58 protein-coding genes (1 of these 58 cut by a window edge) are annotated in these 52,211 nt (G+C 72.9%); 24 read left to right on the top strand and 34 right to left on the bottom strand.

Annotation, left to right across the window (positions count from 1 at the left end; genetic code table 11):
- Positions 1 to 375: 375 nt before the first annotated feature.
- Together tyrS and ACZ7MY_RS29270 are read right to left on the bottom strand one after the other, a co-directional pair.
- Positions 376 to 1,641: a tyrosine--tRNA ligase gene (tyrS, locus tag ACZ7MY_RS29275; protein ID WP_499606266.1), complete on the bottom strand. Its 1,266-nt coding sequence runs from the start codon at positions 1,639 to 1,641 to the stop codon at positions 376 to 378.
- A 63-nt stretch (positions 1,642 to 1,704) separates the two neighbouring features.
- Positions 1,705 to 2,382 (bottom strand): DNA-3-methyladenine glycosylase, encoded by a 678-nt coding sequence (locus ACZ7MY_RS29270; RefSeq protein ID WP_499606265.1) that lies wholly within the window; start codon positions 2,380 to 2,382, stop codon positions 1,705 to 1,707.
- Positions 2,383 to 2,466: 84 nt separating this feature from the next.
- On the opposite strand from ACZ7MY_RS29270, the gene ACZ7MY_RS29265 reads away from it, so the two are divergent.
- From ACZ7MY_RS29265 to ACZ7MY_RS29255, 3 genes are all read left to right on the top strand, one after another.
- On the top strand, positions 2,467 to 3,249 hold the full coding sequence (locus ACZ7MY_RS29265; RefSeq protein WP_499606264.1) for a sporulation protein: 783 nt from the start codon (positions 2,467 to 2,469) through the stop codon (positions 3,247 to 3,249).
- A gap of 46 nt (positions 3,250 to 3,295) precedes the next feature.
- Positions 3,296 to 3,829, top strand: coding sequence for a YbhB/YbcL family Raf kinase inhibitor-like protein (locus ACZ7MY_RS29260; RefSeq protein ID WP_499606263.1), 534 nt, complete (start codon positions 3,296 to 3,298; stop codon positions 3,827 to 3,829).
- 411 nt (positions 3,830 to 4,240) lie between these two features.
- Positions 4,241 to 4,744, top strand: coding sequence for an HNH endonuclease (locus ACZ7MY_RS29255; RefSeq protein WP_499606262.1), 504 nt, complete (start codon positions 4,241 to 4,243; stop codon positions 4,742 to 4,744).
- Positions 4,745 to 4,774: 30 nt separating this feature from the next.
- Here the strand turns inward: ACZ7MY_RS29255 and ACZ7MY_RS29250 are convergent, their stop codons facing one another.
- From ACZ7MY_RS29250 to ACZ7MY_RS29235, 4 genes are all read right to left on the bottom strand, one after another.
- Positions 4,775 to 5,542: a sulfite exporter TauE/SafE family protein gene (locus ACZ7MY_RS29250; protein WP_499606261.1), complete on the bottom strand. Its 768-nt coding sequence runs from the start codon at positions 5,540 to 5,542 to the stop codon at positions 4,775 to 4,777.
- A gap of 103 nt (positions 5,543 to 5,645) precedes the next feature.
- Complete coding sequence (locus ACZ7MY_RS29245) at positions 5,646 to 6,587, bottom strand: SPFH domain-containing protein (RefSeq protein ID WP_499606260.1); 942 nt, start codon at positions 6,585 to 6,587, stop codon at positions 5,646 to 5,648.
- Positions 6,588 to 6,713: 126 nt separating this feature from the next.
- A complete protein-coding gene (locus ACZ7MY_RS29240; RefSeq protein ID WP_499606282.1) occupies positions 6,714 to 7,124 on the bottom strand; it encodes an NfeD family protein in 411 nt (136 codons plus the stop codon).
- Positions 7,125 to 7,286: 162 nt separating this feature from the next.
- Positions 7,287 to 8,078 (bottom strand): ABC transporter ATP-binding protein, encoded by a 792-nt coding sequence (locus tag ACZ7MY_RS29235; RefSeq protein WP_499606259.1) that lies wholly within the window; start codon positions 8,076 to 8,078, stop codon positions 7,287 to 7,289.
- A gap of 115 nt (positions 8,079 to 8,193) precedes the next feature.
- Between ACZ7MY_RS29235 and ACZ7MY_RS29230 the strand changes: the two genes are divergently transcribed.
- Positions 8,194 to 8,991: an Rv1486c family protein gene (locus tag ACZ7MY_RS29230; protein WP_499606258.1), complete on the top strand. Its 798-nt coding sequence runs from the start codon at positions 8,194 to 8,196 to the stop codon at positions 8,989 to 8,991.
- A 62-nt stretch (positions 8,992 to 9,053) separates the two neighbouring features.
- Here the strand turns inward: ACZ7MY_RS29230 and ACZ7MY_RS29225 are convergent, their stop codons facing one another.
- The 4 genes from ACZ7MY_RS29225 to ACZ7MY_RS29210 form a co-directional block, all read right to left on the bottom strand.
- Positions 9,054 to 9,293: a chaplin gene (locus ACZ7MY_RS29225; RefSeq protein ID WP_499606256.1), complete on the bottom strand. Its 240-nt coding sequence runs from the start codon at positions 9,291 to 9,293 to the stop codon at positions 9,054 to 9,056.
- A 247-nt stretch (positions 9,294 to 9,540) separates the two neighbouring features.
- Positions 9,541 to 9,789: a chaplin gene (locus ACZ7MY_RS29220; RefSeq protein WP_361795778.1), complete on the bottom strand. Its 249-nt coding sequence runs from the start codon at positions 9,787 to 9,789 to the stop codon at positions 9,541 to 9,543.
- Between the two features lie 239 nt (positions 9,790 to 10,028).
- On the bottom strand, positions 10,029 to 10,673 hold the full coding sequence (locus ACZ7MY_RS29215) for a response regulator (RefSeq protein ID WP_499606255.1): 645 nt from the start codon (positions 10,671 to 10,673) through the stop codon (positions 10,029 to 10,031).
- Entirely contained in the window at positions 10,666 to 11,820 is a 1,155-nt protein-coding gene (locus tag ACZ7MY_RS29210; protein ID WP_499606254.1) for a GAF domain-containing sensor histidine kinase, read from the bottom strand. Before ACZ7MY_RS29210 ends, ACZ7MY_RS29215 begins: the two co-directional genes overlap by 8 nt.
- A gap of 188 nt (positions 11,821 to 12,008) precedes the next feature.
- Between ACZ7MY_RS29210 and ACZ7MY_RS29205 the strand changes: the two genes are divergently transcribed.
- The 3 genes from ACZ7MY_RS29205 (at position 12,009) to ACZ7MY_RS29195 (ending at position 14,811) form a co-directional block, all read left to right on the top strand.
- On the top strand, positions 12,009 to 12,707 hold the full coding sequence (locus tag ACZ7MY_RS29205; protein WP_499606253.1) for an SDR family NAD(P)-dependent oxidoreductase: 699 nt from the start codon (positions 12,009 to 12,011) through the stop codon (positions 12,705 to 12,707).
- Positions 12,704 to 13,762, top strand: a complete 1,059-nt coding sequence (locus tag ACZ7MY_RS29200; protein WP_499606252.1) for an S-adenosylmethionine:tRNA ribosyltransferase-isomerase — start codon at positions 12,704 to 12,706, stop codon at positions 13,760 to 13,762. The genes ACZ7MY_RS29205 and ACZ7MY_RS29200 overlap by 4 nt, the downstream gene beginning before the upstream one ends.
- Positions 13,763 to 14,076: 314 nt before the next feature.
- Positions 14,077 to 14,811 (top strand): aggregation-promoting factor C-terminal-like domain-containing protein, encoded by a 735-nt coding sequence (locus tag ACZ7MY_RS29195; RefSeq protein WP_499606251.1) that lies wholly within the window; start codon positions 14,077 to 14,079, stop codon positions 14,809 to 14,811.
- Positions 14,812 to 14,900: 89 nt separating this feature from the next.
- Here ACZ7MY_RS29195 and ACZ7MY_RS29190 read toward each other — a convergent pair whose 3' ends face one another.
- Positions 14,901 to 17,453 (bottom strand): FHA domain-containing protein, encoded by a 2,553-nt coding sequence (locus ACZ7MY_RS29190; protein ID WP_499606249.1) that lies wholly within the window; start codon positions 17,451 to 17,453, stop codon positions 14,901 to 14,903.
- A 261-nt stretch (positions 17,454 to 17,714) separates the two neighbouring features.
- Here ACZ7MY_RS29190 and ACZ7MY_RS29185 point away from each other — a divergent pair, with 261 nt between their 5' ends.
- Positions 17,715 to 19,436, top strand: a complete 1,722-nt coding sequence (locus ACZ7MY_RS29185; protein WP_499606281.1) for a streptophobe family protein — start codon at positions 17,715 to 17,717, stop codon at positions 19,434 to 19,436.
- Between the two features lie 70 nt (positions 19,437 to 19,506).
- Positions 19,507 to 20,748 (top strand): phosphoserine phosphatase SerB, encoded by a 1,242-nt coding sequence (gene serB / locus ACZ7MY_RS29180; RefSeq protein WP_499606248.1) that lies wholly within the window; start codon positions 19,507 to 19,509, stop codon positions 20,746 to 20,748.
- Between the two features lie 105 nt (positions 20,749 to 20,853).
- Here the strand turns inward: serB and ACZ7MY_RS29175 are convergent, their stop codons facing one another.
- The 4 genes from ACZ7MY_RS29175 to ACZ7MY_RS29160 all read right to left on the bottom strand — a co-directional run bounded on the left by ACZ7MY_RS29175 (position 20,854) and on the right by ACZ7MY_RS29160 (position 23,338).
- Positions 20,854 to 21,375 (bottom strand): SixA phosphatase family protein, encoded by a 522-nt coding sequence (locus ACZ7MY_RS29175; RefSeq protein WP_499606247.1) that lies wholly within the window; start codon positions 21,373 to 21,375, stop codon positions 20,854 to 20,856.
- A 72-nt stretch (positions 21,376 to 21,447) separates the two neighbouring features.
- Complete coding sequence (locus tag ACZ7MY_RS29170) at positions 21,448 to 21,690, bottom strand: hypothetical protein (RefSeq protein WP_499606246.1); 243 nt, start codon at positions 21,688 to 21,690, stop codon at positions 21,448 to 21,450.
- A gap of 204 nt (positions 21,691 to 21,894) precedes the next feature.
- Complete coding sequence (locus tag ACZ7MY_RS29165) at positions 21,895 to 22,017, bottom strand: SGM_5486 family transporter-associated protein (RefSeq protein ID WP_499606245.1); 123 nt, start codon at positions 22,015 to 22,017, stop codon at positions 21,895 to 21,897.
- Positions 22,018 to 22,063: 46 nt separating this feature from the next.
- Positions 22,064 to 23,338, bottom strand: a complete 1,275-nt coding sequence (locus ACZ7MY_RS29160) for a CynX/NimT family MFS transporter (protein ID WP_499606243.1) — start codon at positions 23,336 to 23,338, stop codon at positions 22,064 to 22,066.
- A gap of 43 nt (positions 23,339 to 23,381) precedes the next feature.
- Here ACZ7MY_RS29160 and ACZ7MY_RS29155 point away from each other — a divergent pair, with 43 nt between their 5' ends.
- A complete protein-coding gene (locus ACZ7MY_RS29155) occupies positions 23,382 to 24,062 on the top strand; it encodes a FadR/GntR family transcriptional regulator (protein WP_499606242.1) in 681 nt (226 codons plus the stop codon).
- Here ACZ7MY_RS29155 and ACZ7MY_RS29150 read toward each other — a convergent pair.
- From ACZ7MY_RS29150 to fabG, 3 genes are all read right to left on the bottom strand, one after another.
- On the bottom strand, positions 24,043 to 24,354 hold the full coding sequence (locus ACZ7MY_RS29150; protein WP_499606280.1) for a hypothetical protein: 312 nt from the start codon (positions 24,352 to 24,354) through the stop codon (positions 24,043 to 24,045). The two genes, ACZ7MY_RS29155 and ACZ7MY_RS29150, sit on opposite strands and share 20 nt — an antisense overlap.
- Before the next feature lie 197 nt (positions 24,355 to 24,551).
- Entirely contained in the window at positions 24,552 to 25,319 is a 768-nt protein-coding gene (gene fabI / locus ACZ7MY_RS29145; protein WP_499606241.1) for an enoyl-ACP reductase FabI, read from the bottom strand.
- A gap of 4 nt (positions 25,320 to 25,323) precedes the next feature.
- Positions 25,324 to 26,028 carry a 3-oxoacyl-[acyl-carrier-protein] reductase gene (fabG, locus tag ACZ7MY_RS29140; RefSeq protein ID WP_499606240.1) on the bottom strand — a complete coding sequence of 235 codons (705 nt, stop codon included), beginning with the start codon at positions 26,026 to 26,028 and terminating at the stop codon, positions 25,324 to 25,326.
- A gap of 194 nt (positions 26,029 to 26,222) precedes the next feature.
- Between fabG and ACZ7MY_RS29135 the strand changes: the two genes are divergently transcribed.
- The 3 genes from ACZ7MY_RS29135 to ACZ7MY_RS29125 are packed head-to-tail and all read left to right on the top strand — an operon-like array spanning position 26,223 to position 29,706.
- Positions 26,223 to 27,746, top strand: a complete 1,524-nt coding sequence (locus ACZ7MY_RS29135) for a TldD/PmbA family protein (RefSeq protein WP_499606238.1) — start codon at positions 26,223 to 26,225, stop codon at positions 27,744 to 27,746.
- Positions 27,743 to 29,134, top strand: a complete 1,392-nt coding sequence (locus tag ACZ7MY_RS29130) for a metallopeptidase TldD-related protein (protein WP_499606237.1) — start codon at positions 27,743 to 27,745, stop codon at positions 29,132 to 29,134. Before ACZ7MY_RS29135 ends, ACZ7MY_RS29130 begins: the two co-directional genes overlap by 4 nt.
- 20 nt (positions 29,135 to 29,154) lie before the next feature.
- Entirely contained in the window at positions 29,155 to 29,706 is a 552-nt protein-coding gene (locus tag ACZ7MY_RS29125; protein ID WP_499606236.1) for an RNA 2'-phosphotransferase, read from the top strand.
- A 33-nt stretch (positions 29,707 to 29,739) separates the two neighbouring features.
- Here the strand turns inward: ACZ7MY_RS29125 and ACZ7MY_RS29120 are convergent, their stop codons facing one another.
- Positions 29,740 to 30,021, bottom strand: coding sequence for a GlsB/YeaQ/YmgE family stress response membrane protein (locus ACZ7MY_RS29120; RefSeq protein ID WP_499606235.1), 282 nt, complete (start codon positions 30,019 to 30,021; stop codon positions 29,740 to 29,742).
- A 178-nt stretch (positions 30,022 to 30,199) separates the two neighbouring features.
- On the opposite strand from ACZ7MY_RS29120, the gene ACZ7MY_RS29115 reads away from it, so the two are divergent.
- On the top strand, positions 30,200 to 30,571 hold the full coding sequence (locus ACZ7MY_RS29115; protein WP_499606234.1) for a DUF3099 domain-containing protein: 372 nt from the start codon (positions 30,200 to 30,202) through the stop codon (positions 30,569 to 30,571).
- A gap of 182 nt (positions 30,572 to 30,753) precedes the next feature.
- Complete coding sequence (locus ACZ7MY_RS29110) at positions 30,754 to 30,987, top strand: hypothetical protein (protein WP_499606232.1); 234 nt, start codon at positions 30,754 to 30,756, stop codon at positions 30,985 to 30,987.
- Here ACZ7MY_RS29110 and moaA read toward each other — a convergent pair.
- From moaA to ACZ7MY_RS29095, 3 genes are all read right to left on the bottom strand, one after another.
- Positions 30,970 to 31,959, bottom strand: coding sequence for a GTP 3',8-cyclase MoaA (gene moaA / locus ACZ7MY_RS29105; protein ID WP_499606231.1), 990 nt, complete (start codon positions 31,957 to 31,959; stop codon positions 30,970 to 30,972). The two genes, ACZ7MY_RS29110 and moaA, sit on opposite strands and share 18 nt — an antisense overlap.
- Before the next feature lie 92 nt (positions 31,960 to 32,051).
- The gene (locus ACZ7MY_RS29100; RefSeq protein ID WP_499606230.1) at positions 32,052 to 33,689 is read right to left on the bottom strand and encodes a monocarboxylic acid transporter; all 1,638 of its coding nucleotides are present in this window, start codon (positions 33,687 to 33,689) and stop codon (positions 32,052 to 32,054) included.
- Positions 33,686 to 34,084: a DUF485 domain-containing protein gene (locus ACZ7MY_RS29095; RefSeq protein WP_499606229.1), complete on the bottom strand. Its 399-nt coding sequence runs from the start codon at positions 34,082 to 34,084 to the stop codon at positions 33,686 to 33,688. Before ACZ7MY_RS29095 ends, ACZ7MY_RS29100 begins: the two co-directional genes overlap by 4 nt.
- A gap of 302 nt (positions 34,085 to 34,386) precedes the next feature.
- Between ACZ7MY_RS29095 and ACZ7MY_RS29090 the strand changes: the two genes are divergently transcribed.
- Complete coding sequence (locus ACZ7MY_RS29090) at positions 34,387 to 35,919, top strand: S8 family peptidase (protein ID WP_499606228.1); 1,533 nt, start codon at positions 34,387 to 34,389, stop codon at positions 35,917 to 35,919.
- Positions 35,920 to 36,002: 83 nt separating this feature from the next.
- Here ACZ7MY_RS29090 and ACZ7MY_RS29085 read toward each other — a convergent pair whose 3' ends face one another.
- Genes ACZ7MY_RS29085 through ACZ7MY_RS29075 form a run of 3 tightly spaced genes read right to left on the bottom strand, consistent with a single transcriptional unit; the run spans position 36,003 to position 38,559 of the window.
- Positions 36,003 to 37,046, bottom strand: a complete 1,044-nt coding sequence (locus ACZ7MY_RS29085) for a zinc-dependent alcohol dehydrogenase family protein (protein WP_499606227.1) — start codon at positions 37,044 to 37,046, stop codon at positions 36,003 to 36,005.
- Positions 37,031 to 37,714: a lysoplasmalogenase gene (locus ACZ7MY_RS29080; RefSeq protein ID WP_499606226.1), complete on the bottom strand. Its 684-nt coding sequence runs from the start codon at positions 37,712 to 37,714 to the stop codon at positions 37,031 to 37,033. Before ACZ7MY_RS29080 ends, ACZ7MY_RS29085 begins: the two co-directional genes overlap by 16 nt.
- Complete coding sequence (locus ACZ7MY_RS29075) at positions 37,711 to 38,559, bottom strand: sterol desaturase family protein (RefSeq protein ID WP_499606225.1); 849 nt, start codon at positions 38,557 to 38,559, stop codon at positions 37,711 to 37,713. The genes ACZ7MY_RS29080 and ACZ7MY_RS29075 overlap by 4 nt, the downstream gene beginning before the upstream one ends.
- 270 nt (positions 38,560 to 38,829) lie before the next feature.
- Between ACZ7MY_RS29075 and ACZ7MY_RS29070 the strand changes: the two genes are divergently transcribed.
- The 5 genes from ACZ7MY_RS29070 (at position 38,830) to ACZ7MY_RS29050 (ending at position 43,667) form a co-directional block, all read left to right on the top strand.
- Positions 38,830 to 39,816: a DEDDh family exonuclease gene (locus tag ACZ7MY_RS29070; protein ID WP_499606224.1), complete on the top strand. Its 987-nt coding sequence runs from the start codon at positions 38,830 to 38,832 to the stop codon at positions 39,814 to 39,816.
- Between the two features lie 80 nt (positions 39,817 to 39,896).
- The gene (locus ACZ7MY_RS29065; protein ID WP_499606223.1) at positions 39,897 to 40,154 is read left to right on the top strand and encodes a metallothionein; all 258 of its coding nucleotides are present in this window, start codon (positions 39,897 to 39,899) and stop codon (positions 40,152 to 40,154) included.
- Positions 40,155 to 40,218: 64 nt separating this feature from the next.
- Positions 40,219 to 41,049, top strand: coding sequence for an SURF1 family cytochrome oxidase biogenesis protein (locus ACZ7MY_RS29060; protein ID WP_499606222.1), 831 nt, complete (start codon positions 40,219 to 40,221; stop codon positions 41,047 to 41,049).
- A 59-nt stretch (positions 41,050 to 41,108) separates the two neighbouring features.
- Positions 41,109 to 42,902 carry a glycoside hydrolase family 15 protein gene (locus ACZ7MY_RS29055; protein WP_499606221.1) on the top strand — a complete coding sequence of 598 codons (1,794 nt, stop codon included), beginning with the start codon at positions 41,109 to 41,111 and terminating at the stop codon, positions 42,900 to 42,902.
- A 3-nt stretch (positions 42,903 to 42,905) separates the two neighbouring features.
- Complete coding sequence (locus ACZ7MY_RS29050) at positions 42,906 to 43,667, top strand: SDR family oxidoreductase (RefSeq protein ID WP_499606220.1); 762 nt, start codon at positions 42,906 to 42,908, stop codon at positions 43,665 to 43,667.
- Positions 43,668 to 43,703: 36 nt separating this feature from the next.
- Here the strand turns inward: ACZ7MY_RS29050 and ACZ7MY_RS29045 are convergent, their stop codons facing one another.
- The 5 genes from ACZ7MY_RS29045 to ACZ7MY_RS29025 are packed head-to-tail and all read right to left on the bottom strand — an operon-like array spanning position 43,704 to position 45,990.
- Complete coding sequence (locus tag ACZ7MY_RS29045) at positions 43,704 to 44,273, bottom strand: alkaline shock response membrane anchor protein AmaP (RefSeq protein ID WP_499606219.1); 570 nt, start codon at positions 44,271 to 44,273, stop codon at positions 43,704 to 43,706.
- A 6-nt stretch (positions 44,274 to 44,279) separates the two neighbouring features.
- A complete protein-coding gene (locus ACZ7MY_RS29040; protein WP_499606218.1) occupies positions 44,280 to 44,891 on the bottom strand; it encodes a DUF6286 domain-containing protein in 612 nt (203 codons plus the stop codon).
- Positions 44,888 to 45,277, bottom strand: a complete 390-nt coding sequence (locus tag ACZ7MY_RS29035) for an Asp23/Gls24 family envelope stress response protein (RefSeq protein ID WP_499606217.1) — start codon at positions 45,275 to 45,277, stop codon at positions 44,888 to 44,890. Before ACZ7MY_RS29035 ends, ACZ7MY_RS29040 begins: the two co-directional genes overlap by 4 nt.
- Before the next feature lie 9 nt (positions 45,278 to 45,286).
- Positions 45,287 to 45,469, bottom strand: a complete 183-nt coding sequence (locus tag ACZ7MY_RS29030) for a hypothetical protein (protein ID WP_499606216.1) — start codon at positions 45,467 to 45,469, stop codon at positions 45,287 to 45,289.
- Between the two features lie 32 nt (positions 45,470 to 45,501).
- Positions 45,502 to 45,990 (bottom strand): Asp23/Gls24 family envelope stress response protein, encoded by a 489-nt coding sequence (locus ACZ7MY_RS29025; RefSeq protein WP_499606215.1) that lies wholly within the window; start codon positions 45,988 to 45,990, stop codon positions 45,502 to 45,504.
- A 157-nt stretch (positions 45,991 to 46,147) separates the two neighbouring features.
- Between ACZ7MY_RS29025 and ACZ7MY_RS29020 the strand changes: the two genes are divergently transcribed.
- A complete protein-coding gene (locus tag ACZ7MY_RS29020) occupies positions 46,148 to 46,855 on the top strand; it encodes a hypothetical protein (RefSeq protein ID WP_499606214.1) in 708 nt (235 codons plus the stop codon).
- Positions 46,856 to 47,232: 377 nt separating this feature from the next.
- Here the strand turns inward: ACZ7MY_RS29020 and ACZ7MY_RS29015 are convergent, their stop codons facing one another.
- From ACZ7MY_RS29015 to ACZ7MY_RS29005, 3 genes are all read right to left on the bottom strand, one after another.
- On the bottom strand, positions 47,233 to 48,024 hold the full coding sequence (locus tag ACZ7MY_RS29015; protein WP_499606213.1) for an enoyl-CoA hydratase/isomerase family protein: 792 nt from the start codon (positions 48,022 to 48,024) through the stop codon (positions 47,233 to 47,235).
- Between the two features lie 119 nt (positions 48,025 to 48,143).
- Complete coding sequence (locus tag ACZ7MY_RS29010; protein WP_499606212.1) at positions 48,144 to 48,365, bottom strand: helix-turn-helix domain-containing protein; 222 nt, start codon at positions 48,363 to 48,365, stop codon at positions 48,144 to 48,146.
- Between the two features lie 377 nt (positions 48,366 to 48,742).
- On the bottom strand, positions 48,743 to 50,341 hold the full coding sequence (locus ACZ7MY_RS29005) for an ABC-F family ATP-binding cassette domain-containing protein (protein WP_499606211.1): 1,599 nt from the start codon (positions 50,339 to 50,341) through the stop codon (positions 48,743 to 48,745).
- A 229-nt stretch (positions 50,342 to 50,570) separates the two neighbouring features.
- Here ACZ7MY_RS29005 and ypfJ point away from each other — a divergent pair, with 229 nt between their 5' ends.
- Both ypfJ and ACZ7MY_RS28995 read left to right on the top strand, forming a co-directional pair.
- On the top strand, positions 50,571 to 51,473 hold the full coding sequence (gene ypfJ / locus ACZ7MY_RS29000) for a KPN_02809 family neutral zinc metallopeptidase (protein WP_499606210.1): 903 nt from the start codon (positions 50,571 to 50,573) through the stop codon (positions 51,471 to 51,473).
- A gap of 114 nt (positions 51,474 to 51,587) precedes the next feature.
- Positions 51,588 to 51,998 (top strand): VOC family protein, encoded by a 411-nt coding sequence (locus ACZ7MY_RS28995; RefSeq protein ID WP_499606209.1) that lies wholly within the window; start codon positions 51,588 to 51,590, stop codon positions 51,996 to 51,998.
- Between the two features lie 6 nt (positions 51,999 to 52,004).
- On the opposite strand, the gene ACZ7MY_RS28990 is transcribed toward ACZ7MY_RS28995, so the two are convergent.
- Positions 52,005 to 52,211, bottom strand: the 3' end of a protein-coding gene (locus ACZ7MY_RS28990) for a hypothetical protein (RefSeq protein ID WP_499606208.1). 1,176 nt of this gene lie beyond the right edge of the window; the window shows 207 of its 1,383 coding nt (coding positions 1,177–1,383); its start codon lies beyond the right edge, outside the window; its stop codon occupies positions 52,005 to 52,007.

The raw sequence follows: 52,211 nt of genomic DNA, 5'->3' as shown, positions 1-52,211 counted from the left end.
TTCGAGACCGTTTCACCGGCCCCTCCGGGCTTTCCCTTCGTTGTCTCCAGCTTAGCAGATCCGATTTCCTTCTCTGCCACCCTCTGGAGGGGGTTTCACTTTCGGCGTTTCCGCCTCGGCGACATTCACTACGTTAGCGGATTCCTTCGCGTCTTGCGAATTCGTCCCCCACTCGCCGTCCGATTCCACGCCAATGGAATTCGAGGGCACGGATGTGCGCCCGAATCTCGGGGTGGTGTCGTAGTGGTGAGTGACCGCCGATCGGAGGATCCGGACGAACCGGGTGCACCGTCTCAAGCGGCTCGGGCTACGTTACGCAAGCGCGGCGGCGGAGTCAAGCTCCGCCGCCGCTCAAACGTGGGAATCCGGCCGACGTCAGCTGCCGGCGACCTCGACGGCCGCCAGGCTCTTCTTGCCGCGCCGCAGCACGAGCCAGCGGCCGTGCAGCAGGTCGGAGGCCTCGGGGCTCGCGTCCTCGTCGCCGATCTTGACGTTGTTCACGTACGCGCCGCCCTCCTTGATGGTGCGGCGGGCCGCGGACTTGCTGGCCACGAGCCCGACTTCGGCGAAGAGGTCCGCGACGGAGGCCAGCTCGGCGACCTTGGCGTGCGGCAGTTCGCCGAGGGCCGCGGCGAGGGTCCGCTCGTCGAGCCCGGCGAGTTCGCCCTGGCCGAAAAGTGCCTTGGACGCGGCGATGACGGCGTCGCACTGCTCGGCGCCGTGGACGAGGGTGGTGAGCTCCTCGGCGAGCGCGCGCTGGGCCGCGCGGGCCTGCGGACGTTCCTCGGTGAGCCGCTCCAGTTCCTCGATCTCCTCCTGCGACTTGAAGCTGAAGATGCGCAGGAACTTGGACACGTCGCGGTCGTCGGCGTTCAGCCAGAACTGGTAGAAGGCGTAAGGCGTGGTCATCTCGGGGTCGAGCCAGACCGTGCCGGACTCCGTCTTGCCGAACTTCGTGCCGTCGGCCTTGGTGATCAGCGGGGTCGCGAGCGCGTGCACCGAGGTGCCCTCGACGCGTCCGATCAGGTCGATGCCGGCCGTCAGGTTGCCCCACTGGTCGCTGCCGCCGGTCTGCATGGTGCAGCCGTAGCGGCGGTGGAGCTCCAGGAAGTCCATGCCCTGGAGGATCTGGTAGCTGAACTCCGTGTAGCTGATGCCGGCCTCGGAGTTGAGCCGGCGGGCGACGGCCTCCTTGGCGATCATCTTGTTGACCCGGAAGTACTTGCCCACGTCGCGCAGGAACTCGATGGCCGACAGGCCGGAGGTCCAGTCGAGGTTGTTGACCATCACGGCGGCGTTCGGGCCCTCGAAGGAGAGGAAGGGCTCGATCTGGGCGCGGATCCGCTCCACCCACCCGGCGACGACGTCGGCGTCGTTCAGCGTCCGCTCGGCGGTCGGCTTGGGGTCGCCGATCAGACCGGTGGCGCCGCCGACGAGGGCGAGCGGCCGGTTGCCGGCCAGCTGGAGCCGGCGGATGGTGAGGATCTGCACCAGGTTGCCGAGGTGGAGGCTGGGGGCGGTGGGGTCGAAGCCGCAATAGACCGTGACCGGGCCGTCCGCGAACGCCTTGCGCAGTGCGTCCTCGTCGGTGGAAACGGCGATCAGCCCTCGCCACCGCAGCTCGTCGACGATGTCCGTCACGGTTCTCGTGCCTCCTGGTGTCGTTCGATGCCTCGTACCCGGTCGTACGGAGTCTTTCCGAGACTACGCGTTCCGCTCGACTCCTTTTGCGCCCCCCGGGGCGCGACGGCGCGGTGCGTGGGCACGGTACGGGCTGACGCTGGGGTCGCCGTCGATCCAGAAGCGCCACGGGTGGGCCGCGCCGTCGCCGCCGACGCCGGTGCGCGGCCCGGTGCGGACGGCGGAGGGGTCGGGCGGGGTTCCGGTGAGGACACGGAAGGGGGAGTCGGCGGAGTCGTCGGGGCAGACGTCGGCACCGTTGAGGGCGCGGTCGATGTCGAGGGCCGTGGCGAGGCGGGCCGGGCCCTGGGCGAGGTCGTGGGGGCGCCGTGAGGTGACCCGGCGCGCGCGGGCGAGGTCGGCGCCCTCGATGACGTCACCGCCGCGCAGCAGGATCCCGCTGGGATTGCCCTCCGGGCCGCAGACGATGTTCATGCAGTGCCACATTCCGTACGTGAAGTAAACGTAAGCGTGGCCGGGCGGACCGAACATGACGGCGTTGCGGTCGGTGCGGCCGCGGTAGGCGTGGGAGCCGGGGTCGAGGGGGCCTGCGTAGGCCTCGACCTCGGTCAGTCTGAGCGCGACGGGGCCGTCGTCCGTCGTGCGTACGAGGGTTCGCCCCAGGAGGTCGGGGGCCACCTCCAGCACCGGGCGGTCGAAGAAGGACCTGGGGAGAGGGGTGCTTTCCGGAGGGGGGATCATGCGGTACGAGAGTAATGGAACCGTTCGGGGTGGGGCCGCGTTCGTAATGACCGAGGCAACCGCCAGTAAAGGGAGAGGGACATCGTGGGCTTCAAGAAGCTGCTTGCGAGCTTGGGCGCCGGTGGCGCGTCGGTGGAGACGGTGCTCAACGAGCCGAACGTCGTCCCGGGCGGGGTCGTCCAGGGCGAGGTGAGGATCCAGGGCGGCTCGGTGCCGCAGCAGATCGAGGGGCTGTCGGTGGGCCTGCAGGCCCGCGTCGAGGTCGAGGGGCAGGACACCGAGTACAAGCAGGACATCGAGTTCCACCGGCAGCAGCTGGGCGGGGCGTTCGAGGTGCAGCCGGGTGCGGTGCACGTGGTGCCGTTCGGGCTGGAGATCCCGTGGGAGACCCCGATCACGACGTTCCTGGGGCGTCACCTGACCGGGATGAACGTCGGGGTGACGACGGAGCTGGCGATCGCCCGTGCGGTGGACTCCGGTGACCTCGACCCGATCAACGTGCACCCGGTGCCGGCGCAGCAGGCGATCCTCGACGCGTTCGGCCAGCTGGGCTTCGGCTTCAAGAACGCGGACCTGGAGCGGGGCCACATCCGCAACACGCGGCAGCGGCTGCCGTTCTACCAGGAGATCGAGTTCTTCGCGCCGCAGCAGTACCGCGGGCTGAACCAGGTGGAGCTGAGCTTCGTCTCCGACGGGCACGAGATGGACGTCGTCCTGGAGATGGACAAGAAGCCGGGGCTGTTCAGCGAGGGCAGCGACGCCTTCCGTTCGTTCACGGTGGACCTGAACAACTTCCACACGACCGACTGGGCGGGGTACCTCAACCAGTGGCTGGCCGAGGTCGGCGGCAAGCGCAACTGGTTCTAGTATCGGCGGGCGGAAGCGCGTTTCGCGATCAGCAGGAGGTACCGAGGTGACCGAGCAGAAGCGGCGGCCGCTCCCCCACGACTTCCACCCGCCGGTGGCGTCGTTCACGGTGGTGAGCGACGACATCGAGCCGGGTGGCACGCTGAAGGACGCCCAGGTCTACGCCGAGGGCAACGTCTCGCCGCACCTGCGGTGGGAGGGCTTTCCCGAGGGAACAGGGAGCTTCGCCGTCACGTGTTACGACCCCGACGCGCCCACGGGCAGCGGTTTCTGGCACTGGGTGCTCTTCGACATCCCGGCGTCGGTGACGGAGCTGCCCGCGGGCGCCGGCAGCGAGGGGTTCAAGGGGCTGCCCGAGGGTGCGGTGCACGTACGCAACGACTACGGCAGCAAGGACTTCGGCGGTGCGGCGCCGCCGCCCGGGGACGGGCCGCACCGGTACGTCTTCACCGTGTACGCCGTGGACCAGGAGAAGCTGGGTCCGGACGGGGACGTGTCGCCCGCCGTGGTCGGCTTCAACCTGCGGTTCCACGCGATCGCACGGGCCAACCTGATCGGCGAGTACGAGAACCCGCAGTAGCGGTGGCGCCCCCGGCCGCGGCCGGGGGCCCGAAATTCCGTTGCGCCCCGGCGCTCCCGCATCGCACTGTGGTGTCTGCCTGGTGACCTGACCGTCACCGGGGGTCGGCACCGCAGTGGCGGGGGCGGCGGGGCGTTCGCGTTGTGCGGTTCTCGCCGCGCGATCCGCCTGCCGTCCGCCGGAGCCCGGTCATGCGCCCGGGTGTCCACGCCGATCGCCGCGCTCCGGGCGCCCGGGCCCCACGGGGGAGGGCGCCCGGGGTGGCCGGCCCCGGGCGGGGGCCACCGTTTCGTTCCCTGTTTCCTCCTGTTCGCTTTGACGTGCGGAAATTGCGTTGTCCGCGCGGGTATGGCCCGGTCACAGTGGAGCCACCTCGCCACGGGGCGGGGACGGACCCGAGGGGTGGGCGACGTGCGTGAGACGCTGGTGCTGAATGCGACCTTCGAGCCGCTGTCGACTGTGTCGCTGCGGCGTGCGGTGGTGCTGGTGATGCAGGACAAGGCCGTGGTCGAGCAGGCTCATCCCGGGCTGCGGATCCGCGCGGCGGCGGTGGAGGTGCCGGTGCCGCAGGTGATCAGGCTCTGCAGGTACGTGAGGGTGCCCTTCCGACAACGGGCCGCGTGGTCGCGGCGGGGTGTGCTGGTCAGGGACCGGCACCGGTGCGCGTACTGCGGCCGGAGGGCGACGACCGTGGACCACGTGCTGCCGCGGTCGCGCGGTGGCGGGGACACATGGCTGAACACGGTGGCGTCGTGCGCGGAGGACAACCACCGCAAGGCGGACCGTACGCCGGAGCAGGCGGGGATGCGGCTGCTGACCCAGCCGTTCGAGCCGACCCCGGCGGACGCGTTGCTGCTGGCGCTGGGTCTGAAGGACCGTGAGGGCGTGCCGGGCTGGATCGCGCTGCCGGCCTGAGCACCGTCCGGGGCCCGGGCGGTCGTCCGGCTACTTCAGCAGGAGCTGGGCGATCGCCACGAGGCCGACGACGACGATGACTGCGCGCAGGGCGACGGGCGGCAGGCCCCGGCCGATGCGGGCGCCGAGGACGCCGCCGAGGGCGGCGCCGGCGGCGATGAGCGCGACGGCGGTCCAGTCGAAGTCGGCGACGAAGAGGAAGAACAGCGCGGCGACGCCGTTGACCGTGAGCGCGAGGACGTTCTTCGCGGCGTTGATCCGCTGCCAGGACTCCTCGAGGAGGACGCCCATCAGGGAGAGGTAGACGACTCCCTGGGCGGCGCCGAAGTAGCCGCCGTACATGCTGGCGACGAGGAGTCCGCCGATCAGGGCGGGGCCGCCGTGCTCGGGGACGTGGGTGCCGTTGCCGGAGCGGCGGGCCTGGAGGGCCCGGGAGAGCCGGGGCTGGACGACGACGAGGACGAGGGCGACTCCGATGAGGACCGGCACGATCGTGTCGAAGGCCTCGGAGGGCAGGGTCAGCAGCAGGAAGGCCCCGATGAGTCCGCCGATGAGGGCGGCGGCGCCCAGCCGCAGCAGGCGGGGGCGTTGCCCGGCGAGTTCGCGCCGGTAGCCGATGGCACCGCTGACGGAGCCGGGGACGAGTCCCAGGGTGTTGGACACGTTGGCGGTGACGGGGGGCAGCCCCACGGCGAGCAGGACGGGGAAGGTGATGAGCGTGCCCGATCCGACGACGGTGTTGATGGTGCCGGCGCCGATTCCGGCGGCGAACACGGCCAGGGCTTCCCAGTAGGTCATAGGCGTCTCCATGGTCGGTGCGGCTCCTCTCCCCCCGACGGGACCGGGGGGAGCCGGAGCGCACGGATCATGTCATACGCGTTCGCGGTGGTGGCCGCGGTGCTCAGTCCTTGTCGAGCCGGGGGGTCTCGCGGCGGGTGCCGGTCTCGGCGTTGCCGGGGCCGCTGCCGGGGGCGCCGGGGAGGTTGACGATGCCGCCGAGGCCCTTGAGGGCGTCGTTGAGTTCGCTGGGGATGATCCAGAGCTTGTTGGCGTCGCCCTCGGCGATCTTGGGGAGCATCTGCAGGTACTGGTAGGCGAGCAGCTTCTGGTCGGGGTCGCCCGCGTGGATGGACTCGAAGACGGTGCGGATGGCCTGGGCCTCGCCCTCGGCCTTGAGGGCGGCGGCCTTGGCCTCGCCCTCGGCGCGCAGGATCGCGGACTGCTTCTCGCCCTCGGCGGTGAGGATCTGGGACTGCCGGATGCCCTCCGCGGTGAGGATGGCGGCGCGCTTGTCGCGGTCGGCGCGCATCTGCTTCTCCATCGAGTCCTGGATGGAGGTGGGCGGCTCGATGGCCTTGAGCTCGACGCGGTTGACGCGGATGCCCCACTTGCCGGTGGCCTCGTCGAGGACGCCGCGCAGGGCCGCGTTGATCTCCTCGCGGGAGGTCAGGGTCCGTTCCAGGTCCATGCCGCCGATGATGTTGCGGAGGGTGGTGACGGTGAGCTGCTCGATCGCCTGGATGTAGCTGGCGACCTCGTAGGTGGCGGCCCGCGCGTCGGTGACCTGGTAGTAGATGACGGTGTCGATGTTGACGACCAGGTTGTCCTGGGTGATCACCGGCTGCGGCGGGAACGGCACGACCTGTTCGCGCAGGTCGATGCGGTTGCGGATGGTGTCGATGAACGGGACCACGATGTTGAGGCCCGCGCTCAGGGTCCTGGTGTAGCGGCCGAAGCGCTCGACGATCGCGGCGCTGGCCTGCGGGATGACCTGGACCGTCTTGATGAGCGCGATGAAGACGAGCACCACCAGGATGATCAGGACGATGATGATCGGCTGCACGTCCACTCCCACGCCGTTTGCCTGTGCCTACCTGTACGAAGACATGATCAAGTCTGGCAGACCCCGCGGGGAGGCGGGCCGGGTTCGGCGAATTCCCGTGCCGTCTCGGGTGCGGGGCGCGCAGGGTCACATCACGACGGCCGTCGCGCCCTGGATCTCGACGACGTCCACGCTCTCGCCGGGTTCGAAGGCCCGTCCCGTGTCGAGGGCGCGGGCCGACCAGACCTCGCCGTTGAGCTTGATCCGGCCGCCGTGCCCGTCCACCCGTTCGAGGACGACGGCCTGGCGGCCCTTGAGCGCGTCGATGCCGCTGCGCAGCTCCGGGCGCTGCGCGCGACTCCTGTTGGCCAGCGGGCGTACGACGGCGATGCCCGCGACCGAGACGATGACGAAGACCAGCACCTGTCCGGTGATGCCGAGGCCGAGGCCGGCCGCGACAGCGGCGGCGACGGCTCCGACCGCGAACATCCCGAACTCGGGCATCGCGGTCACCACGAGCGGAATACCCAGCCCCACGGCGGCGATCAGCCACCACAACCAGTCGTCCACAGGCCCATGGTAGGGGCCCGCAGTGGATCTGTGACAGGGTGCGACGGCTCTGCCGGGCGCTTTCGTCGTGGGACCGGGTGCGCGGGTGTCCTCGGTGGGTCGGTTCGCGGGGTGACGTCACCGGTCGCGCCGGGGGTCACCCGGGGAAGGTCACTTCAGGGGCAGGCCGTTGGCGGTCCAGCGGTCGCCGCGGCGCTCGACGACGAGCGGGAGGCCGAAGCAGAGGGAGAGGTTGCGGGAGCTGAGCTCGGTCTCCATGGGGCCGGCGGCGACCACCTTGCCCTGGCGGATCATCAGGACGTGGGTGAAGCCCGGGGCGATCTCCTCGACGTGGTGGGTGACCATCACCATGGAGGGGGCGATCGGGTCGCGGGCGAGCCGTCCCAGGCGGCGGACGAGGTCCTCGCGGCCGCCCAGGTCGAGGCCGGCGGCGGGCTCGTCGAGCAGGAGCAGCTCGGGGTCGGTCATCATGGCGCGGGCGATGAGGGTGCGCTTGCGCTCGCCCTCGGAGAGGGTGCCGAACCTGCGGTCGAGGTAGTCGCTCATGCCGAGGCGGTCGAGGAAGGCGCGGGCGCGGTCCTCGTCGACCTGCTCGTAGCTCTCCTGCCAGTGCGCGGTCATGCCGTACGCGGCGGTGAGGACGGTCTCCAGGACGGTCTGCTTGCGCGGCAGCTTCTCGGCCAGGGCGACGCCCGCGATGCCGATGCGGGGGCGCAGTTCGAAGACGTCGACGCCGCCCATCTTCTCGCCGAGGATCTGGACGGTGCCGGAGGTGGGGAAGAGGTAGCTCGAGGCGATGTTCAGCAACGTCGTCTTGCCGGCGCCGTTGGGGCCGAGGATGACCCACCGCTCGCCCTCGGCGACCGACCAGGAGACCTGGTCCACCAGAGCCCGGCCGTCTCGGACCACGGATACGTCCACCAGCTCCAGAACATCGCTCATGAGCGTGTTGTCTCCCACTTCCCGATCGCACGTCTGCCGTCGCGAGCACCTGTAGGCGCCGCCCCCAAGGAAATCTACGCCACGCCCGGGCCGCCCCAGTCCTTAGGCTGGGGGGATGCTCGACGAACCTCGCTCAGGACGGCTGGCCGCCTGGGGAAATGCCCTGATTGCCGGACTTGCCGCGCCGGATGACGCCGCTCAGGAAGTGCTCGCCGACGACTCGGTGCACCGGGTCTCCGGACTCCCCGGCGAGGAGGGCCCGGTGGGGCTGACGCTGGGGCTGGGGCGGCTGCGCGCGCTCGGTGTGCGCGGGCTGCGGATCGCGCTGCCGGTGCCGGGGCACCCGCTCGGGCTCAGCGGGCCGCCGGAGTTCAACGCGCGGGCGCTGGCGGCGGGCGAGGCGGTCATCGCCGTGGGCGGGCCGGCCGTCGGGCTGGTTCCGGAGGTCACGGAGGCCGGGCCGCGGGGCGACGTGCACGTGTCGGTGGAGTGGCACTGCCTGGAGGTGCGGGACGCGCCGCCGGCGGACGTGCCCTCGCTGGGGGAGGCGGAGCGGGAGCTCGCCGAGGCGTTGCGGGACGCCACGGAGGCGCTGGCGCGGCTGGACGTGGCCGGCGCGGGGCCGACGGCGCAGGCGGCTCTGGAGGCGTACCGGGCGCGGGCGGCGCGTGGGCGCGAGGTGCTGGCGCCGGGGTATCCGCCGCGGGCGGTGCGGGTGCTGGAACTGGCCCAGCGGGTGGGCGCGCTGATCGGGATCGCGACCGGTGCGGGGGCCGGGCACGGGGCGGCGGTCAGCGCCTCGGAGATCGCCGCCCGGGCGGAGTTGCTGCGGCCGGTGGAGCGCACGGCGCGGCGGGCGCAGGTGGCGGCGTACAACGCGTACGTCGAGGAGACGGAGCGGCGCCGGGGCTGAGACCGGCCGGGGACGGGAGAAGGCCCCGCGGACGACGCTGTCCGCGGGGCCTTCCGCGCACGTCAGTTGTTGAAGCAGACGTTGCCGACGGCCGGGTTGAGGATGCCGACGGCGTCGATGGTGTTGCCGCAGAGGTTGACCGGGATGTTCACCGGAACCTGGATCACGTTGCCGGAGATCACACCGGGCGACCCGGCGGCCACGGCGCCCGCGTGGGAGTCGGCGAGCGCGGTACCGGCCGAACCGGCGGCGGCCGCACCGGCGGCGGCGATGATCAGGGCGGCCTTCTTGGCGCTGTTCATGAAACTGTTCCTCCTGTGATGGCACGGCCCGGTTCGAGGAGCCGCACTGTGAGGAACGCGGAGCCCGGGGCGTTGACACGGGAAGGGCGCCGGAAACCTCCGTACGGCGGAATCCGCGTGTCGTACCGGCGTGTGCCGCCCGTCGTGCGGGAAGGCGCCGTGGGCCGCACGAACGGACCGGCCCCGGGGCGGCGGAGCGCTCCGGGGCCGGTGGTCACGGCCTTGCCGTGGGAGGTGACGTCCTGGGTCAGCGGTTGACGCAGACGTTCCCGATGGCCGGGTTCAGCAGACCGATCACGCTGATGGTGTTGCCGCAGACGTTCACCGGGACGTGCACCGGGACCTGGATGACGTTGCCCGAGACCACACCGGGGCTGTTCTTCGCGCCACCGTGGGCCTGGGCGCCACCGGTGTGGGCGGAGGCGGCACCCGCGCCGACCATGGCGAGGCTTCCGGCGACCATGGCGACGGCGGCGGCCTTGTGCAGGTTCTTCACGTTCTTGACCCTCCTTGCATGGGTGCCGCGGCAGTCGCCGCAGCACGCCATGGAGAACGGCCCACGCCCGGCCAGGTTGCGCCATCCGGGCGACATACACCCGACGGTATGAATCTCACTCCGGACCGAGACGATCCGCTTGTCCTACCGCTAAGCGCCCCGGCTTTCGCGGCGGTGGCCCTCTGTATCGGTGGCCTTCTGCGTCGGTGGTCCTTCGCCGCGTCGTCGGCCGCCCTCGTTCAGCTCCCGATACCGTGCCGGACCGCCCACAGGGCCGCCTGGGTGCGGTCGGAGAGGTCCAGCTTCATCAGGATGTTCGACACGTGGGTCTTCACGGTCTTCTCCGAGAGCACCAGGGCACGGGCGATCTCCCGGTTGGAGCGGCCCTCGGCGATCAGGGACAGCACCTCGCGCTCGCGTTCGGTGAGGGTGCCCCCGCGGCCCTGGCCGGGGGTGGAGTCCTCCTGGGAGAGCAGGGCCTCGGCGACCTCCTGCTGCAGCAGCACGTGTCCGGCGTACACCGAGCGGATCGCGCCGGCCAGGGCGTCCGGGTCCACGTCCTTGTAGACGTAGCCGGCCGCGCCCGCGCGCAGCGCCGGGACGACGGTGCGCTGCTCGGTGAAGCTGGTGACGACCAGCACGCGGGCCTTGCTGCCGTTGTCGCGCAGCCGCCGCAGGGCCTCGATGCCGTCGACGCCGGGCATGCGGACGTCCATGAGGATCACGTCGGGGGCGAGTTCGCCGGCGCGCTCGACGCCTTCCTCGCCGTCCCCGGCCTCGCCCACCACCTCGATGTCGGGCTGCACCTCCAGGAAGGTCCGCAGGCCGCGGCGGACCACCTGGTGGTCGTCGACCAGCAGGACGCGAATGGGGCCGTCAGCCACCGGGCACCTCCATCTCGATCACGGTGCCCCTGCCGGGCGCCGAGTCCACCGTCAGTCCGCCGCCGACCCCGTCGGCCCGGTCCCGCATGGAGACCAGTCCCAGGTGTCGGCCGGCCCGGCGCACCGCGGACGGGTCGAAGCCGCGCCCGTCGTCGCGCACCGTGAGCACCGCTCCCCTGCCCCGGCCCTCCAGGCGCACCGTCACCGTGGCGGCGTCCGCGTGGCGCAGCGCGTTGTGCAGGGCCTCCTGGGCGACCCGCAGCACCGCCTCCTCCTGGGCGGCGGGCAGGGCTCGTACGTGGCGGTGGCCGAAGGAGATGTGCGCCGAGTGCGCGCGGTCCAGGACGTCGACCTGGGTGCGCAGGGTGGCCAGCAGGCCGTCCTCGTCGAGCGCGGCGGGGCGCAGCTCCACCACGACCGCGCGCAGTTCGTCGGCTGCCTCGGCGGCGAGCGCGGCGACCTGCCGCAGCTCCTCCCGGGCGCGTTCGGGATCGCGGGCCACCAGGGCGGAGGCCGCCTGGGCGGTGAGCCGCAGCGAGAACAGCTTCTGCGAGACGGCGTCGTGCAACTCGTGGGCGATGCGGGCCCGTTCCCCGGCGAGGGTCAGCTCCCGGCTGCGCTCGTACAGGCGGGCGTTGGTGAGGGCGATGGCGGCGTGCGCGGCCAGGGTGCGCAGCAGTTCCTCGTCCTCCTCGCTGAAGCCGCGGCCGTCCCGCGCGGGGCCGGTGGCACAGCGCTTGTTGGCGAGGAAGAGGGCGCCCAGGATCTCGTCGCCGTCGACCACCGGCATGCCGAGGAACTCGGCCATGTCGGGGTGGGCGGACGGCCAGCCGCCGAAGCGGGGGTCGCCCTTGACGTCGGTCAGCCGCTGGGGGGTGGCCTCGTGGAGCATCGCGGCGAGGATGCCGTGCTGCCGGGGCAGCGGGCCGATGGCCTTCCACTGCTCGTCGCTGACGCCGTCGACGACGAACTGGGCGAAGCCGCCGTGGTCGTCCGGCACGCCCAGGGCCGCGTACTGGGCCTCGAGCAGTTCGCGGGCGGACGAGACGATGGTCTGCAGGACCTCGCGCACTTCCAGGTGCCGGCTCATCGCGAGGACGGCCGCGCTCACCGCCTCGATGCCGCGTCGGGACGATCGGCTGGACATGTGCTCACCGTACCGGCGGGGTGACGGCGGCGGGATCGGCCCGCTGACCGAGCTCCCCCGGTCCGCGGACCTAGGGCGAAGTTCCTTCCGCCGGTGCTGCGGGCGGCCGAGGTGCGGGGGGCGGGCGCGTTCCTACGGTGGGGGCAGCCGCCGGGCGACGGGCCGGGCGGCCGGTGGGAGGACACGTCATGCCGGTGGCAATCATCACGGGAGCGTCGCGGGGACTGGGACGGGCCCTCGCCGGGGCGCTCGCGGAGCGGGGCTGGGACCTGGTGGTCGACGCGCGGTCGGCCGGGGCGCTGGAGGAGGCGGAGCGGGAACTGGCGGGCCGGGCCCGGGTGGCGGCGCTGCCGGGTGACGTCACCGATCCGCGGCACCGGGTGGGGCTGGTCTCGGCGGCCTGGGACTTCGGCGGGCTGGACCTGCTGGTGAACAACGCCGGCGCGCTCGGCGCCGAGCCGCTGCGGCCGCTGTCCGAGCATCCGCTGGAAGGGCTGCGGGAGGCGCTGGAGACCAACGTCGTGGCCGCGCTGGGTCTGGTGCAGGAGGCGCTGCCGCTGCTGCGCCGGCGGCGGGGGGCGGTGCTCAACATCAGCTCGGACGCCGCCGTCGAGGCGTACCGCACGTGGGGAGGGTACGGCGCGAGCAAGGCGGCGCTGGAGCGGTTGTCGGCGGTGCTGGCGGTGGAGGAGCCGGAGCTGCGGGTGTGGTGGCTGGACCCGGGCGACATGAGGACGGCGATGTACGCGGCGGCGGTGCCCGGCGACCCGGACGCGGACGCGCGCCCGGAGCCCGCGTCCGTGGTGCCGGCCGTGCTGGGCCTGATCGACGGCGGCGCGGCCAGTGGCCGCTACGCCGCCCCGGCCCTGCTGGAGACCGGGCGGTGACCGCGCTGGGCGCGCTGAGGGTGCCGGCGGAGCTGGCGGCGCGGGTGCCGGTGGAGCAGCGCGCGGACGGGGCGGCGGGCCGCGACGGGGTGCGGATGCTGGTGGGCCGACGGGCCCGGGGCGAGGTCGCGCACCACTCCTTCGGTGACCTGCCGCAGCTGCTGCGGGCCGGGGACGTGCTGGTGGTGAACACCTCCGCGACGCTCCCGGCGGCGGTGGACGCCACGCTCGGGGAGTCCGCCGTGGTGGTGCACTTCTCGGGGCTGCTGGACGACGGGCGGTGGGTGGTGGAGCTGCGGACGCCCGACGGGCGGGGCACGACCCGGCCGCGCGCGGGCGGTCCGGCGGGGGTGGCGGTGGCGCTGCCCGGCGGCGAGCGGCTGGTGCTGCAGGAACCGCTGAGCCCCCGCGGGGAGCGGCTGTGGGTGGCGCGGGCGTCGGCGGCGGACGCGGCCGGCTTCCTGCGCCGGCACGGGCGGCCGATCCGGTACGCGTACACCGAGCGGGACCAGCCGGTGGCGGCGTACCGGACGGTGTTCTCGGTGCCGTCGGCGGGCGGTCTCGGCTCGGCGGAGATGCCCAGCGCGGCCCGCCCCTTCACGGACGGGCTGGTCACGGCGCTGGTGAGCCGGGGGGTGCAGATCGCGCCGGTGGTGCTGCACACCGGGGTGTCCTCCGGCGAGGCGCACGAGCCGCCGTACCCGGAGCGCTTCTCGGTGCCGGAGAGCACCGCGTGGCTGGTGAACGCCGCCCGGGCGGGCGGCGGGCGGGTCGTGGCGGTGGGCACCACCGCGGTGCGCGCCCTGGAGACGGCGGCCGACGCGCGGGGGCGGGTCGCGGCGGCGGGCGGCTGGACGGACCTGGTGGTCACGCCGGAGCGGGGCGTGCGGGCGGTGGACGGCCTCCTCACGGGGCTGCACGACCCGGCGGCCTCGCATGTGCTGATGCTGGAGGCGGTCGCCGGCCGGGAGCTGCTGGGGCGGGTCTACGACGCGGCGGTGGGGGCGCGTGACCTCTGGCACGAGTTCGGGGACGTCAACCTGCTGCTGCCCTGACGGGCCCGCGCGGGGCACCAGGCGTCGCCGGGCGGTCGCGGTGGGCCACGCGTCTGTGAGGCGGCGCATAGGGCGTACGTCACGTACGAAGGCGCGTAGTAGGGGCCGGGGCGGCCGGATCGGCAGGGAGCACGGCGTGTGCCGTGCTCCGTCGGTCCGGTCGCTACGACTTCGGGTAGTAATGCACGGGTTTGGTCGGGGAATTTCCCGCGGCTAAGAATGCTCGGGTCGCTCCGCGCCGTGTTCGACGCACGGCGCTTCTCCTTGCCCGAGGGCGGAGTGGGGCGCAGCCGAATGGAAGAGGTCACTCCCCCATGCAGCTCCCGACGATCCCGAAGTTCGACCGTCTGACCAAGGCCCACAAGTACTCCGCCGCCGGCATCGCCGCGGCCGGTGTGGGCGTCCTGGCCATCACCGGTGTGACCGGGACCAGCGGGACGGCGCAGGCCACCGGTAAGGCGTCGGAGCAGGTCTCCCCGCAGGCCCGGGCCGCCGCGGCCGAGCGGCACGCCGCGCACGTCGCCCACGTCGCGCACCGCAAGGTGCTCGCCGGGCGGCACGCGGCCCACGTCGCGCACCTGGCCGCCGAGCGCAAGCACCAGGCGGACGAGCGTGCGCGCGAGGCCGTTCGGGAGGCGCGCGAGCGCCGGGCCGCCGCCAACCGCAGCCACGAGCGCGAGGCCCTCGTCCCGCAGCAGCGGCACGAGGCCTCGGCCCCCGCTCCGCGCGCGGCCGCCCCGAAGGCGCCTGCGGCGCCCTCCGGCACCCCGCAGCAGATGGCGCGGCAGATCATCGGCGACGCGGCGCAGTTCGAGTGCTTCGCCAACATCGTGATGCACGAGAGCACCTGGAACCCGTACGCGGTCAACCCCTCCTCCGGTGCGTACGGCCTGGTCCAGGCGCTGCCGGGCTCCAAGATGGCCTCCGCGGGCGCCGACTGGCGCACCAATGCGGCCACGCAGATCAGGTGGGGCCTCGACTACATGAACGGGCGCTACGGCAGCCCGTGCGGCGCCTGGTCGTTCTGGCAGGCCAACCACTGGTACTGAGCCGTCCGGCGCGGGCCGCGCGGACGTGCGGAAGGCGGCGGTTCCCCTCCTGGGGAGCCGCCGCCTTCCGTTGTCGTACGCGGGGGCCGCTACTTGCGCATGACCTCCGGCTCGTGGCGGCGCAGCAGGCGCAGCACGAGGATGCCGCAGACGAGGGCGATGCCGAGCAGGATCCCCATGTCGAAGCCCCACTGGCTCGCGGTGTGCTCCCACAGCGGGTCCAGGTTGTCGGGCTTGGCCGGGTCCCACGGCGGCATGATGTGGCCGAGGTCGAGGGTGGCGCCGGCGGCGCCGACGGCCCAGCGGGACGGCATGAGCCAGGCGACCTGCTCCAGGCCGACGGTGCCGAAGATCTGGAACAGGACGCCGGTGAAGACGACCTGGACGATCGCGAACATCACCAGCAGCGGCATGGTCTTCTCGGCGGTCTTCACCAGCGAGGAGATGACCAGGCCGAACATCATCGAGGTGAAGCCCAGCGCGATGACCACCAGGGTGATCTCCGCGGCCGGGAAGCCCTTGACGATCAGGCCCTCTTCGGGGAGCTTGCGCGCCGACAGCCCGATGGCGCAGATGATGACGCCCTGCAGGGCGCTGATCAGGCCGAGCACGAAGACCTTGGAGAGCAGGTACGCGGAGCGGGACAGGCCGGTGGCGCGTTCCCGTTCGTAGATCACGCGTTCCTTGATCAGCTCGCGGACCGAGTTGGCCGCGCCCGAGAAGCAGGCGCCCACCGCGATGATCAGCATGATGGTGCCCGCGTCGGTGTTGAACTTGCCCGCCTCGTCCGGCGGCGCCAGGCCGAACTTCGCCGGGATCACCACGCTCACCAGGCCGAGGACGGCCGGGAGGATCACCATCAGCGCCATGAAGCCCTTGTCGGAGGCGATCACCGACAGGTAGCGGCGGACGAGGGTGACGAACTGCGCCGGCCAGCTCTGCGGCTTGGGCGGCTTGGCCCGCTGCGGGGCCGCGCCTACGGACTGCGGGGCGACCGCGTCCAGGTCCGCGGCGTAGATCTGGTAGTGCTGGGAGCCGCGCCAGCGCCCGGACCAGTCGTAGTCGCGGTAGTTCTCGAAGGCGGAGAAGACGTCGGCCCAGGTTTCGTAGCCGAAGAAGTTCAGCGCCTCCTCGGGCGGGCCGAAGTAGGCCACGGCGCCGCCCGGCGCCATCACCAGCAGCTTGTCGCACAGGGCGAGTTCGGCCACCGAGTGGGTCACGACGAGCACGGTGCGGCCGTCGTCGGCGAGGCCGCGCAGCAGCTTCATGACGTCCCGGTCCATGCCCGGGTCGAGGCCGGAGGTGGGCTCGTCCAGGAAGATCAGCGAGGGCTTGGTCAGCAGCTCCAGGGCGACCGAGACGCGCTTGCGCTGACCGCCGGAGAGCGAGGTGACCCGCTTGTCGGCGTGGACGTCGAGCTTGAGCTCGCGCAGCACCTCGTCGATGCGGGCCTCGCGCTCGGCGGCCTTGGTGTCGCCGGGGAAGCGGAGCTTGGCCGCGTAGCGCAGGGCTCTGCGGATCGTCAGTTCCTTGTGCAGGATGTCGTCCTGCGGGACGAGGCCGATGCGCTGCCGCAGCTCCGCGAACTGCTTGTAGAGGTTGCGGCTGTCGTACAGCACCTCGCCCTCCTCGGCCGGCCGGTAGCCGGTCAGGGCGCGCAGCAGCGTCGACTTGCCGGAGCCGGAGGGGCCGATGACGGCGACCAGCGACTTCTCGGGGACGCCGAAGGAGACGTCGTTGAGGATCGTCTTGGTGCCGCTGCCCTGCGGCACCTTCACCGTCAGCCGGCGGGCGGAGAAGGAGATCTCGCCGGTGTCGACGAACTCCTCCAGCTGGTCGCCGACGAGCCGGAAGGTGGAGTGGCCGACGCCCACGATGTCGTTGGGGCCCAGCAGATGACGCTGTATGGGCTGGCCGTTGACGTACGTGCCGTTGTGGCTGCCGAGGTCGACGATCTCGTAGCGGCCGTCGGGGTGCGCCCGGAACTCCGCGTGGAAGCGGGAGACCTGAAGGTCGGAGACGACCAGGTCGTTCTCCAGGGCGCGGCCGATCTTCATGACGCGGCCGAGCACCAGGTGGTGGAAGGTGGTCGGGCTGCGGTCGCCGTAGACGGGCGGCGCTCCGGCGCCGCCGGACGGCCCGTGCGGGGCCGGGATGTGCGCCTGCGGCGTCCGCCCGTCGGGCCGCGGGGACGGCTGCGGCACGTGGGCGGCCGACGACCCGTTCCCCCAGCCGCCCTGCCGCGGCGGGGCCACGGAGTTCGGCCTCGACTGCGCCGCCGGGCCGGACTTGTGGGCCTGCTGCGGGTTCGCCAGCGCGGTGTCGGCGCTGTAGAGGTCACCGCCGGCCGCGGCGCCGCTGAAGCTCAGGCGCGGGCCGTCGGCGGCGTTGCCGAGGCTGACGGTGGCCCCGGCGGCCACGTCGTAGGCGTGGACGCGCTGGCCCTGGACGTAGGTGCCGTTGGTGCTGCCCAGGTCCTCGATGACCCAACCGCGTTCGCCACGCCGGATGGTGGCGTGCCGCCAGGAGACCCGCGCGTCGTCGAGGACGACGTCCGACTGCGGGTCCCGGCCGAGACTGTACGACCTGGCCGGATCGAGCGCCCAGGTCCGACCGTTCAGTTCGAGTACGAGTTCAGGCACCCCAAGCCCCACAAAGTTGTCCCCCGGGTTGTCCCCCATGAGGGGAGTCTAGGGATTGCGAACACCGGGAGGAACCATTCCCGGCACGCCGACCCGTCGGGAGGCCACACCGTTGCGGTGATGTGAACCGTCTTCCGAGAAGCCGTTGACGGCGCCGAAACACCACCGGAGAGTGGTAACCGCCCATGAACCGTGCGGATCATGACGGATCGGGGCACCATGCGGCGCAGGCGGTTCGGACGCGAGACCTCGGGGGCGGGCATGACCGCGTACACCTCCACACCTTCGAACGCGCCCGCGCGCCCGGTCCCGTGGGGCGGCGTGCTGCTCTTGGCGATCGCCGCGGTGAGCTGGGCGTACCTGGGGATGGTGGGGGCCGCCGCGCTGGGCCTGCACCTGCTCGGCGCCGACACCGCGGGCTCGCTGGGGCCGATGACGGCGGCCGTGGTCGCCATGGCGGTGGGCGGCAAGGTCGTCCCCTCGGGTGACGTCGCGGTGTTCGGGCTGGGCGGTGCGGGTGGCGAGGGCCGGCTGGACCTCATGCCGCTGGGCGTCGGCCTGGTGGGCGCCCTGCTGCTGTCCTGGGTGTTCCTGCGGTCGCTGCGCGGGGCCGGGCTGACCGTCCCCGGGGGCGAACTCGCCGCGCGGGCCGGTGCGGTGGTGGCGCTCTTCGTGGCGCTGCTGGGCGCGCTGGCGTGGGCCGGGGAGGACACCATCGCCCTCGACGGCGCCGCGCTGGGCGGGGACGGGGGCGGTGGTCTCACGGACCAGCTGCCGGGCATCGGTGACATCGGCGGGGGGCTCGGGGACGGGCTGCAGGACCTGATCGACGCCAAGGCCTCGGTGAGCTTCCACGTCGCGACCGGCCGCACCCTGCTGGGCGGTCTGCTGTGGGTGCTGGTCGTCCTGCTGCTGGCGCTGCTCACCTCGCGCCGTTCGCCGCTGCCGCCCGCCCTGGAGCCGCTGCACCGGGTCGTGCGGCCCGCGGCGTCGGCGCTGCGCTGGGTGCTGCTGCTGGCCGTCCTCGCGGGCTGCGCGGCCGCCGGGTACGCGGCGGTGACGGGTGACGAGCCGGGCCGGATCGCCGGGGCGGCCCTGCTGGGGGCGCCCAACGGGGTGTGGCTGGCGGTGCCGCTCGGGCTGTTCGTGTCCTGGCGGGGCACGGCCACCGGGGAGTTGGCCAAGGTGCTGCCGGACCCGCTGGACCGGCTGTTGTCGACCAGCGTGCAGGAACCCGTGACACCCGCCCGGCTGGCCGAGTACGACCAGCGGGTGTGGCTGCTGACCCTCGCCGCGGCGCTGATGATGCTGGCCGCGGGGGCGCTGGCGGCGGCCCGCACCCCGCTGTGGGGGTCGACGCGGGCCGGGTTCGCGGGCCGCTGCGCGCTACGGCTCGGCCTGGTCACCGCGCTCGCCTTCCCGCTGCTGGTGTGGGTGACCGGCGTCTCCGTGAACGCGGGCGTCTCGGTCTTCGGCTTCGACGCGGTGGGCGCCGGGGTGGACCTGCACGGCAGCCTCCCCCTGGCGTTCCTGCTGGGCGCCGCCTGGGGGGCGGCGGCCGGCGGCGCGGGGGCGCTGCTGGCACTGCTGACGGGCACGGCCGGGCGCCGGGTGTCGCCGTACGCGCTGCGCCGGGCGGCCGAGGCGGCGGCCGGGGAGAGCAGCTCGCGCACCTACCCGGGCATCGCCTACCAGCCCGGTCCCTACCTCCCGAGCCCCGGCTACGGCCCGCCGGACACCGGGCCCAACCCCTACCGGCAACCCCAGCACGGCCAGGCGCCGCACGGCCAGGCGCCGCAGGGCCCGCCGAACGGCGCCCCGCCGCAGGGCCGCGGGCCGCACTCCGCCCGGACCGTCACCGGGGCGCCGCTGCCCCCGCCGCCCGGGCCGCCGCCCGGTCCTCCCCCGGTGCCTCCCCCGGGACCGCCGCCCGGCCCCTCGCGCGGGGGCCCGCCGCCCGGCGCGCCCGGGGGCCGCCGCTGACCACGGACGGTGTCCGGCAGGCGGAACACATGTCCGTCCCCGGCACGGTGCCCGATACGGTGGAGGCACCATGAACGACGCATCGCAGGCGACCGCTGCCACCGCCGCCAATGTGCCGACACTGCTGGTCAAGATCTTCGGCAAGGACCGGCCGGGGATCACCGCCGGGCTCTTCGAGACGCTGGCCCGCTTCCAGGTGAACGTCATCGACATCGAGCAGGTCGTCACCCGGGGACGCATCGTGCTCTGCGCCCTGGTACCCGCCCCCGCGGGCCGTCCCATGGAGGGCGAGCTGCGTGCGACGGTGCACGCGTGGGCGGAGTCGATGCGCCTGCAGGCCGAGATCATCTCCGGCATCGGCGACAACCGGCCGCGCGGTGAGGGCCGCTCCCATGTGACGGTGCTGGGGCACCCGCTGACGGCGGAGTCCACGGCGGCCATAGCGGCCAGGATCACCGGCGCGGGCGGCAACATCGACCGTATCTTCCGGCTCGCGAAGTACCCGGTGACGGCGGTGGAGTTCGCCGTCTCCGGCGTCGCCACCGACACGCTGCGCCCGGCGCTGGCCCTGGAGGCCCACGAGCGCGGCGTCGACGTGGCCGTGGTGTCGGCGGGCCTGCACCGCCGTGCGCAGCGCCTGGTGGTCATGGACGTGGACTCCACCGTCATCCAGGACGAGGTGATCGAGCTCTTCGCGGCGCACGCGGGCTGCGAGGACCAGGTCGCCGAGGTCACGGCCGCGGCGATGCGCGGCGAGCTGGACTTCGAGCAGTCCCTGCACGCGCGGGTCGCCCTGCTCGAGGGGCTGGACGAGTCGGTGGTGGACAAGGTCCGCCAGGAGGTGCGGCTGACGGCCGGGGCGCGCACGCTGATCCGCACGCTCAAGCGGATGGGTTACCAGGTGGGCGTGGTCTCCGGGGGCTTCACGCAGGTCACCGACGACCTCAAGGAGCGGCTGGGGCTGGACTTCGCCGCCGCCAACACCCTGGAGATCGTGGACGGCAGGCTCACCGGCCGGGTGACCGGCGAGATCGTGGACCGGGCGGGCAAGGCCCGGCTGCTGCGGCGCTTCGCGGCGGAGGCCGGGGTGCCGCTCAGCCAGACCGTCGCCATCGGCGACGGCGCCAACGACCTGGACATGCTCAACGCGGCGGGCCTCGGGGTCGCCTTCAACGCCAAGCCGGTGGTGCGGCGGGCCGCGGACGCCGCCGTCAACGTGCCGTTCCTGGACACCGTGCTCTACCTGCTGGGCATCACGCGCGAGGAGGTCGAGGCGGCCGACGCCGACGACGGCTCCGCCGCCGGGGACTGACCGGCGCACCCACGGGCACGGCGAGGGCCCCGGAGCACCGGCTCCGGGGCCCTCGCCGTGCCGTCCCGGGCCCCGCGGCGCGCCGGACCGCGGCCGGGGTGCGGCTCAGTCGTGCGGCGACCAGAAGTCGACGAGGCGGCCGACGCCGTGCTCGACCGTCTTCCACGGGCCCGAGAAGGTGATCACGGCGATGGCCGCCGTCGGGAAGCCGGTGCGGTTCATCCGCGCGCGGGCGTCCCCGTCGCTCTCCCCCGCGAGCGCGTCGGCAAGGGCGTGGATGGCCGGGTTGTGGCCGACCAGCAGCACGTCGTCGACGTCCTCGGGGGTCTCGTCGAGCAGGGCGATCAGGTCACCGAGGGTGGCGTCGTACAGACGCTCCTCGTAGACGGTGCGGGGGCGGTGCGGGAGTTCGTGGGCGGCCAGCTTCCACGTCTCGCGGGTGCGCGTGGCCGAGGAGCAGAGGGTGAGGTCGAACGGGATCCCCAGTTCGGCGAGCCTGCGGCCGGCGACGGGGGCCTCCTTGCGTCCCCGTTCCGCCAGCGGTCGCTCGTGGTCGGGGACGTCGGGCCAGTCGGCTTTGGCGTGCCGGAGCAGGACGATCCGGCGGGGCGATGCAGCTGCGCTCATGACCCTCAGCTTTCCAGAAATCCGGCCGTCAGGCGCGGGCTGCGGGACGGATCACGGTTCGCCGCCGGAGGGTCACAGCAGGTACTGCAGCAGCCCCGGGAGCCCTTCGCCGACCGTGTGCAGGAGCTGTCCGACGGGCTCCGCGGCCGAGGCCTCCGCCGCCCCCGGGCCCGCGACCAGGGCGAGCAGCGCGGCGAAGGCGAGCGCGGGCAGGGCGAGCGCCCACCACGGCAGGCGCGTCTGCGTGCCGCGTCCGGCCGCCGGGCGGGCGGCGCGGGTACGCCGGGTACGCGAGGGAACAGCCTGCGTGGACACGGGTCGCCTCCGTGGGTCGGCCGCGGTGCCGGAACGTCGTCCGACCTTGCACCACGACGCTACGGAAGGGCGGCCGCCGGGCCCATCGGGTGGCCCACCCACTTGACCCTGACCCTGGCCCCCTAGGGGAGGTGGGGTTGTCCCTACCCCCGCTCTCGGGGTGGCGGGTCAGCGGGTCCGCGGGGCGGGTCCGCTGGGCGCGGGTCAGCCGAACTTCGCGCCGATGACGGCGATCACCGCGACGAGCGCGGGCACGGCCATCATGAGACCGAAGACGATCAGGAGCTTCTTCTGCGGCTGCGGGGGGTTCGGCTCGAGCACGGGCATGCCGCCCAGTCTCGCATCCGCCCGCGGCCCCCGCGTACCCGGGTGGTCAGAGTTCGTCCTCCACGGCCCGGTCACGGCCGGCGACGACGCCCGCGGCGATCTGCGGCACCAGCAGGGCGAGCATGAAGGCCACCGGCAGGTCCCAGCCGCCGGTGTGCTGGTAGAGGGTGCCGACGAGGATCGGACCGGGGATGGAGATCAGGTAGCCGGTGCACTGCGCGAAGGCCGAGAGCCGCACGACGCCGCCGCCGGTGCGGGAGCGCATCCCGATCATGGTGAGGGCCAGCGGGAACGAGCAGTTGGAGATGCCCAGCAGCACCGCCCACACCCAGGGCGCGCCGGCCGGGGCCGCCCACAGTCCGCCGTAGCCGACGATCCCGAACAGGCCGAGGCCGACGGCGAGTCCGCCCTGGTGCCGCATGCGGCCGGCGAGCGCGGGCAGCACGAAGGAGAGCGGCACGCCCATCACCATGGTGACGGCGAGCAGCACGCCGGCGGTGGAGGCGGAGACCCCGGCGTCGCGGAAGATCTGCGGGAGCCACCCCATGGTGATGTACGCGCCCGTGGCCTGGAGCCCGAAGTAGACGGCGAGCGCCCAGGCGGTACGGCTGCGGGCGATGCTGCCGGTCCGGTTCCGCTCCTCCCCGGCGGGGGCCGCCGGCGCGGCCGCGGCGGCGGGGGCCCGGTCGCGGACGAGGGCGAGCCAGGGCACCACGGCGACCGCGGCGATCACGCCCCAGGCCGCGAGGCCGAACCGCCAGTCGCCGCCGAGCGCACGGGTCGCCGGGACGGTCGCCGCGGCGGCGACGGCGGTGCCCAGGGACAGGGCCATCGAGTAGAGCCCCGTCATGGTGCCGACACGGTCCGGGAACCAGCGCTTGACGACGACGGGCATCAGGACGTTGCCGACGGCTATGCCGCCCAGGGCGAGGGCGCTGGCGGCGAGGAAGGGCACCGTGCCGCCGGTGAACGGCCGCAGGAAGAGCCCCAGGGTGATGGCGACCAGGCCCGCGCAGACGACGGCACCAGGGCCGCGCCGGCGGGCCAGCCGGGGCGCGGTCACCCCGAACACGGCGAAGCACAGCGCGGGGACGGAGGTGAGCAGGCCGGCGACGCTGCCGCTCATCCCGAGGCCGTCGCGCACCTCCTCGAGGAGCGCGCCGAGGCTGGTGATGGCTGGCCGCAGATTCAGTGCCGCGAGCACCAAGGCGACCGCCACCAGCGTCCGGGCGCGCCGTGTGCCGGGCACGCTGTTGGGCAGGTGTGCGGGCACGGAGGCCCGTTCCGTGGCAGGGTCGAGCGTCGCTTCGTCGTCACGCATGCCGACCATCATAGAATGATGGGATGAATGTTGAGGAGAGCCCATGCCCCTGACCTCACCCCGGCGCTCCGCCCTGGCCGACCAGGTGATCGCGCAACTGCGCGCGCAGATCACCTCCGGTGAGTGGCCGGTGGGGTCGCGGATCCCCACCGAGACCCAGCTGGTCGAGCAGCTCGGGGTGGCCCGCAACACCGTCCGCGAGGCCGTCCGGGCGCTCGCGCACAACGGGCTCCTCGACATCAGGCAGGGATCCGGCACCTATGTGCTGGCCACCAGCGAGCTGGCCGGGGTGATGCACCGCCGCTTCGCCGACTCCGACCCCCGGCACGTGGCGGAGCTGCGCAGCGCCCTGGAGGCGTCAGCGGCGGCACTCGCCGCGCGGCGTCGCACGGAGCGCGACCTGAAGCATCTGGACGCCGCCCTGGCCCGGCGGGAGAGCGCCTGGGAGTCGGGCCGGGCCGAGGCCTTCGTCGACGCCGACGCGGCATTGCACCTGTCGGTCGTGGCGGCCTCGCACAACGACGTCGTCGTCGAGCTCTACGCCGACCTCGGCGAGGTGCTGCGCGCCTTCCTGCGCGCGGACGTCGGCGAGGAGCTGCGGCCCGAGCAGTACGTGGACCACGCGCGGCTGGTCGAGGCGATCCGGGCCGGTGATCCGGAGGCGGCCTCGGGCGAGGCCTCCGCGCACGCCTTCAGCTGCCGCTTCAGCCCAGCTGCCCGGTGACCCAGACGTCCTGGATCTCCTTCCAGCAGCGGTCGCTGAGGGTGACGGTCTCGGCGGGGCCGACCGGGACGGACGCCCCGTCGACGTCCGGGTCCCACCACTGGCGGCACTCGATGTGCAGCTGGACGCTGTCCAGGTCGGGGTCGGGGTTGAAGCAGACGGCGACGCCCTCGCTGCCCTGTACCGAGGTCCGGCACTGGGCGACGTCCGGCAGCCGTGCCGCGGCCCCCGCCGTCGCGGCTGCCGGGCCCACGCCCGCGACGAGCGCCGCGACGGCCGCCGCGGCGCACATGTAGGCACGCACGATGCACACCTCCCTCCGCTGACCCCCGGCTCACCCCCGCACGGCCATCCTCCCGGCCCGCGGGGCCCGGCCACCCGGTCTGCTGGGCCGAACGGGGGACACGGCCCCGAACGCGCGTACGGCCCCGGCGCCGCCCGAGGGCGGCACCGGGGCCGTACGCGAGGGGGCCGGAGCGGCCCTTACGATCAGGCGCCCACCGCGTGCAGGCCGCCGTCGACGTGGATGATCTCGCCCGTCGTCTTGGGGAACCAGTCGCTCAGCAGCGCCACGACGCCGCGGCCGGCCGGCTCGGGGTCGGCGAGGTCCCACTCGAGCGGGGCACGGTGGTTCCAGACGTCGGCCAGCTCGCCGAAGCCCGGGATGGACTTGGCGGCCATGGAGCCGATCGGGCCGGCCGAGATCAGGTTGCAGCGGATGTTCTGCTTGCCCAGGTCACGCGCCATGTAGCGGGAGGTGGCCTCCAGCGCCGCCTTGGCCGGGCCCATCCAGTCGTACTGGGGCCAGGCGAACTGCGCGTCGAAGGTGAGGCCGACGACCGAGCCGCCCTCCTGCATCAGCGGCAGGCAGGCCATGGTGAGCGACTTCAGCGAGTACGCGGAGACGTGCATCGCGGTGGCGACGGACTCGAACGGCGTGTTGAGGAAGTTGCCGCCGAGGGCGTCCTGCGGCGCGAAGCCGATGGAGTGCACGACGCCGTCGAGCCCGCCCAGCTCCTCGCGGACGACGTCGGCGAGCCTGCCGAGGTGCTCGTCGTTGGTGACGTCGAGCTCGATGACCTTGACCGGCCTGGGCAGCTTCTTGGCGATGCGCTCGGTCAGCGTGGGCCGCGGGAACGCCGTGAGGATGATCTCGGCGCCCTGCTCCTGGGCGAGCTTCGCGGTGTGGAACGCGATGGAGGACTCCATCAGCACGCCGGTGATGAGGATGCGCTTTCCAGCGAGGATTCCGCTCATGTGCTCAGTGACCCATGCCCAATCCGCCGTCGACGGGAATGACGGCTCCGGTGATGTATGCGGCCTCGTCGGAGGCGAGGAAGCGGACCGAGGCGGCGATCTCCTCGGGCTGCGCGTAACGGGCCAGCGGCACCTGGCCGACGATGCTCTCCCGCTGCTCGTCGGTGAGCACGCGGGTCATGTCGGTGTCGACGAAGCCGGGGGCGACCACGTTGACCGTGATGTTGCGCGAGCCGAGCTCACGGGCCAGCGAGCGCGCGAAGCCGACGAGGCCGGCCTTGGACGCGGCGTAGTTCGCCTGCCCCGCCTGGCCCGTCAGGCCCACCACGGAGGAGATCAGCACGACGCGCCCCTTGCGGGCGCGCAGCATCTTCCGCACCGCGGCCTTCACCACGCGGAAGGTGCCGGTCAGGTTGGTGTCCAGGACGGACGTGAAGTCGTCGTCGGACATCCGCAGCAGCAGCTGGTCGCGGGTGACGCCGGCGTTGGCCACCAGCACCTCGACCGCGCCCTGCTGGGCCTCGATCTCCTTGAAGGCCTGCTCGACCTGCTCACCGTCGGTGATGTCGCACTTGACGGCGAAGAAACCCTCCGGGGGCTCGCCCGAGCGGTAGGTGACGGCGACCTTGTCGCCCGCGTCGGCGAACGCTCGGGCGATGGCGAGGCCGATGCCCCGGTTTCCTCCGGTGACGAGAACCGAGCGGCTCAACGGATCACCCTTTCCCTAGAGGTCTGGTACTCCAGAAAACTATCTGCCTACGTCGCGGTACGGGGAATCGACCCCCGACAGGGGCATGTGCGAGTCGCTGTCGAGTCCCTACAGAAAACCGCAGGCGGGCGGATTGTCGGAGCGGCATGATTCACTGCGGAGACACTGACGATTGGACAGAAGGGGAGGCCCTCGTGCCCCACGAGGTCGATCAGTCATTCCTGGCGCTGCCGCTCAGGGCGCTCGCCGACGCGGCACTGGCACGCGCCCGCGCGCTGGGCGCCGAGCACGCCGACTTCCGCTTCGAGCGGGTGCGCGGCGCCTCGTGGCGGCTGCGCGACGGCAGGGCCTCCGGCTCGTCGGACACCACGGACGTCGGCTACGCGGTACGCGTGGTGCACGGCGGGGCGTGGGGCTTCGCCTCCGGGGTCGACCTGTCGATGGACGCCGCGGCGCGCGTGGCCGGGCAGGCCGTGGCGATGGCGAAGCTGTCGGCCAAGGTGATCGCGGCGGCGGGCTCCGACGAGCGGGTGGAGCTGGCGGCCGAGCCGGTCCACCCGGACCGGGTGTGGGTCTCCTCGTACGAGGTCGACCCCTTCCAGGTGCCCGATGCCGACAAGACGGGTCTGCTGTCCGAGTGGAGCGGGCGGCTGCTGGCCGCCGACGGCGTGTCGCACGTCGACGCCTCCCTGATGACCGTCCACGAGAACAAGTTCTACGCGGACACCGCGGGGACGACCACGACCCAGCAGCGGGTGCGGGTGCATCCGGAGCTGACCGCCGTCGCGGTGGACCCGCGGACCGGTGAGTTCGACTCGATGCGGACGCTGGCGCCGCCGGCCGGCCGCGGCTGGGAGTACCTGACCGGCACCGGCTGGGACTGGGACGCGGAGCTCGCGGAGATCCCCGGGCTGCTCGCCGAGAAGATGGCGGCGCCCTCGGTGCAGGCGGGGGCGTACGACCTGGTGGTCGACCCGTCGAACCTGTGGCTCACCATCCACGAGTCGATCGGCCACGCCACCGAGCTGGACCGCGCGCTGGGCTACGAGGCCGCCTACGCCGGCACCTCCTTCGCCACCTTCGACCAGCTGGGCACGCTGCGGTACGGCTCCGCGCACATGAACGTCACCGGCGACCGCACCGCCGAGCACGGCCTGGCGACCGTCGGCTACGACGACGAGGGCGTCGCCGGGCAGTCCTGGGACCTGGTCAAGGACGGCGTCCTGGTCGGCTACCAACTCGACCGCAGGATCGCGCGGCTCACCGGCTTCGAGCGCTCCAACGGCTGCGCCTACGCGGACTCCCCCGGCCACGTCCCCGTGCAGCGGATGGCGAACGTGTCACTGCAGCCGGCACCGGACGGGCCGTCGACGCAGGAGCTGATCTCCGGCGTGGAGCGCGGCATCTACGTCGTGGGCGACCGCTCCTGGTCGATCGACATGCAGCGCTACAACTTCCAGTTCACCGGTCAGCGTTTCTTCAGGATCGAGAACGGCCGCCTGGCCGGGCAGCTGCGCGACGTCGCCTACCAGGCCACCACCACCGACTTCTGGGGCTCCATGGAGGCCGTCGGCGGGCCGCAGACCTACGTCCTGGGCGGTGCCTTCAACTGCGGAAAGGCCCAGCCGGGCCAGGTCGCCGCCGTCTCGCACGGCTGCCCCTCCGCGCTCTTCCGCGGCGTCAACATCCTCAACACCACGCAGGAGGCCGGTCGATGACCTCCGTTTCGAAGCCCCACGAGATCGTCGAGCGCGCCCTGGAGCTGTCCCGCGCGGACGGCTGCGTGGTCATCGCCGACGAGGACTCCTCGGCCAACCTGCGCTGGGCGGGCAACGCCCTGACCACCAACGGCGTGACGCGCGGCCGCAGCCTGACCGTGGTCGCGACGGTGGACGGCTCGCAGGGCACCGCGTCGGGCGTGGTGTCCCGCGCGGCGGTCACCGCGGACGAACTGGAGCCGCTGGTACGGGCCGCCGAGGCGGCCGCGCGCGCCGCCGGTCCCGCCGAGGACGCCCAGCCGCTGGTCGAGGGGGTGCCGGCGAGCGCCTCCTTCACCGAGCCGCCGGCCGAAACCTCCTCCGAGGTGTTCGCCGCCTTCGCGCCCGCCCTGGGCGAGTCCTTCGCCGCGGCGCGGGCCGGCGGCCGGAGGCTGTACGGCTTCGCGTACCACTCCGTCACCTCGACCTACCTGGGCACGTCCACGGGGCTGCGGCTCCGTCACGACCAGCCCAGCGGCACCCTGGAACTCAACGCCAAGTCCGAGGACATGTCCCGCTCGGCGTGGGCCGGAGCCGCCACCCGCGACTTCACCGACGTCGACCCGGCCGCCCTCGAGGCCGACCTCGCGCAGCGCCTGGCCTGGGCCGAGCGCCGGGTCGACCTGCCCGCCGGGCGGTACGAGACGCTGTTGCCGCCGTCCGCCGTCGCGGACCTGGTGATCTACCAGCAGTGGAGCGCCGCGGCCCGCGACGCGGCGGAGGGCCGTACGGTCTTCAGCCGCCCGGGCGGGGGCACCCGGGTCGGCGAGAAGCTCTCCGAGCTGCCGCTGACGCTGCGCAGCGACCCGGCCGAACCGGGTCTGGAGTCGGCGCCGTTCGTCATCGCGCACGCCTCGGGCGACGTCGCGTCGGTCTTCGACAACGGGCTGCCCGTCGAGGCCACCGACTGGGTGCGCGAGGGCGTGCTCAACCGGCTGTCCACCACGCGGCACAGCGCCGGGCTGACAGGGCTGCCGTTCGCGCCGTCCGGGGGCAACCTGGTCCTGGACGGCGGCGGCAAGCGGTCGCTGGAGGAGATGGTGGCGGACACCGAGCGCGGCCTGCTGCTGACCTGCCTGTGGTACATCCGCGAGGTGGATCCGGCCACCCTGCTGCTGACCGGGCTGACCCGGGACGGGGTCTACCTGGTGGAGGGCGGCGAGGTGACCGGCGTGGTGAACAACTTCCGGTTCAACGAGTCGCCGGTCGACCTGCTGGGCCGGGCCACCGAGGTGGGCCGCACCGAGCGCACGCTGCCGCGCGAGTGGAGCGACTGGTTCACCCGGGCCGCGTTCCCGGCGATGCGGGTCCCGGACTTCAACATGAGCTCGGTCAGCCAGGGCGTCTGACCAGGACGACGGGTGGGGCGATGAACGAGAAGCAGACGGTCAAGGTCTCGAAGTTCCTGGCGCGGGTGCTGCGGCACGACCCGGCCTCGATCGGGATCACCCTCGACCCGGCCGGCTGGGTGGACGTGGACGAGCTGATCGCCGCGTCCCACCGGTCGGGCCGGCGCTTCTCGCGCGCCGACCTCGACCACGTCGTGGCCAACAACAACAAGAAGCGCTACGCCTTCTCCGAGGACGGGCGGCGGATCCGGGCCAGCCAGGGGCACTCGGTGGAGGTCGACCTCGGGCTGTCCCCGGCGGACCCGCCGGCCGTCCTCTTCCACGGCACGGCGAGCACCACCCTGCCGGTGGTGCTGCGCGAGGGGCTCAAGCCGATGTCCCGGCAGGACGTCCACCTCTCCGCGGACGTGGAGACGGCCGTGCGCGTCGGTACGCGGCACGGCCGTCCGGTGGTGCTGGAGGTGGACGCCGCGGGGCTGGCCGCCGCGGGTCACGTCTTCCGGGTGAGCGCCAACGGGGTGTGGCTCACCGATCTGGTGCCGCCGACGCATCTGCGGCAGCACGTCCTCTGAGCCGCACGCCCCGTCGGGAGGCCGGACGCCCCGTCAGGTGGCCGTCCGCCGGCGCCTGCCGCGGATCGAGGCCCACAGCGGTGTGATCACGGCGACCACGAGGATCGCGCCCAGGATCTGCAGCACGTGACGGGTCCAGTCGACGCCGCTGGTGTGCCGTACCCCGACCCATCCGGCGACCGCGTTGCCCAGGAAGGCGCCGAGGATGCCGCAGATGATGGTGAGCCACCACGGGATGTCCTGCTTCCCCGGCAGGAGCAGCTTCGCCAGGAAGCCGAGCACGATGCCGACGATGATCGCCCAGAACCAGTTCATGCGGCCAGTCTCGGTGCGGCCGGGGTACGCCGCATGCGGAAGGCGGCCATACGCCGTACGGCGGGTGCCGTCACACACGGGCGGCCTCCCCGGTCTCCACTGCGACAGACCCGCGGCGTAACGTGGACCGTGCCGGAACCGGGTGGCTTCCGGCGTTTCGAGCAGGTGGTGGAACGTGATGCGGAAGCGGAGCGGTACCGAGGTCTTCCGGATCACCGGGACCGCGGCGGGGCTCACCGAGGACGTCCGCGGAAGGCAGCGGCGCTACATCATCTCGATGTCGGTCCGCACCGTGTCCTTCATCCTGGCGGTCGTGCTGTGGCACGTCTCGGCGCCCCTGGCCTGGATCGCGCTGGTCCTCGGCCTGGTGATGCCCTACGTCGCGGTCGTCATCGCCAACGCCGGCCGGGAGAACGCGCCCGGGCTGCCCTCGGCGCGGGTCGCGCCGCCGGCGCCGCCGGCGCTCGGCCCCGGGGGGACCGGGGAGTCGCACCTGCCGGCGGAGCGGATCCCGGAGGAGGACGGACGCCCGCGTTCCGGTCAGGTCTGAACCTTTGCACCGGTTCGTCCCCCGCTCCGAAGCTCAGGAAAACCTCAGATCAATCATGGGGATCCCCTGCACTGGGGGCCATGGTGCGTGACATACTGCGTACGCGCTCCGCATCCCCCGTCGGAGCGACGGACCGACGCCGGGCGGCTCCCCCCGTGGCTGCCCGGCGTCGCCATGTTTGGATGGGGTTCGTGAACGACGAATCGCCGATCTGCTCCGCCAAGGGTTGCCGCGCCCCCGCCGTGTGGGTGCTCGCCTGGAACAACCCGAAGATCCACATGCCCGAGCGCCGCAAGACCTGGCTGGCGTGCGAGGAGCACCGCGAACACCTGTCGTCGTTCCTGGGCGTCCGCGGCTTCCTGAAGGACGTCGTGCGCTTCGAGGAGTGGGAGAAGAGCTCAGCCGCCGATGGCTGACATGGGCCGCTCGGGCTGCAGGAAGGTGGGGTCGTCGAGGCCGGAGCCGGCTTTCTTGCCCCACATCGCCTTCCGCCAGAGCTCGGCGACCTCCTCGTCGGAGCCGCCGGAGCGCAGCGCGGCCCGCAGATCGGTCTCCTCGCGCGCGAACAGGCAGTTGCGCACCTGACCGTCGGCGGTGAGGCGGGTGCGGTCGCAGGCCCGGCAGAAGGGCCGCGTGACGGAGGCGATCACACCGACCCGGGCGGGGCCGCCGTCCACCAGCCAGCGTTCGGCGGGGGCGTGTCCCCGGGCCCCGTCGGGCTCGGGGGTCAGTGTGAAGCGGGTCCGCAGGCTCTCCAGGATCTCCTCGGCGGTGACCATGTCGCTGCGCTGCCAGCCGTGCTGGGCGTCCAGCGGCATCTGCTCGATGAAGCGCAGCTCGTAGCCGCGCTCCAGGGCCCAGGTCAGCAGCTCGGGGGCCTCGCCGTCGTTGACGCCGCGCATCAGCACGGTGTTGACCTTGACCGGGGTCAGACCCGCGGCGTGGGCGGCCTCGAGGCCGCGGACGACGTCCTCGTGCCGCTTGCGGCGGGTCAGGGTCTGGAAGACGTCGGGACGCAGGGTGTCCAGGGAGACGTTGACCCGGTCCAGCCCGGCCCCGCGCAGCGCCGCCGCGGTCCGGGCGAGGCCTATGCCGTTGGTGGTGAGGGAGAGCTTGGGGCGGGGCGCCAGCTCGGCGCAGCGCTGCACGATGCCGACGAGGCCGGGGCGCAGCAGCGGCTCGCCGCCGGTGAAGCGGACGTCCTCGACGCCGAGCAGGGTGACGGCGATCCCCACCAGCCGGACGATCTCGTCGTCGGTGAGCAGCTCGGGCTTGCCGAGCCACTGCAGGCCCTCCTCGGGCATGCAGTAGGTGCACCGCAGATTGCACCGGTCGGTCAGCGAGACCCGCAGGTCGGTCGCGATCCGGCCGTAGGTGTCGATCAGCACGGCGCGCCTCCCTGTGCGGGTCGGTGGTGGGACGTCAGTGCCGTCCCGTTACTTCGCAGCCTACGGGACGGCACTGACGTTCAACAGTCTGTTTAATGCGCCCCGGCTCCGGTGAGGGACCGGACCTCCAGCTCCGCGTACTTGCGGTCGGCGTCCTCCTCCGGCTTGGACAGGAGCGTGCCCACCACACCGAGCAGGAAACCGACGGGGATGGAGATGATCCCGGGGTTCTCCAGCGGGAACCAGTGGAAGTCGACGCCGGGGAACATCGCGGTCGCCTTGCCCGAGACCACGGGCGAGAAGACCACCAGGAACACGGAGGTGATCAGACCGCCGTAGATGCTCCACAGCGCGCCGGTGGTGTTGAAGCGCTTCCAGAACAGGCTGTAGAGGAGCGTCGGCAGGTTCGCGGAGGCCGCGACGGCGAAGGCCAGGGCGACCAGGAAGGCGATGTTGAGCTTGCCCGCGAAGATGCCGAGCAGGATCGCCACGGCCCCGATGGCGATCGCGGCGATCTTCGCCGCCGCGACCTCCTCCTTCTCGCTCGCCGTGCCCTTGCGGATGACGTTGGCGTACAGGTCGTGCGCGAAGGACGACGATGAGGCGAGGGTGAGTCCCGCGACCACCGCCAGGATGGTGGCGAAGGCGACCGCGGAGATCACCGCGAGCAGGATCGCGCCGCCCGTGGAGTCCGCGCCGCCGCCGATCTCCTGGGCGAGCAGCGGGGCCGCGGTGTTGCCGGCCGCGTTGGAGGTGGTGATCGTCTCCGGGGTGAGCAGGGCGGCGGCCCCGAAGCCCAGCGCGATCGTCATCAGGTAGAAGCAGCCGATGATGCCGATCGCCCAGTTCACCGAGGTACGGGCGGCCCGGGCGGTGGGCACGGTGTAGAAGCGGATGAGGATGTGCGGCAGGCCGGCCGTGCCGAGGACGAGGGCCAGGCCCAGCGAGATGAAGTCGATCTTCGAGGTCGCCGTGACGCCGTACTTCAGCCCCGGCTCCAGGAAGGCCGCCCCCTTGCCGCTCTTCTCCGCGGCCGCGCCCAGCAGCGAGGACAGGTTCCAGTTGAACTTGGCGAAGACCAGGAAGGTGATCAGCAGGGTCCCGCCGATCAGCAGCACCGCCTTGACCATCTGCACCCAGGTGGTGCCCTTCATGCCGCCGATGGTCACGTACAGCACCATGACGACGCCGACGAGTATGACGATCAGACGGCGCGGTCCCTCGCCCGTGATGCCGAGCAGCAGGGCCACCAGCGCGCCCGCGCCCACCATCTGGGCCAGCAGGTAGAAGATGCTGACAACGATGGTCGAGATGCCCGCGGCCGTGCGCACCGGGCGCTGCCGCAGCCGGAAGGCGAGGGCGTCCGCCATGGTGAACCGGCCGGAGTTGCGCAGCGGTTCGGCGACCAGCAGCAGCGCCACCAGCCAGGCGACGAGGAAGCCGATCGAGTAGAGGAAGCCGTCGTAGCCGACGAGGGCGATGGAACCGGCGATGCCGAGGAAGGACGCGGCCGACATGTAATCGCCGGAGATCGCCAGGCCGTTCTGGAAGCCGCTGAAGGAGCGTCCGCCGGCGTAGAAGTCGGTGGCGTCCTTGGTCTGGCGGCCCGCCCAGACGGTGATGCCGAGCGTCGCGACGACGAAGACCGAGAACAGGGTGATGATCAGCGGCCGGTGCTCGCTCGCTCCGACCGCGACCACCTGGACTCCCGTGGTGTGCAGCGCGGTCATGCGGTGGCCTCCGTGCTCTCGGTGTCGTCGGTGTCGTCGGCGCCCCTGGAACCAGTGCCTTCCAGGCGCGCCTTGATGGCGTCCGCGCGGGAGTCGAGCTTGGCGTTCGCGTGCCGGGAGTACCAGACGGCGATGCCGAAGGTGGTGGCGAACTGCGCGAGCCCGAAGACGAGGGCGACGTTGATGTGGCCCACGACCTTGGTGTCCATGAAGCCGCCGGCGTAGTTCGACAGCAGGACGTACAGCAGGTACCAGGTGATGAACGCGAACGTGAGCGGGAACGCGAACGAGCGGTATGAGCGGCGCAGTTGGGCGAACTCCGCGCTCGCCTGCACCTCGGCGTACGAGTCGGCAGACGGCGGACCGGAGCTTGCCGAAGGTCGTGCGGGGTCCACGATGCCTCCTGTGGGGCGGAGCTTGAGCGGGCATGAGCGGGCGACGCGACCCGCGTCGGCGCACACGGCGCCGACGTGAGCTACGTCACGTAAAGATCGGACCCGCGCATGGTAGAGGCGCGACCACGGCCTTCGACAGAGGGCGGTAGTTGAAAACTGGTTCTTCTTCGGCAACCGGAACTTGAGCTTTCTTTACCAATCCATTGATAGCGCGTGGACGGCGGCGATAGCTTCCAGCGTCATGTACCCGTCCAAGGGCAACCCTGCCCGCCAGGACGGGTGTTTGGACGATTGGAGATCCCATGGCTCCACTGCCCGGACGGCGCCGCGCCTTCGCGCTACCCATCGGATTCGCCGTGGCGAGTGCCCTCGCCTTCCTGCCGAACGCCGCCTCGGCCGCCACCGCCGGATCCGCCTCGGGCGGCGGCGGTGCCGTGTACGACGGCCCCTCGCTGTCGTACGTGGTCAACACCAGGACCGACCGGGGCACCGTCAAGTCCGTCGAGCGGGCCGTGTCCCGCAACGGCGGTGACGTCGTCACCACCTACGACCGGATCGGCGTGATCGTCGTCCACTCGGCCAACCCCGCGTTCGCGAGCGAGATGCGCAAGGTCCGCGGTGTGCAGACGGCCGGGGCGACCCGTACCGCCGCGCTGTCCACGGCGTCGACGACGGAGCTGGGCGCGGTGCAGGAGATCACGGCCGCCGACGCCGCGCGGGCGAAGGCCGCGGCCACCGCCGGGCAGGAGCCGATGGAGCCGGACCAGTGGGACCTGCCGGCCATCCGGGCCGACAAGGCCGCCCGGATCAACCCCGGCAACCGCAAGGTCACCGTCGCCGTCATCGACACCGGCGTGGACGACACCCACCCGGACCTGACCGCGAACTTCTCGGCCGCACAGTCCGCCAACTGCGTGGGCGGCAAGGCCGACACCAGCCCGGGCGCCTGGCGTCCGTACACGCCGGACGCCTACCACGGCACGCACGTCGCGGGTGAGATCGCCGCGGCGCGCAACGGGATCGGCGTGGCCGGCGTCGCCCCGGGTGTGAAGGTCGCCTCCATCAAGGTGGCCGACCCCGTCACCCAGTTGTTCTTCCCGGAGAGCGTGGTCTGCGCCTTCGTCTTCGCCGCCGACCACGGCGTCGAGATCACCAACAACAGCTACTACATCGACCCGTGGCTCTACAACTGCTTCGGCGACCCCGACCAGCGGGCCATCGTCGACGCCGTCAACCGGGCCGCGCAGTACTCCCACAAGAAGGGCGTGCTGAACGTCGCCTCCGCGGGCAACTCCAACCACGACCTCGACTCCGACGCGATCGTGGACGCGACGAGCCCCGACGACACCACCCCGGTCACCCGGACGATCGACCCGCACGTCTGCTGGGACATCCCGACCCAGCTGCCGGGCGTGGTCACCGTCTCCGCGACCGGCGTGCAGAAGCTGAAGTCGTACTACTCCAGCTACGGCCTGGGCGTCGTCGACGTCGCGGCCCCCGGCGGCGACCGCTACCAGATCCCCGCCACGCCCTCGGCCAACGGACGCATCCTGTCCACCCTGCCCGGCAACACCTACGGCTACCTGCAGGGCACGTCGATGGCCAGCCCGCACGTGGCCGGCGTCGCCGCGCTGATCAAGAGCCGCCACCCGCACGCCTCGCCGGAGCAGCTGCAGTGGATGCTCAAGGCCCAGGCGGACGACCCGGGTTGCCCGACGGGGCTGTACGACCCGGACGGCAACGGCGTGCAGGACGCCACCTGCACCACCGGGCGGCACGTGAACAGCTTCTACGGCCACGGCGTCGTCGACGCCCTGGACGCCGTCACCAGGTGACGCCTCGCGGGTGACGCGTCGTACCCGGCACAAGGGAGCGCCCGGCGGGATACCCGCCGGGCGCTCCGCCGTCCCGGACCGGGTCAGGCCCTGACGAGGACCTTCAGCGCGATCCGCTCGTCCATCGCCTTGTAGCCGCCCGGGACTCCGTCCAGGCCGACGGTGAGGTCGAAGACCGGGGACGGGTCGATCGTCCCGTCGAGGATGTCGGGGAGCAGTTCGGGGATGTAGGTGCGGACCGGGGCTACGCCGCCGCGCAGGGAGACGTTGCGGTCGAACATGTCGCTCAGGTCGAGGCCCGTGCCGCTGCCGTGCGGGACACCGACGTAGCCGACGGCGCCGCCGTCGCGGGTGACGGCGACCGCGGTGCGCATCGACTGCTCGGTGCCGACGGCCTCGATGACGGCGTGGGCGCCGTGGCCGCCGGTCAGTTCGCGGACCGCCGCGACGGCCGCCTCGCCGCGCTCGGCGACGACGTCGGTGGCCCCGAAGGCGCGGGCGACGGCGGTGCGGTCCTCGTGCCGGCCGAGTGCGATGATCCGCTCCGCGCCGAGCCGCCGGGCGGCGAGCACCCCGCACAGGCCCACCGCGCCGTCGCCCACCACCGCGACGGTGGCGCCGGGCCGCACGCCGGCGCCGACCGCGGCGTGGTGGCCGGTGCCCAGCACGTCGGAAAGGGTGAGCAGACCGGCCAGCAGGCGCTCGTCGGACAGCGCCTCCGCGGGCAGTCGCACCAAGGTGGCGTCCGCGAACGGCACGCGTACGGCCTCGCCCTGGCCGCCGTCGGAGCCGACCTGGCCCCAGAAGCCGCCGGCCGGGCAGGAGGTCGTCAGCCCCTCCGCGCAGTAGGCGCACGTGCCGTCGGACCACACGAAGGGCGAGACGACCAGGTCGCCGGGCTTCAGCCCGGACACCTCGGAGCCGGTCTCCTCTACGACGCCGAGGAACTCGTGCCCGATGCGCTGTCCCGGCTGCCGGGCCGACTCACCGCGGTACGCCCACAGGTCGCTGCCGCAGACGCAGGCCAGCACCACGCGCACCACCGCGTCGGTGGGCTGCCGGACCGCCGGGTCCGGCACCTCCTCCACCCGGATGTCGTGGGGGGCGTGGATCACGGTGGCGCGCATACGGAGGTCGTCCTCGCTGCTGGTGCGAATGGGGTCGTACCACCGTACCGGCCGGTAGTGAGCAGGAACTGCGCGCCGAGGTAGGTGAGCATGATCCAGAAGCCGGCCGCCGGCAGCTGCGGCAAGTCGGCGAGCCGGGTCGCGAGCAGGGTGTCCGAGAGCAGGAAGAGCGCCCCGCCCACCGCGACCGCCCGCCGGCCGGACGCGGCCGCGGCGGTCGCCGTGGCCGTCAACAGCAGGCTGTACGCGGCGACCGGGATCCGCAGCCCGGAGGGCAGACCGGACCACACCACGAGGAGCACGGCGAGCCAGACGACCGCGTAGCAGGCCGCCGTCGCGGCCGCTCGCCGCCGGTCGGCGAAGGCCCCGCGCGCGGTGAGGAGTGTGAGGTAACAGACGTGCCCGGCCGCGAAGGCGCCCATCCCGGCGAGGAAGGACGTGTCCCCGCCGAGCTGCAGCAGCACGTCCCCGGCCCAGCCGCACAGCAGCGCCGCGACCAGCAGCCGGGGGCCGCCGCGCAGCGCCGCGCACGCCGCGAGCAGCGGCACCAGGACGGGCTTGGTGAGGTGGTCGGCCGTCGCGGAGCCCGCGAGCTGCGCGGCCAGGTGCACGGCGGCGGCCACCGCGAAGACGGCCAGGACCGCGCGGGCGGCCCGCTCCCGCGTCACGCCGCCGGCTCCTCTCCCCGCGGACTCCAGCCGGGGCCGCGCAGGACGTGGCCCGCGCGGTCCCGCCAGCCGCGGGCGCCGGCGACGTCGCGGGCGATGGCGGCGTACTCGTGGGTGGCCACCCGCAGCGGGTTGAACGTCGTGATGTTCTTGGTGAGGCCGAAGACCGGACGCTCCCCCTCCGCGGCGAAGGACCCGAACAGCCGGTCCCAGACGATCAGGATGCCGCCGAAGTTGCGGTCCAGGTAGCCGCCCTGCGAGGCGTGGTGGACGCGGTGGTGCGAGGGGGTGTTGAGGACGTACTCGACCGGGCGGGGCAGCCTGTCGACGCGCTCGGTGTGGATCCAGAACTGGTAGACGAGGTTGAGCGAGGAGCAGAACGCCAGTGCCGCCGGGTGCACCCCGCAGGCGATCATCGGCAGGTAGAACACCCACGACGTCATGCCGGTCCACGGCTGGCGCAGCGCGGTGGAGAGGTTGAAGTTCCGGCTGGAGTGGTGCACCACGTGGCTCGCCCACAGGATGCGGACCACGTGGTGGCCGCGGTGCTGCCAGTAGTAGAAGAAGTCCTGTGCCAGCAGCATCAGCGGGATCGTCCACCAGTGCACGGGCACCCGGAGCGGGGTGAGCTCGTACACGGCGGTGTAGACCGCGACGATCGGGATCTTCCAGAGGAAGTCGAAGAACAGGCTGCCGAGTCCCATCGACAGGCTCGTCGCGGTGTCCTTGGCGGTGTACCCGGCGGCGTCCTCGTCCGGATGGATCCGGTAGCTGATCAGCTCCAGGACGGTGAGCAGCACGAACGCGGGTATGGACCACATCACGGCATCGGGGAGTTGCGACATGCGCGCACCTTAAGGGCGCGTGGCGGCCCCGGCCAGGGGTCGTTACCGATCGGTTCTACCCGGGGGTACCGACGGGGATCCGCACGGCCGGCCGGCCCCGCCGGGGCGGTTGCCCAACCAAGCTCGTGGGGCGGGTGGTTGACGGGGCGGACGGCCGCGTCACGCCTCCGGCACGCCGCCCCGCGCGGTCCGTCCGCGGAGTCATCCGACGGTGCGCCAGGGCCGGGTGGCGGCGGGCACTGTCGGTGGCCGCCCGTATTGTGTTCCTCCATGCACGCGCCCCAGCTTCCGCAACCGTCGTGGCCAGAGGCCTACCCCGACGGATACGCCGTCGTGGACGTCGAGACCACCGGCCTCGGCCGCGACGACCGGATAGTGTCCGCGGCCGTCTACCGGCTGGACGCGCACGGCGAGGTGCAGGACCACTGGTACACCCCCGTCAACCCGCAGCGGGACCCGGGCCCGGTGTGGATCCACGGCCTCACCTCGGAGATGCTCGCCGACGCCCCGCTCTTCGGCGAGGTCGCCGCCGAGCTGGCGGAACGGCTGTCGGACCGGGTGTTTGTCGCCCACAACGCGGTCTTCGACTGGTCCATGCTCGCCCGGGAGTTCGCGCGGGCCGGCACCGTGGCGCCCGTGCAGCACCGGCTGTGCACCATCGTGCTCTCCAAGGCCCTCGCGCTGCCGCTGGCCAACCACAAGCTGGAGTCCCTGGCCGCGCACTTCGGCGTCGTCCAGCAGCGCGCCCACCACGCGCTGGACGACGCACGCGTGCTGGCGGAGGTGTTCCGGCCCAGCCTGCGGCAGGCCGCGGCGGGCGGACTCCAGCTGCCGCTGCACGCCTGCCGCCCGCTGACGGAGTGGATCGACACGGCCGCCCCCGCGCAGTCGGCCGCCGCGGGCTACCGCAGCACGTACCGGCCGATGAGCTGGCGCCCCTCGCGGCGGCGGCCGGCCTGCCCCTACCCCAACCCGGGGCGGCTGGAGTCCGGGGGACCCCTCGTCCAGGGGATGCGGGTCGCCTTTTCGGGCGACACCAGTATCGACCGCGAGCTGCTGGAGGACCGCGCCACCGAAGCGGGGCTGCACGTGTCGTCCTCGGTGAGCCGGCTGACCAGCCTCCTGGTGACCAACGACCCCGACGCGCTCACCACGAAGGCCGTGCGGGCCCGGCAGCTCGGCACCCCGGTCGTCGACGAGCGCCGCTTCGCCCGGTTGCTGGGCGACGTCGCCCCCGCGCCGGACGTGCACGGCTGACGCCGCCGTTCGAGTGGTGCGCCCGCGACGCACCCGGTCACCGATTGCCGCACCAGGGCCCGGCCCGCACCCTGGGCCTCATGGCCCGATGCGAAGTATGCGGAAACGACTACGTGATGAGCTTCGAAGTGCACGCCCAGGGGGCCGTGCACGTCTTCGACAGCTTCGAGTGCGCCATCCACCGGATGGCGCCCATCTGCGAGCACTGCCGGGTGCGGATCGTCGGCCACGGGGTCGAGGTCGACGGCCACTGGTACTGCGGCGGTCACTGTTCGAAGGCGGAGGGCCGCAGCGGCATCGTCGACCGGGTCGGCTCGTTGCCCAGTGACGGCCGGTGACCGCGGCGCGGCACTGCCCGACCCCTCCGGAGAGCGCCCCGCGACCGAGTTGTACGGTCATGGGGTGTACCGCTTCCTGTTGTCCCGGCAGTGGGTGATCCTCACCCTCATCGGACTGCTCCTGATGCCCGTCATGGTCAAGCTGGGCTACTGGCAGTTGCACCGGCACGAGCGCCGGGTGGCCAGCAACCACCTGATCGCGGACAACCTGGAGGCGAAGCCCGTCCCCGTGGAGTCGCTGACCGCCCCCGGCACGGCCGTGCCGAAGCGGGAGGTCTACCGCACGGTCACCGCGACCGGACACTACGACGCCGCGCACGAGGTCGTCGCCCGCCAGCGCACCGCCGCCGACGGGGACAGCATCGGCTACCACGTGATCACCCCGCTGGTCCTGGCCGACGGCCGGTCGGTGCTGGTCAACCGGGGCTGGATCCCGGCCGGCACCGACCTGACGAAGGTCCCGAAGATCCCGGCGGCCCCGTCGGGCGAGGTCACCGTCACCGGCCGGCTGCGCCCGGACGAGACCACGGCGGCGACCGGCATCCGGAACAAGGGCGGACTGCCCGACCGCATGATCATGCTGATCAACAGCACGCTGGTGGCCGAGGAGCTGCCCGCGTCGGAGCGGCCGGTCGGCGGCTACGTCGAACTGACGACGACCTCCCCCAAGCCCTCGGGGCGGCAGCCCGAGCTGATCCCGGACCCCGACCACGGCAGCATCGGCATGCACATGGGGTATGCGATCCAGTGGTGGCTGTTCACCGCCATGGTGCCGGTCGGCTGGGTCATCCTCGTCCGCCGGGAACGGCGGGAGCGACTCGCCGCCCTCGACGCGGCTCCAAAGGAGACGGGCGGTACGGCGGAGCCTGCCGCCGCTGCGGTCGCGTCGCCTTAGCGCCGGGGGCACCCTCGTAGAGCAGGGACCCTCGTACGAGGGAGAGACGGAGGCCGACCGTGGCGGCACTGATCGAGGACTACGCGATCATCGGCGACCTGCAGACCGTCGCGCTGGTCTCCCGGAGCGGCTCCCTCGACTGGCTCTGCCTGCCGCGCTTCGACTCCCCCGCCTGCTTCGCCGCGCTGCTGGGCGACGAGGACAACGGCAACTGGCGCATCGCCCCGGCCTCGGCCTGGCGCGAGGAGCCCTGCACGAGCCGCGCCTACCGCGACGGCACCTTGCTGCTGGAGAGCGTGTGGGAGACGCGGGACGGCGCCGTCAAGGTGATCGACTTCATGCCGCAGCGCGACCGCGCCCCCGACGTGATGCGCATCGTCGAGGGCGTGCGCGGGAGCGTCGCGATGACCAGCGAGCTGCGGCTGCGCTTCGACTACGGGCGGGTCGTCCCCTGGGTGCGCCGCACCGACGGCCACCGCGTCGCCATCGCCGGGCCGGACTCGGTGTGGCTGCGCACCGAACCCCAGGTGCCCATGTACGGCAAGGGCTTCGCGACCCACGCCGACTTCACCGTCGCCGAGGGCGAGCGGGTGGCCTTCGCCATGACCTGGCACCCCTCCCACGAGAGCCGGCCCCGCCTGATCGACCCCTTCCGGGCGCTGGAGCAGAGCTGCGCCGACTGGGAGTCCTGGTCGGCCAAGTGCCGCTACGAAGGTCCCTGGCGGGACGCGGTGCTGCGCTCGCTGATCACCCTCAAGGCGCTCACGTACGCGCCCAGCGGCGGCATCGCCGCGGCGGCGACCTCCTCGCTGCCCGAGGAGATCCGCGGGGTGCGGAACTGGGACTACCGCTTCTGCTGGCTGCGCGACGCGACGCTCACCTTGAACGTGCTGGTGGAGACCGGTTACCTCAAGGAGGCCTACCACTGGCGTGACTGGCTGCTGCGTGCCGTCGCCGGCGACCCTGCCGACCTGCAGATCATGTACGGGCTGGCGGGCGAGCGCCGGCTGCCGGAGGAGGAACTGGACTGGCTGACGGGGTACGAGGCGTCCTTGCCGGTGCGGACCGGCAACGCCGCGGCCAAGCAGCTCCAGCTCGACGTCTACGGCGAGGTCCTCGACTCGCTCTTCCTCGCCCGCAGCTTCGGGCTGCGTGACGAACCGCACGCCTGGGCGGTGCAGCGCACGCTGATGGACTTCCTGGAGAGCAAGTGGCACGAGCCCGACGAGGGCCTGTGGGAGGTGCGGGGCGAACGGCGGAACTTCGTGCACTCCAAGGTGATGGCGTGGGTGGCGGCCGACCGGGCGGTGCGCACCCTGGAGAACCAGCCGCACCTGTCGGGCGACGCGGACTCCTGGCGGGCGATGCGCAGCGAGGTGCACCGCGAGGTGTGCCGCAAGGGCTTCGACCGGGAGCGCAACACCTTCACCCAGTACTACGGCTCCAAGGAACTGGACGCGGCGACCCTGCTCATCCCGCAGGTGGGCTTCCTGCCCGTCACCGACAGCCGGGTGGTGGGCACGGTGGAGGCGGTACGGCGGGAACTGGACCACGGCGGCTTCGTCCGGCGCTACACCCTGGAGGACAGCAGCGTGGACGGGCTGCCCGGCGGCGAAGGCGCCTTCCTGGCCTGCTCGTTCTGGCTCGCGGACGCGCTGCACCGGATCGGCCGCGTCGACGAGGCCCGCGAGCTGTTCGAACGGCTGCTGGGCCTGCGCAACGACGTCGGCCTGCTGGCGGAGGAGTGGGACCCGGTCGAGCGGCGCCAGCTGGGCAACTTCCCGCAGGCGTTCAGCCACATCGGCCTGGTCAACACCGCGCTCACGCTGTCCGGTCGCGACGGAGGACGATGACGCATGGACCTCGGGCTGAAGGACAGGGTGTACGTCGTGACGGGCGCGACCCGCGGGCTGGGCCTCGCCGCCGCGCGGGAACTGGCGGCCGACGGTGCGCGGGTGGTCGTCGGCGGCCGTGGCGAGGCGTCGGTGGCCGGCGCCGTCGCGGCTCTGGGCGGCGCGGATCGGGCGACCGGCGTCGTCGCCGACAACGCCGAACCGCAGGCGCCGGAACGGCTGGTCGCCGCCGCCCGGCGGGCGTTCGGCAGGCTGGACGGCTTCCTCATCAGCGTGGGCGGTCCGCCCGCGGGCGGCAGCGACGTCATCGGGGACGACCAGTGGCGGGCCGCGTTCGAGTCGGTCTTCCTCGGTGCCGTACGGCTGTCCCGGGCGGCCGCCGACGAGCTCGGCGAGGGCGGCGTCATCGGCTTCGTGCTCTCCGGCTCGGTCTACGAGCCGATCCCCGGGCTCGCGGTCTCCAACGGGCTGCGGCCGGGCCTGGCGGGCTACGCCAAGAACCTCGCCAACGAGCTGGGGCCGCGCGGCATCCGCGTGGTGGGGCTGCTGCCCGCCCGGATCGACACCGACCGCGTGCGCGAACTCGACGCCCGCACCGGCGACGCGGAGGCCGCCCGCGCCCGTCTCAGCGAGCGCATCCCGCTGCGCCGCTACGGCACCCCGGAGGAGTTCGGCCGTGCCGCGGCGTTCCTGCTGTCGCCCGCGGCGTCCTACCTGACGGGGATCATGCTCCCCGTGGACGGCGGGGCCCGGAGCGGCTTCTGAGCCCCGTCCCGGCGAGGACGTCCGCCCCCGCGGCGGTCAGTTGACGCGGGCCGCACGGTGGCTGACGGCGCGCAGGCGGGCCTCGGCGGGGAGCAGGGGGAGGCCGGCGCTGACGCGTGCGCTGTCGAGGACGGCGGAGTCGAGCGCGGCGAGGACGTCGCCGGGGACGGCGTGCGGGGACAGGGCGAGCTGGAGCCGGGCGCGGGGTGCGGTGGGCGTGCCCATGAGCGCGGTGGTGGCGTGGTCGACGCCGTGGAGCTGCTCGGCGTCGGCGGCGATGATCTCCTCCAGGGCGCGGCCGCGCAGCAGGACCAGGCCGTCCTCGTCGGCGTCCACCGCCAGCCGGCGCAGCCTGCGGTCGCGCACCTGGGCGAGCAGCCACCACAGGGCGCACAGCAGGGCCAGGGCCAGCACGCCGATCACCACCGGCCACCACCAGGAGGTGCCCTCGTAGCGGGTCCGGTCGCCCTCGCTGAGCAGCACGTCGTCCCGCCCCGTGTACGGCCGGTGCAGCAGTCCCGTCGCGGAGCACAGCACGACGGCGCCGCCCAGCACCAGGACCAGCCCGGTGAGGGCGAGGACGACCCGGTTGACAGTGGCGCGCACGGCGCCTCACCCCTCTCCGACACGGCGGACGTGCAGCGCGAGGCCGAGCGGCCGGGCCAGGCCCAGCTGTTCCACGGCCTGGTTCAGGGCCGCCACGAGGTCGGCGTGGACCGCCTCCGTCTCGCGGAAGGTGATCACGGCACGCACCGTCGCGGTGCGGCGGGTGACCGTGACACGCGCCGAGCGCACCCCGGAGACCTCCACCGCGCGGTCCCGCAGGGTGAGTTCGGCGGCGTGGCGGTCGAGTCCGGCCCGTACGGGCGCCGTTCCGGCGCGCATGGGGAGGACGTCGCGGAGCCCGGGGGTGACGGCGAGGACGAGCAGCCACAGCCCCAGCACGACCGCCACGCAGGCCCCGGCGAGGATCCACGGGTCGTCCAGCGGGCGGGTGGCCAGTTGCTCCGTGAGGGCCCGGCGCCAGGCCGTCCCGGGCCGTCCGGCGCGTACCGCGGCGATGTCGTAGAGCAGCAGCCCGGCCAGGAGGGCCAGGAGCCCGGCGGTGACCGCGGCCGGGAGCCGGCGCGGGGACCAGAAGCGCCGCGCGCGGGAGCGGCGCCGCGACGGTGCGGGCGGCGGGGGCTCGGCCGGCGGGAGGGGCGCCGGGGCGGGTTCGTTCACCGGACCCTCGCCTCCTGCGCGAGGTGGACGGCCCGCGAGTGCAGGCGTTCGACCTCCACGGTCACCCCGAGGACCGCGACGCCCGTCAACTCCTGGACCCGGGAGGCGACATGGCGGCGTACCGACCGGCACACCGCCGTGATGTCCACCGGATAGCCGAGTTCGACGGAGAGCCGTACGTACACCTGCTCGCGGTGGACGGAGACGCCGGCCTCGGGGCGCGCGCCACGCGGCACGTACTCCCGTCCGGGGGCGTCGGCGAGGGCCTCGCGGGCCGCCTGGGAGGCGATCTTCGCCAGCACGCGGTCGGCGAGGCGCAGCGAGCCGCGCTCCGCGGGGGCGTGCGGCGGTGAGGGGGGCGTCGGCGCCGGCACCGCGGCCGTCATCTTCGTGGCTCACCGCCTCCGGTCACGGCTGCGGAAGAACTCCCCGGGCTCCAGGTCGCCGTCGAGGAACCGGCCGACGACGAACCCGACGGCGCCGAGCGCCGCCACCAGCAGGAAGGCCGCGAACCCGCCGAAGAACCCGGCGAATCCGAGCGCCATCCCGACGATCAAGCCGAGCACGGCCATGCTCATCGTTCCGCTCCCTGTGTCCCACCCGGGGCCCGTCACTGGACCCGCTGCTCCTGGTCGTCGTCGTCCGTGTCCTCGGGGAGCTTGACGTCGCCCACCGCGATGTTGACCTCGATGACCTCCAGGCCGGTCATCCGTTCCACCGCCGCGATGACGTTCTCGCGCACCCCGTGCGCGACCGCCACGATGGAGACCCCGTAGTCGACGACGATGTCCAGGTCGAGGGCGGCCTGCACCTCGCCCACCTCGGCCCGCACCCCCCGGGTCACGGACCTGCCGCCCGGCACCCGGTCGCGGACCGCGCCGAAGCCGCGGGAGACGCCCGAGCCAAGGGCGTGTACGCCCTCCACGTCGCGCGCCGCGAGCCCGGCGATCTTCTCGACCACGCCGTCCGCGATGGTGGTGCGCCCGCGTGTCGCGGGATCGCCCAGGGGCGCGCGCCGCCCTGACGTGCCGTTTCCGGCCGGGCTGCTCCCCTTCTCCAGGGTCCGGCCCCCCTCCGCCTGCGGAGCGGTCTCGGTCATCGCACCTCTTCCCTTCGGGTTTCCGACGGCGGGAGCGGTACGGGCTGCTCCGTGCACCACACTATGTGGGCATGCCCCGTCGCGCCGTGAGGATGCAGCGATCAGGGACAGGATGGCGGCACGCGCGCACGCGCGCGGCGGAGGGAGACGAGGGCCGATGACCGCGGACCTGGCTCGTGCGGTGCGCCGGCAAGTCGGGCACGGCCGGGTCCTCCCCCTGGGCGGGCCCGCGGACACGGCGTGGGTCACCGAGCGGGCGGCGGCCGGGACGCTGCGCGCGGCCGCCGAGGCGGTGCCCGGGATCCGCCTGGGCGCGCTGCGCGTCGGCACGGTGGACGGGCCGAACGGCCCGGACGGCGAACCGGGCGACGTGGCCGGGACGCTGCCGGAGTCGGCGCCCTCCGGGGCCCTGCCGAGGCTGCCGCTGCGCGTGGAGGCCCGCTTCGAGGCCACCCCGGAGCACCCGCTGCCGGAGTCGGCCGGGCGGCTGCGCGACGCCCTGTGGCGGGCGGCCACCGAGGGCCTCGGGCTGGAACCGGAGGCGATCGACCTGGCGGTCACCGGGCTGCTGGACGGCGACGCCGCCCCGGCGGCGCTCCCCTCGGAGGCCGTCGAACCGCCGGAGGACACCGGCCCCCCGGAGGGCGCGGTGCCCGCCACCACCGCGGGCCGCGCCGCGACGCGGGTCCCCGGGGTCGCCGGGCTGACCTCGCGGCTCGGCGGGCAGCGTCATCCGTCGCAGGTGCAGATCGCGGTGGCCGCGGGTCACCGCGCCCTGGACGTCGCGCGGGCGGTGGCCCTGGCGGTGACGGCCGTGACGCAGGACGTCACGACCGTCGTGGTCACCGACATCGCCGCAGGCTGAGCACGCTGCGGCCGGGCGCGGCACCCGGCTGTCCGGGGCCGTGCGGTGCCCGGCCGACGGCGTGGTCCTGCCGGCGACGGCCGGTCGGCCCACCGCCACCACGGCGGCGCGGTCGCAGCTGCTGCGCTGGTCGCGCAGACGCACGAGCGGCCCGGGCCCGCACGTCAGCGGACTGGCGTCCCGGTCGCGAGGCCGGGCCCGCACGTCAGCGGACTGGCGTCCCGGTCGCGAGGCCGGGCCCGCACGTCAGCGGACTGGCGTCCCGGTCGCGAGGCCGGGCCCGCGGCGCCCGCGCACCCGGATCCCGGCGTGCACAACTGGCCCCCGCGCTCGGGCGTACCCCGGCGACGTACGACGCGCGAAAACCGGCCGGGCGGCTACTCCTCCACGCCCGCCAGGTCCCGCAGGCGGCGGCCCTGGGCGGCGCGCTCGGCCACGCGCTGCTCCTCGTACGTACGGCCGGAGGCCTCGCGCAGCAGGGCCTTCGTCTCGATCACGGCGTCGCGGGGCGCGGCCAGCAGCGCGCCCGCCAGGTCCTTGACGGTGGCGTCCAGCTCGGCCGCGGGGACGGCGACGTTGGCCAGACCGGTGGCGCAGGCCTCCTCTGCGCCGACGTAGCGGCCCGTGGCGCAGATCTCCAGCGCCCGGGCGTAGCCGACCAGTTCGGTCAGCGGCTTGGTGCCGGCGAGGTCGGGGACCAGGCCCAGGCTGGTCTCGCGCATGGCGAACTGCACGTCGTCGGCGACGACGCGCAGGTCGCAGGCGAGGGCCAGCTGGAAGCCCGCCCCGATGGCATGCCCCTGGACCGCGGCAATGGTGACGACGTCGTTCCGCCGCCACCAGGTGAAGGCCGACTGGTACTCGGCGATGGTCGCGTCGAGTTCGCCCTCGGGAGCGCGCGCGAGGTCGATGAACGACGGCTCGCCGTCGAAGCCCTCGGGCGTGAAGGCCTGCCGGTCCAGCCCCGCGGAGAAGGACACGCCCTCCGCGCGGAGCACGACGACCCTGACGCTGCCCGGGAGCAGCCGGCCGGCCTCGACCAGCGCCCGCCACAAGGCGGGCGACTGGGCGTTGCGCTTGGCCGCGTTGCACAGCGTGACGGTTGCGACGGAATCCTCCGTCACGAGTCGTACGCCGTCACGTTCCAGCAGCACAGTGGGGTCGGACATCGGGCACCTCCTGGCGATCCGCAGTCTGGATTACCGAAGAGTAACCACCCGGTCGGCCGTTCCCGCGACCGGGTGGTTCTGCCACGACTCCGAGCCGCTGCGCAAGGAGCCCGGCCGCGTCAGGCCGTGGAAACCTTCTTGCCCCGTGTCGCTCCGCCGCGACCGCGCAGGGTCACGCCGGACTCACTGAGCATCCGGTGGACGAAGCCGTACGAGCGGCCGGTCTCCTCGGCCAGCGCCCGGATGCTTGCTCCGCCGTCGTACTTCTTCTTGAGGTCTGCCGCGAGCTTTTCGCGCGCGGGGCCGGTCACCCGGCTGCCCTTCTTCAGAGTCTCGGCCACCCGTGCCTCCTCTAGGGAAGTGCGCTCTGTGACTCTCATGATCACCCCTAGGAGACTTCCTGGCCACCCATTCGGCAAGGTCCGTGCGACAACATTTGGCGCCCCGTTGACGCGAACACGCGGTGCCGGAGGGGTGGAATCCGGCATTCCGTACGGCCTTCCCGGGCCGCCTCCCGAGCGCCACGGAGAAAGGGCAGGTCATCCGGGCCGGTAAGGAGTTCTCCCATGTGACGCGGCTGATCCGCTCGTACGTCCGGTATTTCGCACGTTCCCGCGCCGGAGTACGAGCCCGTCTCACACAGATGAAGGATCACCCGTCGGCCGAATGATCCAGTGGAGTGATCCACACGGATGATCGGCCGCGGGCCCCGGAAGGATCAGGCGAGCGCGACGAGGTCGGCGTAGTCCTGGCCCCACAGGTCCTCGACGCCGTCGGGCAGGAGGATGATCCGCTCGGGCTGGAGGGCCTCCACCGCGCCCTCGTCGTGGGTGACGAGGACGACCGCGCCCGTGAAGGTGCGCAGCGCGCCGAGGATCTCCTCGCGGCTGGCCGGGTCGAGGTTGTTGGTGGGCTCGTCGAGCAGCAGCACGTTGGCGCTGGAGACGACGAGGGTGGCCAGCGCGAGACGGGTCTTCTCGCCGCCGGACAGCACGCCTGCGGGCTTGTCGACGTCGTCCCCGGAGAAGAGGAACGAGCCGAGGATCTTGCGGACGGCGACCAGGTCCATGTCCGGGGCCGCGGAGCGCATGTTCTCCAGCACGGTGCGGTCGGCGTCGAGGGTCTCGTGCTCCTGGGCGTAGTAGCCGAGCTTGAGGCCGTGGCCGGGGACGACCTCACCGGTGTCCGGCTGCTCCACGCCCGCCAGCAGCCGCAGCAGCGTCGTCTTGCCGGCGCCGTTGAGGCCGAGGATGACCACCCGGGAGCCCTTGTCGATGGCCAGGTCGACGTCGGTGAAGATCTCCAGCGAGCCGTACGACTTGGACAGGCCCTCGGCCGTGAGGGGGGTCTTGCCGCACGGCGCGGGGTCGGGGAAGCGCAGCTTGGCGACCTTGTCGGACTGCCGTACCGCCTCCAGGCCCGACAGCAGCTTGTCCGCGCGACGCGCCATGTTCTGGGCGGCGACCGTCTTGGTGGCCTTGGCGCGCATCTTGTCGGCCTGGGCGTTGAGGGTCGCGGCCTTCTTCTCGGCGTTGGCGCGCTCGCGCTTGCGGCGCTTCTCGTCGGCCTCGCGCTGGGTGAGGTACTGCTTCCAGCCCATGTTGTAGACGTCGATCTGGGAGCGGTTGGCGTCCAGGTAGAAGACCTTGTTGACGACCGTCTCGACCAGGTTGATGTCGTGGGAGATGACGATGAAGCCGCCGCGGTAGGTCTTGAGGAAGTCCCGCAGCCACAGGATGGAGTCGGCGTCGAGGTGGTTGGTCGGCTCGTCGAGCAGCAGGGTGTCGGCGTCCGAGAAGAGGATGCGGGCCAGCTCGACGCGGCGGCGCTGACCGCCGGAGAGGGTGTGCAGCGGCTGGGCCAGGACGCGGTCGGGCAGGCCCAGGGCGGCGGCGATGGTGGCGGCCTCGGCCTCGGCGGCGTAGCCGCCCTTGGTGAGGAACTCGGTCTCCAGGCGCGCGTACTTCTTCATCGCGTTGTCGCGGGTGGCGCCCTTGCCGTTGGCCATCCGCTCCTCGTTCTCGCGCATCTTGCGCAGGACGGTGTCCAGGCCGCGGGCGGAGAGGATGCGGTCGCGGGCCAGGACGTCGAGGTCGCCGGTGCGCGGGTCCTGGGGCAGATAACCGACCTCACCGGAACGCGTCACGGTGCCGGCGGCGGGCAGGCCCTCGCCCGCGAGCACCTTGGTGAGGGTGGTCTTGCCGGCGCCGTTGCGGCCGACCAGGCCGACGCGGTCGCCGCGGGCGATGCGGAAGGAGGCGGACTCGATGAGGACGCGGGCTCCGGCGCGCAGCTCGATGCCGGTGGCAGTAATCACGGGAAGAAACTCCTGGGCGTGGCGGACGGCAGTCGGACGGGGGTTCGCGGTGGTCGCGGTCGGACGCCGTCTAATGCGTGCGGATCACTGCCATGCCTCCAGTCTACCGGGGGCGGCACGGGTGCCCGGCAAGCGGTTTTCGGCCGGTGGGCCGGGACGGGCCCGGGGCGGGGGCCGCCCCACCGGCCGCGACGGGCCGGGAGGGACACGACGGCCGATAATCGGAGGTATGCAGTTCGACGACGACGCATCGCTCGACACGTCCCAGGTGGAGGACCAGCGGAGCGGCGGACGGTTCGGCGGCAGGCCGCGGGGCAAGGCGGTCGGTGGTGGTCTGATCGGACTGATCGTCGTGGTGATCGGGCTGATCTTCGGCATCAGCCCCGACCAGCTGGGGCTCTCCTCGGATCCCCCGCGTCAGGCCCCGGGCACCACCTCGGGCTCGGACCTCGCCGAAGGCTGCCGCACCGGCGCGGACGCCAACGCGCGCCAGGAGTGCCGCATGGTCGCGGTGATCAACAACGTGCAGGCGTACTGGTCCTCGGAGTTCCGCAAGCGCGGTATGACCTACGAACCCGCGCCCACCGTCTTCTTCGACCAGCCGATCCGGACCGGGTGCGGGGTCGCGGACCCCGCATCGGGGCCGTTCTACTGCCCCGTGGACCGCAAGGTCTACCTGGACCTCGACTTCTTCTCCACGCTGACCAGCCGCTTCGGCGCGGAGGGCGGGCCGTTCGCCGAGAGCTACGTCGTCGCGCACGAGTACGGGCACCACGTGCAGGACCTGGTGGGCACGCTGGGCAAGGCGCAGGACCGGCTCACCGGCCCGAGCAGCAACTCCGTGCGCGTGGAGCTGCAGGCCGACTGCTACGCGGGCGTGTGGGCGCACAACGCCACCAGGACCCTGGACGAGGACACGGGCAGCCCGATGATCAGCGCGCTCGACGAGGACGACATCCGGCGGGGGCTGGACGCGGCCGCGGCGGTCGGCGACGACGCGATCCAGTCCCGGGTTCAGGGCCGGGTGACCCCGGAGTCCTGGACGCACGGCTCGTCGGCGCAGCGGCAGCAGTGGTTCACCACCGGGCTGGACAGCGGCGACCCCGGCGACTGCGACACGTTCGCGCGCTGACGGGTGGCCTGACCGGGCGCTTTGTCCGTGCGCGGGGCCATTGTCGGACCCCCCTGCCAGACTGTGATCCACGTCGCACAGGACGTCAGGTCCCGGAAGGGGAGAGTGATCGTCATGGCCCGCGAGGCAACCGCACCCACCGTCTGCCCGACGCTGCGCTACAAGGACGCGAAGGCCGCCGTGGCCTTCCTCGAGGAGGCCTTCGGCTTCACCGAGGTCGCGGTGCACGAGGGCGAGGACGGCGTGGTGGAGCACGCGGAACTCGCGTACGGCAACGGCGTGGTGATGCTCGGCAGCGAGCGGTCGGGCACCGCCTTCAGCCGGATCGCCGCCGGCCTGGGCGCCGCGTCGGTGTACGTCGTCGTGGAGGACACCGACGCCCACCACGAGCGTGCCGTCGCCGCCGGTGCCGAGGTCGTGCTGCCGCTCACCGACCAGGAGTACGGGTCGCGGGACTACACGGCCCGCGACCCGGAGGGCAACCTCTGGTCCTTCGGCACGTACGTGCCGCGGATACCGGGGTAGCCCCGGTCACTCTCCCCCGGTGTGCACCTGGAAGGCGGCCCGGCGGATCATCTTGGACAGCGCCGGATCCGGGTGCGCGGCGGCGAGGGCGACCAGCACCTGGACGGTGCGGGGGTGGCCGGCGTGGCGCAGCTCCTCCAGCAGACGGGTGACGGAACCCTGGACGGCCGTCTCGAGGTGGCTCACCAGCAGGTGGCTCTCGCCGTGGTCGGC

The sequence above is a fragment of the Streptomyces sp. NPDC111520 genome (assembly GCF_055635295.1).
This window is presented reverse-complemented; position numbering and strand designations above follow the sequence as displayed.

What these genes read in the sequence shown, in the direction of transcription:
- fabI (WP_499606241.1), bottom strand. Translation starts at nt 25,319, where the DNA reads ATGAGCGGAATCCTCGCTGGAAAGCGCATCCTCATCACCGGCGTGCTG.
- ACZ7MY_RS29050 (WP_499606220.1), top strand. Translation starts at nt 42,906, where the DNA reads ATGGACCTCGGGCTGAAGGACAGGGTGTACGTCGTGACGGGCGCGACC.
- ACZ7MY_RS29205 (WP_499606253.1), top strand. Translation starts at nt 12,009, where the DNA reads ATGCCGGTGGCAATCATCACGGGAGCGTCGCGGGGACTGGGACGGGCC.
- ACZ7MY_RS29235 (WP_499606259.1), bottom strand. Translation starts at nt 8,078, where the DNA reads ATGAGCGATGTTCTGGAGCTGGTGGACGTATCCGTGGTCCGAGACGGC.
- ACZ7MY_RS29125 (WP_499606236.1), top strand. Translation starts at nt 29,155, where the DNA reads ATGAACGAGAAGCAGACGGTCAAGGTCTCGAAGTTCCTGGCGCGGGTG.
- ACZ7MY_RS29175 (WP_499606247.1), bottom strand. Translation starts at nt 21,375, where the DNA reads ATGAGCGCAGCTGCATCGCCCCGCCGGATCGTCCTGCTCCGGCACGCC.
- ACZ7MY_RS28995 (WP_499606209.1), top strand. Translation starts at nt 51,588, where the DNA reads ATGGCCCGCGAGGCAACCGCACCCACCGTCTGCCCGACGCTGCGCTAC.
- ACZ7MY_RS29020 (WP_499606214.1), top strand. Translation starts at nt 46,148, where the DNA reads ATGACCGCGGACCTGGCTCGTGCGGTGCGCCGGCAAGTCGGGCACGGC.
- serB (WP_499606248.1), top strand. Translation starts at nt 19,507, where the DNA reads ATGAACGACGCATCGCAGGCGACCGCTGCCACCGCCGCCAATGTGCCG.
- ACZ7MY_RS29070 (WP_499606224.1), top strand. Translation starts at nt 38,830, where the DNA reads ATGCACGCGCCCCAGCTTCCGCAACCGTCGTGGCCAGAGGCCTACCCC.
- ACZ7MY_RS29075 (WP_499606225.1), bottom strand. Translation starts at nt 38,559, where the DNA reads ATGTCGCAACTCCCCGATGCCGTGATGTGGTCCATACCCGCGTTCGTG.
- ACZ7MY_RS29100 (WP_499606230.1), bottom strand. Translation starts at nt 33,689, where the DNA reads ATGACCGCGCTGCACACCACGGGAGTCCAGGTGGTCGCGGTCGGAGCG.
- ACZ7MY_RS29270 (WP_499606265.1), bottom strand. Translation starts at nt 2,382, where the DNA reads ATGATCCCCCCTCCGGAAAGCACCCCTCTCCCCAGGTCCTTCTTCGAC.
- ACZ7MY_RS29250 (WP_499606261.1), bottom strand. Translation starts at nt 5,542, where the DNA reads ATGACCTACTGGGAAGCCCTGGCCGTGTTCGCCGCCGGAATCGGCGCC.
- ACZ7MY_RS29150 (WP_499606280.1), bottom strand. Translation starts at nt 24,354, where the DNA reads ATGTGCGCCGCGGCGGCCGTCGCGGCGCTCGTCGCGGGCGTGGGCCCG.
- ACZ7MY_RS29115 (WP_499606234.1), top strand. Translation starts at nt 30,200, where the DNA reads ATGCGGAAGCGGAGCGGTACCGAGGTCTTCCGGATCACCGGGACCGCG.
- ACZ7MY_RS29155 (WP_499606242.1), top strand. Translation starts at nt 23,382, where the DNA reads ATGCCCCTGACCTCACCCCGGCGCTCCGCCCTGGCCGACCAGGTGATC.
- ACZ7MY_RS29185 (WP_499606281.1), top strand. Translation starts at nt 17,715, where the DNA reads ATGACCGCGTACACCTCCACACCTTCGAACGCGCCCGCGCGCCCGGTC.
- ACZ7MY_RS29015 (WP_499606213.1), bottom strand. Translation starts at nt 48,024, where the DNA reads ATGTCCGACCCCACTGTGCTGCTGGAACGTGACGGCGTACGACTCGTG.
- ACZ7MY_RS29090 (WP_499606228.1), top strand. Translation starts at nt 34,387, where the DNA reads ATGGCTCCACTGCCCGGACGGCGCCGCGCCTTCGCGCTACCCATCGGA.
- ACZ7MY_RS29025 (WP_499606215.1), bottom strand. Translation starts at nt 45,990, where the DNA reads ATGACCGAGACCGCTCCGCAGGCGGAGGGGGGCCGGACCCTGGAGAAG.
- ACZ7MY_RS29120 (WP_499606235.1), bottom strand. Translation starts at nt 30,021, where the DNA reads ATGAACTGGTTCTGGGCGATCATCGTCGGCATCGTGCTCGGCTTCCTG.
- ACZ7MY_RS29110 (WP_499606232.1), top strand. Translation starts at nt 30,754, where the DNA reads ATGGGGTTCGTGAACGACGAATCGCCGATCTGCTCCGCCAAGGGTTGC.
- ACZ7MY_RS29130 (WP_499606237.1), top strand. Translation starts at nt 27,743, where the DNA reads ATGACCTCCGTTTCGAAGCCCCACGAGATCGTCGAGCGCGCCCTGGAG.
- ACZ7MY_RS29035 (WP_499606217.1), bottom strand. Translation starts at nt 45,277, where the DNA reads ATGACGGCCGCGGTGCCGGCGCCGACGCCCCCCTCACCGCCGCACGCC.
- ACZ7MY_RS29225 (WP_499606256.1), bottom strand. Translation starts at nt 9,293, where the DNA reads ATGAACAGCGCCAAGAAGGCCGCCCTGATCATCGCCGCCGCCGGTGCG.
- ACZ7MY_RS29210 (WP_499606254.1), bottom strand. Translation starts at nt 11,820, where the DNA reads ATGTCCAGCCGATCGTCCCGACGCGGCATCGAGGCGGTGAGCGCGGCC.
- ACZ7MY_RS29195 (WP_499606251.1), top strand. Translation starts at nt 14,077, where the DNA reads ATGCAGCTCCCGACGATCCCGAAGTTCGACCGTCTGACCAAGGCCCAC.
- ACZ7MY_RS29085 (WP_499606227.1), bottom strand. Translation starts at nt 37,046, where the DNA reads ATGCGCGCCACCGTGATCCACGCCCCCCACGACATCCGGGTGGAGGAG.
- ACZ7MY_RS29030 (WP_499606216.1), bottom strand. Translation starts at nt 45,469, where the DNA reads ATGAGCATGGCCGTGCTCGGCTTGATCGTCGGGATGGCGCTCGGATTC.
- ACZ7MY_RS29230 (WP_499606258.1), top strand. Translation starts at nt 8,194, where the DNA reads ATGCTCGACGAACCTCGCTCAGGACGGCTGGCCGCCTGGGGAAATGCC.
- ACZ7MY_RS29160 (WP_499606243.1), bottom strand. Translation starts at nt 23,338, where the DNA reads ATGCGTGACGACGAAGCGACGCTCGACCCTGCCACGGAACGGGCCTCC.
- ACZ7MY_RS29065 (WP_499606223.1), top strand. Translation starts at nt 39,897, where the DNA reads ATGGCCCGATGCGAAGTATGCGGAAACGACTACGTGATGAGCTTCGAA.
- ypfJ (WP_499606210.1), top strand. Translation starts at nt 50,571, where the DNA reads ATGCAGTTCGACGACGACGCATCGCTCGACACGTCCCAGGTGGAGGAC.
- ACZ7MY_RS29165 (WP_499606245.1), bottom strand. Translation starts at nt 22,017, where the DNA reads ATGCCCGTGCTCGAGCCGAACCCCCCGCAGCCGCAGAAGAAGCTCCTG.